General features: G+C 61.5%; 54 protein-coding genes and 1 other annotated feature (2 of these 55 cut by a window edge). Of the genes, 20 read left to right on the top strand and 34 right to left on the bottom strand.

From position 1 onward, the window contains the following. The 4 genes from JQM66_RS03930 to JQM66_RS03915 all read left to right on the top strand — a co-directional run. On the top strand, positions 1-75 hold the final stretch of the coding sequence (locus tag JQM66_RS03930; protein WP_235228508.1) for a glycine--tRNA ligase. Its footprint begins 1,347 nt before the window's first position; only the last 75 of its 1,422 coding nucleotides appear in the window; its start codon lies beyond the left edge, outside the window; the stop codon is at positions 73-75. Positions 76-180: 105 nt separating this feature from the next. Beyond that, entirely contained in the window at positions 181-1,056 is an 876-nt protein-coding gene (locus JQM66_RS03925; protein ID WP_235228507.1) for an AAA family ATPase, read from the top strand. 36 nt (positions 1,057-1,092) lie between these two features. Beyond that, on the top strand, positions 1,093-2,940 hold the full coding sequence (locus JQM66_RS03920; RefSeq protein WP_235228506.1) for an LTA synthase family protein: 1,848 nt from the start codon (positions 1,093-1,095) through the stop codon (positions 2,938-2,940). A gap of 203 nt (positions 2,941-3,143) precedes the next feature. Beyond that, positions 3,144-4,577: an NCS2 family permease gene (locus JQM66_RS03915; protein WP_235228505.1), complete on the top strand. Its 1,434-nt coding sequence runs from the start codon at positions 3,144-3,146 to the stop codon at positions 4,575-4,577. A gap of 57 nt (positions 4,578-4,634) precedes the next feature. On the opposite strand, the gene JQM66_RS03910 is transcribed toward JQM66_RS03915, so the two are convergent. From JQM66_RS03910 to JQM66_RS03895, 4 genes are all read right to left on the bottom strand, one after another. Then, positions 4,635-4,910 carry a DUF6881 domain-containing protein gene (locus JQM66_RS03910; protein ID WP_235228504.1) on the bottom strand — a complete coding sequence of 92 codons (276 nt, stop codon included), beginning with the start codon at positions 4,908-4,910 and terminating at the stop codon, positions 4,635-4,637. 10 nt (positions 4,911-4,920) lie between these two features. Then, complete coding sequence (locus tag JQM66_RS03905; RefSeq protein ID WP_235228503.1) at positions 4,921-6,069, bottom strand: alanyl-tRNA editing protein; 1,149 nt, start codon at positions 6,067-6,069, stop codon at positions 4,921-4,923. 97 nt (positions 6,070-6,166) lie between these two features. Next, positions 6,167-7,333, bottom strand: coding sequence for a glycoside hydrolase family 3 protein (locus tag JQM66_RS03900; RefSeq protein WP_235228502.1), 1,167 nt, complete (start codon positions 7,331-7,333; stop codon positions 6,167-6,169). Positions 7,334-7,400: 67 nt separating this feature from the next. Next, the gene (locus JQM66_RS03895) at positions 7,401-7,556 is read right to left on the bottom strand and encodes a hypothetical protein (protein WP_235228501.1); all 156 of its coding nucleotides are present in this window, start codon (positions 7,554-7,556) and stop codon (positions 7,401-7,403) included. A gap of 80 nt (positions 7,557-7,636) precedes the next feature. Here JQM66_RS03895 and JQM66_RS12775 point away from each other — a divergent pair, with 80 nt between their 5' ends. After that, a complete protein-coding gene (locus JQM66_RS12775) occupies positions 7,637-7,846 on the top strand; it encodes a helix-turn-helix domain-containing protein (protein WP_407946001.1) in 210 nt (69 codons plus the stop codon). 35 nt (positions 7,847-7,881) lie between these two features. On the opposite strand, the gene aspS is transcribed toward JQM66_RS12775, so the two are convergent. From aspS to JQM66_RS03800, 19 genes are all read right to left on the bottom strand, one after another. After that, positions 7,882-9,657 (bottom strand): aspartate--tRNA ligase, encoded by a 1,776-nt coding sequence (gene aspS, locus JQM66_RS03890; protein WP_235228500.1) that lies wholly within the window; start codon positions 9,655-9,657, stop codon positions 7,882-7,884. A 33-nt stretch (positions 9,658-9,690) separates the two neighbouring features. Next, positions 9,691-10,896, bottom strand: coding sequence for an S-layer homology domain-containing protein (locus JQM66_RS03885; RefSeq protein ID WP_235228499.1), 1,206 nt, complete (start codon positions 10,894-10,896; stop codon positions 9,691-9,693). Between the two features lie 53 nt (positions 10,897-10,949). Continuing rightward, positions 10,950-12,308 carry a histidine--tRNA ligase gene (hisS, locus tag JQM66_RS03880; protein ID WP_235228498.1) on the bottom strand — a complete coding sequence of 453 codons (1,359 nt, stop codon included), beginning with the start codon at positions 12,306-12,308 and terminating at the stop codon, positions 10,950-10,952. A 313-nt stretch (positions 12,309-12,621) separates the two neighbouring features. Further along, a complete protein-coding gene (locus JQM66_RS03875) occupies positions 12,622-13,035 on the bottom strand; it encodes a methylglyoxal synthase (protein WP_235228497.1) in 414 nt (137 codons plus the stop codon). A gap of 18 nt (positions 13,036-13,053) precedes the next feature. After that, entirely contained in the window at positions 13,054-13,800 is a 747-nt protein-coding gene (gene minD / locus JQM66_RS03870; protein WP_235228496.1) for a septum site-determining protein MinD, read from the bottom strand. Between the two features lie 96 nt (positions 13,801-13,896). Continuing rightward, the gene (gene rsmG, locus JQM66_RS03865; protein ID WP_235228495.1) at positions 13,897-14,592 is read right to left on the bottom strand and encodes a 16S rRNA (guanine(527)-N(7))-methyltransferase RsmG; all 696 of its coding nucleotides are present in this window, start codon (positions 14,590-14,592) and stop codon (positions 13,897-13,899) included. Continuing rightward, positions 14,592-15,044, bottom strand: a complete 453-nt coding sequence (gene mscL, locus JQM66_RS03860; protein WP_456238717.1) for a large-conductance mechanosensitive channel protein MscL — start codon at positions 15,042-15,044, stop codon at positions 14,592-14,594. Before mscL ends, rsmG begins: the two co-directional genes overlap by 1 nt. A 67-nt stretch (positions 15,045-15,111) precedes the next feature. Beyond that, the gene (gene serS / locus JQM66_RS03855) at positions 15,112-16,416 is read right to left on the bottom strand and encodes a serine--tRNA ligase (RefSeq protein ID WP_235228493.1); all 1,305 of its coding nucleotides are present in this window, start codon (positions 16,414-16,416) and stop codon (positions 15,112-15,114) included. Positions 16,417-16,611: 195 nt separating this feature from the next. Beyond that, complete coding sequence (locus JQM66_RS03850; protein WP_235228492.1) at positions 16,612-17,181, bottom strand: hypothetical protein; 570 nt, start codon at positions 17,179-17,181, stop codon at positions 16,612-16,614. Next, on the bottom strand, positions 17,178-18,068 hold the full coding sequence (locus JQM66_RS03845; RefSeq protein ID WP_235228491.1) for a ParB/RepB/Spo0J family partition protein: 891 nt from the start codon (positions 18,066-18,068) through the stop codon (positions 17,178-17,180). The genes JQM66_RS03850 and JQM66_RS03845 overlap by 4 nt, the downstream gene beginning before the upstream one ends. A gap of 19 nt (positions 18,069-18,087) precedes the next feature. Then, the gene (locus tag JQM66_RS03840) at positions 18,088-18,846 is read right to left on the bottom strand and encodes a ParA family protein (RefSeq protein WP_235228490.1); all 759 of its coding nucleotides are present in this window, start codon (positions 18,844-18,846) and stop codon (positions 18,088-18,090) included. Positions 18,847-19,033: 187 nt separating this feature from the next. Then, positions 19,034-20,908, bottom strand: coding sequence for a glycoside hydrolase family 13 protein (locus tag JQM66_RS03835; protein ID WP_235228489.1), 1,875 nt, complete (start codon positions 20,906-20,908; stop codon positions 19,034-19,036). 96 nt (positions 20,909-21,004) lie between these two features. Next, positions 21,005-23,209, bottom strand: coding sequence for a penicillin-binding transpeptidase domain-containing protein (locus tag JQM66_RS03830; RefSeq protein WP_235228488.1), 2,205 nt, complete (start codon positions 23,207-23,209; stop codon positions 21,005-21,007). An 11-nt stretch (positions 23,210-23,220) separates the two neighbouring features. Further along, a complete protein-coding gene (locus JQM66_RS03825) occupies positions 23,221-23,733 on the bottom strand; it encodes a hypothetical protein (protein ID WP_235228487.1) in 513 nt (170 codons plus the stop codon). A 37-nt stretch (positions 23,734-23,770) separates the two neighbouring features. After that, the gene (mreC, locus tag JQM66_RS03820) at positions 23,771-24,616 is read right to left on the bottom strand and encodes a rod shape-determining protein MreC (protein ID WP_235228486.1); all 846 of its coding nucleotides are present in this window, start codon (positions 24,614-24,616) and stop codon (positions 23,771-23,773) included. 14 nt (positions 24,617-24,630) lie between these two features. Then, positions 24,631-25,206, bottom strand: coding sequence for a Maf family protein (locus tag JQM66_RS03815; protein ID WP_235228485.1), 576 nt, complete (start codon positions 25,204-25,206; stop codon positions 24,631-24,633). Between the two features lie 146 nt (positions 25,207-25,352). Next, the gene (locus JQM66_RS03810) at positions 25,353-25,784 is read right to left on the bottom strand and encodes a dUTP diphosphatase (protein WP_235228484.1); all 432 of its coding nucleotides are present in this window, start codon (positions 25,782-25,784) and stop codon (positions 25,353-25,355) included. Positions 25,785-26,185: 401 nt separating this feature from the next. Further along, entirely contained in the window at positions 26,186-28,300 is a 2,115-nt protein-coding gene (locus JQM66_RS03805) for a U32 family peptidase (RefSeq protein ID WP_235228483.1), read from the bottom strand. Beyond that, entirely contained in the window at positions 28,297-28,626 is a 330-nt protein-coding gene (locus JQM66_RS03800; RefSeq protein ID WP_235228482.1) for a cell division protein ZapA, read from the bottom strand. The genes JQM66_RS03805 and JQM66_RS03800 overlap by 4 nt, the downstream gene beginning before the upstream one ends. A 223-nt stretch (positions 28,627-28,849) precedes the next feature. On the opposite strand from JQM66_RS03800, the gene JQM66_RS03795 reads away from it, so the two are divergent. Next, a complete protein-coding gene (locus JQM66_RS03795; protein WP_235228481.1) occupies positions 28,850-29,788 on the top strand; it encodes a DnaD domain protein in 939 nt (312 codons plus the stop codon). Positions 29,789-29,790: 2 nt separating this feature from the next. Further along, on the top strand, positions 29,791-30,780 hold the full coding sequence (locus JQM66_RS03790; RefSeq protein ID WP_235228480.1) for an ATP-binding protein: 990 nt from the start codon (positions 29,791-29,793) through the stop codon (positions 30,778-30,780). A 29-nt stretch (positions 30,781-30,809) separates the two neighbouring features. Here the strand turns inward: JQM66_RS03790 and JQM66_RS03785 are convergent, their stop codons facing one another. From JQM66_RS03785 to rpsO, 10 genes are all read right to left on the bottom strand, one after another. Then, the gene (locus JQM66_RS03785; RefSeq protein WP_235228479.1) at positions 30,810-31,433 is read right to left on the bottom strand and encodes a TVP38/TMEM64 family protein; all 624 of its coding nucleotides are present in this window, start codon (positions 31,431-31,433) and stop codon (positions 30,810-30,812) included. A 95-nt stretch (positions 31,434-31,528) separates the two neighbouring features. Continuing rightward, the gene (locus tag JQM66_RS03780) at positions 31,529-33,346 is read right to left on the bottom strand and encodes a VanW family protein (RefSeq protein WP_235228478.1); all 1,818 of its coding nucleotides are present in this window, start codon (positions 33,344-33,346) and stop codon (positions 31,529-31,531) included. A gap of 106 nt (positions 33,347-33,452) precedes the next feature. Further along, on the bottom strand, positions 33,453-34,253 hold the full coding sequence (locus JQM66_RS03775; protein ID WP_235228477.1) for a ParB/RepB/Spo0J family partition protein: 801 nt from the start codon (positions 34,251-34,253) through the stop codon (positions 33,453-33,455). A gap of 126 nt (positions 34,254-34,379) precedes the next feature. Then, complete coding sequence (locus JQM66_RS03770; protein WP_235228476.1) at positions 34,380-35,363, bottom strand: bile acid:sodium symporter family protein; 984 nt, start codon at positions 35,361-35,363, stop codon at positions 34,380-34,382. Positions 35,364-35,383: 20 nt separating this feature from the next. After that, positions 35,384-36,340, bottom strand: a complete 957-nt coding sequence (gene prmA, locus JQM66_RS03765) for a 50S ribosomal protein L11 methyltransferase (protein WP_235228475.1) — start codon at positions 36,338-36,340, stop codon at positions 35,384-35,386. 20 nt (positions 36,341-36,360) lie between these two features. Further along, positions 36,361-37,233 carry a DegV family protein gene (locus tag JQM66_RS03760; protein WP_235228474.1) on the bottom strand — a complete coding sequence of 291 codons (873 nt, stop codon included), beginning with the start codon at positions 37,231-37,233 and terminating at the stop codon, positions 36,361-36,363. A 1-nt stretch (position 37,234) separates the two neighbouring features. Beyond that, positions 37,235-37,789, bottom strand: coding sequence for a DUF1836 domain-containing protein (locus JQM66_RS03755; RefSeq protein ID WP_235228473.1), 555 nt, complete (start codon positions 37,787-37,789; stop codon positions 37,235-37,237). A 104-nt stretch (positions 37,790-37,893) separates the two neighbouring features. Next, on the bottom strand, positions 37,894-39,276 hold the full coding sequence (mnmE, locus tag JQM66_RS03750; protein WP_235228472.1) for a tRNA uridine-5-carboxymethylaminomethyl(34) synthesis GTPase MnmE: 1,383 nt from the start codon (positions 39,274-39,276) through the stop codon (positions 37,894-37,896). A 404-nt stretch (positions 39,277-39,680) separates the two neighbouring features. Next, positions 39,681-41,831, bottom strand: a complete 2,151-nt coding sequence (locus JQM66_RS03745) for a polyribonucleotide nucleotidyltransferase (protein ID WP_235228471.1) — start codon at positions 41,829-41,831, stop codon at positions 39,681-39,683. 186 nt (positions 41,832-42,017) lie between these two features. After that, positions 42,018-42,284, bottom strand: coding sequence for a 30S ribosomal protein S15 (gene rpsO, locus JQM66_RS03740; RefSeq protein WP_235221529.1), 267 nt, complete (start codon positions 42,282-42,284; stop codon positions 42,018-42,020). Between the two features lie 388 nt (positions 42,285-42,672). Between rpsO and JQM66_RS03735 the strand changes: the two genes are divergently transcribed. From JQM66_RS03735 to JQM66_RS03690, 11 genes are all read left to right on the top strand, one after another. Further along, complete coding sequence (locus JQM66_RS03735; protein ID WP_235228470.1) at positions 42,673-43,035, top strand: GntR family transcriptional regulator; 363 nt, start codon at positions 42,673-42,675, stop codon at positions 43,033-43,035. Next, the gene (locus JQM66_RS03730; RefSeq protein WP_235228469.1) at positions 43,032-43,928 is read left to right on the top strand and encodes an ABC transporter ATP-binding protein; all 897 of its coding nucleotides are present in this window, start codon (positions 43,032-43,034) and stop codon (positions 43,926-43,928) included. The genes JQM66_RS03735 and JQM66_RS03730 overlap by 4 nt, the downstream gene beginning before the upstream one ends. After that, positions 43,903-45,897, top strand: coding sequence for an ABC transporter permease (locus JQM66_RS03725; RefSeq protein ID WP_235228468.1), 1,995 nt, complete (start codon positions 43,903-43,905; stop codon positions 45,895-45,897). Before JQM66_RS03730 ends, JQM66_RS03725 begins: the two co-directional genes overlap by 26 nt. A 3-nt stretch (positions 45,898-45,900) precedes the next feature. Continuing rightward, positions 45,901-46,569 (top strand): peptidoglycan recognition protein family protein, encoded by a 669-nt coding sequence (locus tag JQM66_RS03720; protein ID WP_235228467.1) that lies wholly within the window; start codon positions 45,901-45,903, stop codon positions 46,567-46,569. Next, complete coding sequence (locus tag JQM66_RS03715; RefSeq protein WP_235228466.1) at positions 46,562-47,308, top strand: TraX family protein; 747 nt, start codon at positions 46,562-46,564, stop codon at positions 47,306-47,308. The genes JQM66_RS03720 and JQM66_RS03715 overlap by 8 nt, the downstream gene beginning before the upstream one ends. Positions 47,309-47,394: 86 nt before the next feature. Continuing rightward, positions 47,395-47,565 carry a hypothetical protein gene (locus tag JQM66_RS03710; protein WP_235228465.1) on the top strand — a complete coding sequence of 57 codons (171 nt, stop codon included), beginning with the start codon at positions 47,395-47,397 and terminating at the stop codon, positions 47,563-47,565. Positions 47,566-48,213: 648 nt separating this feature from the next. Continuing rightward, positions 48,214-48,468, top strand: a binding site (T-box leader). A 34-nt stretch (positions 48,469-48,502) separates the two neighbouring features. After that, on the top strand, positions 48,503-48,721 hold the full coding sequence (locus tag JQM66_RS12770) for a PF20097 family protein (protein WP_407946000.1): 219 nt from the start codon (positions 48,503-48,505) through the stop codon (positions 48,719-48,721). Between the two features lie 41 nt (positions 48,722-48,762). After that, entirely contained in the window at positions 48,763-51,519 is a 2,757-nt protein-coding gene (gene ileS / locus JQM66_RS03705; RefSeq protein WP_235228464.1) for an isoleucine--tRNA ligase, read from the top strand. Between the two features lie 113 nt (positions 51,520-51,632). Continuing rightward, a complete protein-coding gene (lspA, locus tag JQM66_RS03700) occupies positions 51,633-52,136 on the top strand; it encodes a signal peptidase II (RefSeq protein ID WP_235228463.1) in 504 nt (167 codons plus the stop codon). Beyond that, positions 52,108-53,028, top strand: a complete 921-nt coding sequence (locus tag JQM66_RS03695) for an RluA family pseudouridine synthase (RefSeq protein WP_235228462.1) — start codon at positions 52,108-52,110, stop codon at positions 53,026-53,028. Before lspA ends, JQM66_RS03695 begins: the two co-directional genes overlap by 29 nt. Before the next feature lie 190 nt (positions 53,029-53,218). Then, positions 53,219-53,440 carry a hypothetical protein gene (locus JQM66_RS03690; protein WP_235228461.1) on the top strand — a complete coding sequence of 74 codons (222 nt, stop codon included), beginning with the start codon at positions 53,219-53,221 and terminating at the stop codon, positions 53,438-53,440. A gap of 61 nt (positions 53,441-53,501) precedes the next feature. On the opposite strand, the gene JQM66_RS03685 is transcribed toward JQM66_RS03690, so the two are convergent. Beyond that, positions 53,502-53,915, bottom strand: coding sequence for an EamA family transporter (locus JQM66_RS03685; protein ID WP_235228460.1), 414 nt, complete (start codon positions 53,913-53,915; stop codon positions 53,502-53,504). 164 nt (positions 53,916-54,079) lie between these two features. Between JQM66_RS03685 and miaB the strand changes: the two genes are divergently transcribed. Together miaB and mutS are read left to right on the top strand one after the other, a co-directional pair. Next, positions 54,080-55,492 carry a tRNA (N6-isopentenyl adenosine(37)-C2)-methylthiotransferase MiaB gene (gene miaB / locus JQM66_RS03680; RefSeq protein WP_235228459.1) on the top strand — a complete coding sequence of 471 codons (1,413 nt, stop codon included), beginning with the start codon at positions 54,080-54,082 and terminating at the stop codon, positions 55,490-55,492. A gap of 630 nt (positions 55,493-56,122) precedes the next feature. Then, on the top strand, positions 56,123-57,038 hold the 5' portion of the coding sequence (gene mutS, locus JQM66_RS03675; RefSeq protein WP_235228458.1) for a DNA mismatch repair protein MutS. The gene runs 1,688 nt beyond the window's last position; the window shows 916 of its 2,604 coding nt (coding positions 1-916); its start codon is at positions 56,123-56,125; the stop codon falls past the right edge of the window.

The raw sequence follows: 57,038 nt of genomic DNA, 5'->3' as shown, positions 1-57,038 counted from the left end.
CGCGACACCATGGAGCAGGTGCGTATTCCCATCAGCGAGCTGAAGGCCTATCTGACTGAGAAGCTGGCTTATTAAGAATGACCCAACAGGGCGGGTGTTTCACCCGCCCTGTTTTCACAAAGTTCACGCTTTTTGGGGATAGTTGTGGTAAAATCGGAAAAAAGAAGGGAGGAGAGATGGTTGCTGTATTTACAGACGTTTTCCCTGCCTGATGAGTGCCGGGAGTGGACCTTTCTGGAGAAGGACCCGGAAAACAGGCGCACCTGCTACGGCAGCCGCTATCCCTTCGGCATTTTTCAGAACAAGGGCATTCCAAAACTGGAGTTTGAACCTATCACCATTTTCTGCGGCGGAAACGGCAGCGGCAAGACCACCCTGCTGAACCTGATCGGCGAAAAGCTGGCGCTGCAGCGGGGGGCGGTGTTCAACCGCAGCTCCTTTTACGGCGCTTATCTGGATCTGTGCCGGGCGGAGACCACCCGCACCTTTGACCGGGAAGTCCTGGCCAACAGCCGGGTCATCACCAGCGACGACGTCTTCGACTATCTGCTGGATTTTCGCTGTATGAACGAGAACATTGAGACCAGACGGCGGGAGCTGCTGTCCGAGTACATGGACAAGCGGTATTCCCGCATGCAGATGCGGTCTCTGGAGGACCTGGACGAGCTGCGGAAGGTGGTGGATGCCCAGCGGCACACCGGCTCCCGCTATGTGAATGACCAGCTGATGCGGGACGTGCCCGGCAAGTCCAACGGCGAGAGCGGTTTTTTATACTTCACCCGCCACATTCAGGAGAATGGTCTCTACCTGCTGGACGAGCCGGAAAACAGTCTGTCCGCCCGGCTGCAGCTGGAGCTGGCCCGGTTTCTGGAGGATTCCGCCCGGTTTTACGGCTGCCAGTTCGTCATCGCCACCCACTCGCCCTTCCTGCTGGCCTTGAAGGGCGCCCGCATTTACGACCTGGACCGGACCCCGGTCTCCACCTGCCGCTGGACGGAGGTGGAAAACGTCCGGACCTTTTACGACTTTTTCAAGTCCCATGCGTGTGATTTCTGAAAAATGCCCTAGTTTTCCACAAAAGAGGTGACCTGTTTGAAAAACTTCTGGCTGTTCCAACCCTCAGCCGCCGGACTTTCAGGAGGAAAGAAAGCGGCCTTCTGGCTTTGGAACGGACTGGTCCTGCTGCTGGCGGGCCTGTGTCTGGGGGGGCTGTCCCTGTTCTTCGCTTACGGTGACTACCCCGATATCCTGATGAAAAGCTATTTCCAGCATCCCCTCATCGCGGTGCTGAACATTCTGCCGGTGGTGCTGGGGCTGTTTCTGGTGTATTTCCTGGTGGGGCGGCCCTGGCTGGCCTTTCTCATCACCGGGGTGGTGGTCTGGGGCTTCTCCTTGGGTAACTATTATAAGCTGCGGTTCCGGGACGATCCCCTGATGTTCGAGGATATCCGCCACATCCGGGAGGCAGGTTCCATTGCCCTCACCGCCAACTACGACCTGACTCCCGACAAGCGGGTGTGGTTCGGGTTGCTGTGCCTGATCTTCGGAACGGTGTTCCTGTGGTTCCTGGTACGGGGACGGCTCCGGTGGAAGGCCCGCCTGCCGCTGCTGCTGGCGGGGGTGCTGCTGTGTGTTCCTGTCTGGAAGCTCTGCGCCGACAAAAACATTTATAACGCCAAGACACAGAATTACGATTATATCAACCGCTGGTCCTCTACCCAGGTGTATTTCTCCAAGGGCTTCGTCTATCCCTTCCTCCACAGCGCCACCACCGGCACCATCAAGGCCCCGGCGGGCTACAACCAGCGGGAGACGGCGGCCTTGCTGGCCTCCTATGAGGACGCCGACATTCCGGCGGAGAAGCAGGTGGATGTGATCGTTCTGCAATTGGAGGCCTTTGCCGATTTCTCCCGGTTTGAGGGCGTTGAAGGTATTGACTTTGAGAAGGCCTACGAGGTTTACCATGAGATCGAGGCCGAGAGCTATACCGGCAACCTGCTGACCAACATTTTTGCCGGCGGCACGGTGAACACGGAGCGGGCGGTGCTGACGGGCTTCGCGGACCAGTGGAACTACCGGGTCAACACCAATTCCTACGGCTGGTATTTCCAGGACCAGGGCTACACCGTGGAGGGCAGTCACCCCAGCTACGCCTGGTTCTACAACCGCCAGAACGTCAACGGTTATCTGGGCATTCCCACGTATTATTACTACGAAAACCGGTACAGCGACCTGTACACCGGCGGTATCGCCACGGACAATGTGCTCTTTCCGGAGATTTTCAGGCTGTATGAGGAAAACCGGGACGGGGAGGGAAAGCCCTACTTCTCTTTCAACGTGACCTATCAGGGCCATGGGCCATACGACACGGAGAGCGTATGGCGGGGCATGCACTACACCGACGGCCGGTATTCCACAGCTACCACCAACATTGTGGATAACTATCTGGGCTCTGTGTCCGACACGGCGGAGCAGCTGCGCAAGCTGCTGGATGACTTCGCCGTCGAGGAGCGGCCTGTGGTCGTGGTGGGCTTCGGGGATCACAAGCCTTGGCTCGGGGACGGAAACTCCGCCTATCAGGAGCTGGGGATCAATCTGAACACCTCCACGGAGGAGGGCTTCTATAACTACTACGGCACCCGGTATTTCCTCTGGGCCAACGACGCCGCCAAAAAAGCACTGGGCAAGGACTTCGTGGGGGAGGGGCCGGATGTGTCCTCCTGCTTCCTGATGAATCTGCTCTTTGACCTGTGCGGCTGGGAGGGTAACGCCTGGACCCAGGCCACTACGGATGTATGGCAGGTCATCCCTGCCGTGACCACGGTGGGGGGATACGTGCAGGACGGGCAGTTCACCGAGACCCTGGACGAAGCCGGACAGAAGGCCCTTGAGACCTACAAGGCTCTGGAATACTACTATGGCACCCATTTCCGCTATTGAATCATTCGAAAGGACAGGGGGCACGCTATGCGTGCCCCCTGTTTTGTGATATTCACCAAAAAAGGTCGACCTTTTTCTGCGGTGTATTTCAGCGGGAATACTTGTAATTCTGCCCGTCTTTTTGTATCATAAGGATACAAAAACTGTTTTCCTTCATGAAAATTTGTTTGATATGGAGAGAAAACGGAGAAAAGAGGGAGAGTATGGAGAAAATCTTTCGACTCAAAGAGAACGGAACTTCTGTCCGTACCGAGATCCTGGCGGGTCTCACCACCTTCATGACCATGGCCTATATCATCGCCCTGAACCCCAACCTGCTGACCAACTTTGATGTGGGTTCCCAGCTGTGGAACGGCGTGTTCATGGCCACCTGCATCGCCTCCGCCATCGCCATGTTCTGCATGGCCTTCCTGGCCAACAAGCCCTTTGCCCTGGCCCCCGGCATGGGCCTGAACAGCTTCTTTGCCGTGGTGGTCACCAACATCGTGGGCCTGACGGGCATGACCTATGTGGAGAGCTTCCAGGCGGCCCTGATCATCATTCTCATTGAGGGTATCGTGTTCATCGCCCTGTCCATCCTGAACATTCGTGAGAAGATCGTGGAGGCCATCCCCCTGGGTGTCCGCCTGGGTATCGCCCCCGCCATCGGCATCATGCTGATGAATATCGGCCTGGGTTCCAACGCGGGCATCTACTGCGAGGGCAACGGCTTTGCTGCTCCCTTCTATGTGATGCGGGACTTCTTCGGCGCCCTGACGCCCAGTGTCATCAAGGGCTCCATGGGTGACGCGGGCTACCACGCCATGCTGCTGACGGTCATCACCATGTTTGTGGGCCTGTTCGTCATGGTGATCCTGGCGAAGAAGGGCATCAAGGCCGCCGTGCTGCTGGGTATGCTGGTGGCGTCTGTGGTCTATTGGGCCGGTGAAGCCCTGTTCCTGGGCATCAATCCCTTCGCCTCTCTGGCGACCGCTTCCTTCGCGCCGCCCTTCGCCGATATGGCCCAGACCACTCTGTTCAAGTTCAACTTTGCCGGCCTGCTGCAGGTGGGTTGGTTCACCGTCATCACCCTGGTCATCACCTTCTGCATGATCGACATGTTCGACACCATTGGCACCCTGGTGGGTACCGCGTCCCGGGCCGGCATGGTGGATGCGGAGGGCAACATGCCTAACATGAAGCAGGCCCTGCTGTCCGACGCTATCGGCACTGTGGCCGGCGCCTGCACCGGCACCTCCACCGTCACCACCTTCGTGGAGTCCGCCTCCGGCGTGGAGGCCGGCGGCCGCACCGGCCTGACGGCCCTGACCACCGGCGTGCTGTTCCTGGCTTGCATGTTCATCGCCCCCATCGCCGCCATCATTCCGGCAGCCGCTACCTCCGCAGCGCTGATCTACGTGGGCGTCCTGATGCTGATGGGCCTGAAGAACGTGGATTTCAGCGACATGGACCAGATGCTGCCCGTGTCCCTCATGCTGATCGGTATGCCCATCTCCGGTTCCATCGGCCACGCCATCGGCCTGGGCCTGATCTCCTACACCGTCATCAAGGTCTTCTCCGGCAAGGCCAAGGACGTGTCCGCCCTGACATATGTCATTTCGGCGCTGTTCCTCATCAAGTTCTTCCTGGTGGTGTGACATCCCATACATCAATGTAAAACGGCCCCGGGACATCGTCCCGGGGCCGTGCTTTCTTCAGAAGAACATACCCATGAAGCCATCGGGCATCTGGCGGCTCTGCTCCCAGACATCGTCAAACTGCACCCGGTTCAGGGCCGTCACATTGCCCTCGGACCCGGCCGCCTGGCGGGGATCCGTGGGGGGCTCGTCCAGGTCATCAAAGGACTGATACACACCCACCCGGAAGACCTCTACCTTCCGCCGGGGGCAGCCCCGGCTGTCCAGCTCCAGATACAGCTTCCAGGGCTCGTCCTCTTCCTCGTGGTCCCATTCGATCATATAATACTGCATAGCGTTCTCCTCACTTGCTGAAAAATACTTCAATGGCCGCCCGGTCCGTCTGCACGCTGCCCTGGGCGAAGCCGCCCCGGCCGCCGCCCCGACCGTTCAGGGCTTTGTTCAGGTCCTTTACCAGAGGGGCAATGTCAGTGCCGTCGGCTCTCACCAGGGCGTAGGCGTACTGCCCGTCCTCCCCGGCGAACACCGCCGCCAGACCGCCGCAGCGCTTTGCCACAGCGTCTGCCAGCTTCCGCACGCTGTCGCCCTTCATGGGGGGCTGGAACAGTACCACGTCGCCCCGGCCCTCGTTGTCCCGGGCCATGGATTCAAAGACTGCCTCCTCCAGCTGGGCCATGCGGACTTTGGCGGCGGACAGTTCCGCCTCCAGCCGCTCCACGGCGGCCAGGGTATCCTGGGGCTTGACGGAGAGCTGCTGGCCGATGGCCCTGGCCTGGTCGTAGGTCCGGCACAGGTAGTCCAGGGCCCGTTTGCCGCACAGAATTTCCAGGCGGACGCCCTCCCGGAACTTCTGGCAGGACAGGACCTTGATGATGCCGACTTGTCCCGCCCGCAGAACATGGGTGCCGCAGCAGGCGCAGCAGTCCGCCTCCGGGAAGGTGACGATGCGGACTTTCCCGGTCAGCTCCTTCTTGCTGCGGTAGTCCAGAGTCGCCAGCTCCTGGGGGGAGGGATAGGCGATCTCCGTCGCCTGATCGGCCCAGATGACCTCGTTGGCCTTGCGCTGGGCGTCCAGAGCCTGATCCCAGGAGATGTCGGCGTTGTAGTCAATGGTGACGGTGTCGGCGCCCAGGTGGAAGCCCACGTTGTCGCAGTGGTAATCGGCGCAGAGAATGCCGGAGATGATGTGCTCGCCGGAGTGCTGCTGCATGTGGTCAAAGCGGCGGGCCCAGTCGATGCGCCCGGTGACAGTCTCCCCAATTTCCACAGCCTGGTCGCAGGTGTGGAAAATGACCCCGTCCTTTTCGTGGACGTCGGTGACGTTGGAACCGCCCAGAGTGCCGTGGTCCGCAGGCTGGCCGCCGCCCTCCGGGTAAAAGGCCGTGCGGTCCAGAACCACCTGGAAGCCGGTTTTCCCGGCCTCACAGGCCAGGACCGTGGCGGTGAATTCCCCCATGAATGGGTCTTGATAGTATAGCTTTTCCGTCTCCATGTGGAAAACTTCCTTTCCTTTCAGCCATTAAGAGGCATCTTTCAAATCAATGAAGTGAACAAATAGTATATTCGATCAAAAACAATACAAATTGTATTTAGATTTGCAGGAGTCCTAGCGATTGCTTCCACCGCAGCACCCGGCGGCAGGCGGTGTTGATGACGGCTTCGTCCAGGGTGCCGGTTTCCACGGTCTCCATGACCCTGGGGATCTGGGTCCGGTAGTCGGTGGTGAGGACCAGGTCGTTCCCGGCCTCCAGGGCCATAACGGCCACGGCACCCTCCCCGGCGTAGGCTGCTACGGCGTCCATGGCCAGATCGTCGGTCATGACCACACCGTCAAAGCCCAGCTCCTCCCGCAGGATGCGGTGGACCTCGGGGGACAGGGAAGCGGGCAGGTCCGCATCCATGCACTCCACGATATTGTGGGAGACCAGCACGGCGGTCATGTCTCCGCCGCTTTCAAACCCGGCGGAAAAGGGGAGGAAGTCGCTGTTCACAAAGTCCTCGTAGGGCCGATCGTCCACAGCAATGCCGGTGTGGGTGTCCGCGTTGTCGCCGTAGCCGGGAAAGTGTTTCAGAACGCTGCCCATACCGTCAGCGGTCATCTGGCCAGTGACGGCAGAGACATAGCCCGCTGTGGCGGCTGCGTCCTGGCCGAAGGTGCGGGGGTAGATGAAGTCACTGGAATTGGTGGACACGTCCGCCACCGGAGCCAGATTGACGTTGAAGCCCAGAGCCTTCAGCAGCACATCCTTTTCCCGGGTGTCTGCCGCAACGCGCTCCATGCCGCCGCTGGCAAACAGTTTTTGGGGAGACTGAAATTTGGAGGAGCGAAGACAGGGATTGGAGCTGACCCGTACCACGCTGCCGCCCTCTTCATCCACGCCGATCAGCAGAGGAATGGATGCGTTGTCCTGATAACTTTGGATGGCCTGGATCAGCTCGTTGGCGGTCTTGTCCTTGGTGTCCCGGCCGAAGAGGATGTAGCCGCCCAAGTGATAGGTCCGCACATCCTCCGCGGCGCTCTCTGCCGGACAGCGGACGAAAAACAACTGGCCCACCTTTTCTTCCAAGGTCATGCGGCCCAGCAATTCCTCCAGCGGGTCGACAGGCGGTTCCGGTACCGGCGCGGGAGAGGGTTCGTATGGAGCGGGGGGAGGCTCTGGAGCGGGAGATGGCTCCGCTGTCTGCGGAGCGCCGCCGCAGGCGGCAAGGGAAATAAGCGTCAAAGCGGCCAGCAGCGCCGCCAGCAGTCGTTTCATAGGCACCTCCCGGAAGTTGATGGGGATAGTGTATCATAGTTGGAGAAAAAAAGAAAGGATGCGATGATCACGCATCCTTTTCTGTATTTATGTACAGTTCTTCTGTTTCCTGCTGTGCGGCGATCAAAAGCGCTTTGGCCTGTCCGTAGTTTTGCGCTTCCAACGCTTCCAAAACGTCGGTGCAGGCGTTGAATAGTTTGTAATAGAGTGCCTGATAATCCATGACCTATCACCTCGTTATAGGCATTATAATAACTATAACGAAAGAAGTCAAGTTCCATATAATTGGCATGAGGTGATACCATGCCGATTTCATTTGCACCTATGCGGAAATATATGAAGGAACACAATATTTCCTATTACTATCTTGCTAATGAGGGTATAGAATCTGGAACGCTCCAGCGGATTCGTCATGATCAGCCTGTTACGACCACGACCCTGGGAAGGCTGTGTAAAATCATGCACTGTCATCCAGAGGATTTGATTTGCTATCAGGAGTCAGAAGAAGAGTAAACTCCCCATTCCGTTTGGAATGGGGAGTTTTTTCTTTATTCCTCGGGCTTCACCAAGGCGATGTGCAGCTCGTCCAGCTGCTTCTGCGTGACTTCGCTGGGGGCGTCCATCATGACGTCCTGGGCGTTCTTGTTCATGGGGAAGGGGATGATCTCCCGGATGGAGTCCTCACCGGCCAGCAGCATGACCATGCGGTCCACGCCGGGGGCGATGCCCGCGTGAGGGGGAGCGCCGTAGGTGAATGCGTTGTACATGGCGGGGAACTTGGCCTTCACATCCTCCTCACCCAGGCGGACCAGCTCGAAGGCCTTGATCATGATCTCGGGGTCGTGGTTCCGCACGGCGCCGGAGGAGAGCTCCACGCCGTTGCACACCAGGTCGTACTGGTCGGCAGTGATGCTCAGGGGATCGATCTCGCCCCGCTCGGCCTGCAGCAGGACCTCCAGGCCGCCGGAGGGCATGGAGAACGGATTGTGGCAGAACTCCAGCTCGCCGGACTCGTCGCCGATCTCGTACATGGGGAAGTCCACGATCCAGCAGAAGGCGTACTGCTCGCGGTCCTGATGGCCGGGAACAGCGGCGCCCAGGGTCTTGACCAGGACACCGGCGGTCTTCTGGGCGACGCCCAGGGTGCCGGCGGAAAGGGCCACAAAGTCGTTGGCCTTCAGGCCCAGAGCGGAGACCACCTGCTCCTTGATGGGCTGGACGAACTTGGCGATGCCGCCCACGATCTCGCCGTTTTCATCCAGGCGGAACCAGTAGGGCTTGCCGCCGGAGACGACTTCCACATCGGCCAGGGTCTTGTCGATGAACTTGCGGGTCTCATGGAAGTCGGAGACCACCACGGCCTTGACCTTATTGCCCTCGAAGGGACCGAAGCCGCAGCCACCCAGCACCTCGGTCACGTCTTGAACCGTCAGGTCGATACGCAGGTCAGGCTTGTCGGAGCCGTACTTCTCCATGGCCTCCAGGTAGGGGATGCGCATAAAGGGTGCGCCGCTGGCCCGGTCATACTTGCCGTACTTGGCGAAGATGGGAGGGAGGACTTTTTCGCAGACGGCGAACACGTCCTCCTGGGAGGCGAAGGCCATCTCCATATCCAGCTGATAGAACTCGCCGGGGGAGCGGTCGCCCCGGGCGTCCTCGTCCCGGAAGCAGGGAGCGATCTGGAAATACTTGTCGAACCCGGAGGTCATCAGCAGCTGCTTGAACTGCTGGGGAGCCTGGGGCAGGGCGTAGAACTTGCCGGGATGCTTCCGGGCGGGCACCAGGTAGTCCCGGGCACCCTCGGGGGAGGAGGCGGTCAGGATGGGGGTGGTGATCTCCAGGAAGCCTTCGGCGGTCATGGCCTGCCGCAGGGCGGCCACCACGTTGCAGCGCAGGATGATGTTGCTCTTGACTTCGGGGTTCCGCAGGTCCAGGTAGCGGTACTTCAGCCGCAGGGCCTCGTCGGCCTCCCGGCTGCGGTTGATCTGGAAGGGCAGCTCGTTGTGGCGGCAGCGGCCCAGGACCTCCACCTTGGCGGGGACGACTTCGATGTCGCCGGTGGGGATCTTGCTGTTTTTGGAGTCACGCTCCCGGACGGTGCCCTCCACGGAGATGGTGGACTCCTTGGTGATGGCCTTGAAGGTGTTCACCATGTCCTCGGTCTCGGCCACCACCTGGGTGGTGCCGTAGAAATCCCGGACGACGATGAAGGCCAGACTGGCGGAGACCACGCGGACGTTCTCCATCCAGCCCACGATTTTGACCTGCTTGCCGGCGTCGGTCAGGCGCAGCTCCCCGCAGGTATGGGTACGATTCTGCATCATAGTTGGTTGTTCCTTTCTGTATATGAAATGGGTTTATTGATTTTGAAAATTCCAGGTGATGAAGGGCGAAGCCATCAGCCGCTGATAAACGGCACGGAGGTCCATGGAAAGCAGCATGTCGGTGGGAACTGCCTTTTGCAGCAGGGACTTGGAGAGCTTTTCCAGATCACTGTGATAGAGATATTCACCCGACTTCCAGTCGGCTTCGCAGTAAAAATCTTTCAATTTCAGGTTCAGCTTGCTGTTTTGGCTTTGCTGCTGCCAGCAGGCAGCGGAAAGCCCCAGATAGCCGTCCATGCTTTGAGCGTACGCCGCGCTTTCCGCAAGCTCTTTCTCGGAAAGGGAAATCCCCTTTTCTTTCGCCATGACTTGGAATGGCGCGGAGTAATCGCACCAGAACCGAATGGCATCGGTCAGTGCTTTGTCTGCTCCGCCCTTGCGTTGATAGAGAGCGGTGCACAGCTGGTTGCCAAACAATGCCGCGGTGACTTCCTTACCGTCTACGGTCAAGAGAACCGTCTCCGGTTCCACACCGAGAACGTCTCGGCACAGGTCAAAGGATTTCAGCGTGAAGGTCAGCCGCTGGGCTGGGTCCGTCAGGCGGGCCAGCATGGCGGCGGCTGCGCCCCGGGTCAGGGATGCGGATTCCCCAAAGGTGCCGTAAGCGTCGCTGCCGTTGAGGATACCGGCCCGGTAAAAGGCCAGGACGCGGGTATCTGTACTGTCGGGGACAATATGGACTTCGTTGATGGCGGGAAGCGGCTCCGGCAGCACGCCTGCCAGCATGGTGACAAAGCAAAGCCGGGTGCAGGGGGTGTTAGCGAAATCTAAAGTGGTCCAATCAAACCGCCGGAGAATTTCCCGGACACTGTCATCCTCGCAATGGCTGCTCAGATAGTCCACGGCGGGCTGATACCAGGGTTCCCCCTCGCCGGGGGCGGGGAGCACACCGTCGCCGCCCCGCAGCAGGCTGTGGAGCCGGGCGGTGATGACGGTGATCTGAGCGCCGGTCAGGGGAGAGACAGCATCAAATTTCGCGGTGGACTTTCCCTCCATGAGCCCGGCCTGATAGACCGTCTCCACATAGCTTTCGCACCAGGTCCCTGTTACATCCGCAAAGGAGGGGCTGCCCTTGACTTTGGGTATCAGCCATCCGCTGCTTTCAGCGGCAGAGACAGGGAGGGTGCACAGGAGCATCGTCAGAGCCAGGAACAGGGCTGCAAGGCGTGATTTTCTCACAAAATCAACTCCTGATTGTATAGTTTTAATAGTATATTACAGATAGTATTCAATTATCCCAGGATGACGGCGCCCTTTCCCTTCTCCGCCAGGCCCGCCTTGATGCGATAGATGGTGGCGGCAGGCTCCAGCTTGGTCTGCTCGCCGGTGGCCATGTCCTTGCAGGCCACCACGCCGGCATTGATCTCGTCCTCTCCCAGGAAGATGACGTAGGGGATGCCCAGCTTGTCCGCGTAGGAGATCTTCTGCTTGAACTTCTTGTTCTCGCCGTGGATCTGGGCCCGGATGCCGTTCTCCCGGAGCGCCGTGGCGAAGCCGATGGCGGCGGACAGGTCGTCGGTCATGGGCAGAATCAGCACGTCGGCGGGGGCGGTGGGCAGGTCGGGGTTCAGCATGCCCTGCTCACCCAGCACGTAAAACAGCCGGGTCAGGCCGATGGAAATTCCCACGCCGGGCAGCTGCTTGTCGGTGTAATACTCCGCCAGGTTGTCGTAGCGGCCACCGGAGCAGACGGAGCCGATCTCCGGATGGTCCAGCAGAGTGGTTTCGTAGACGGTTCCGGTGTAGTAGTCCAGGCCACGGGCGATGGTCAGGTCTACGGCGAAGTTCTCAGCGGGCACGCCGAAAGCGGCCAGATACTTTACCACGGTGTTCAGCTCCGTGAGGCCCTCGTCAAAGACCTCGTTCCGGCCCTGGTAACCCTCCAGGGCTGCCAGCACCTCCTCGTTGGTGCCGGTGATGGCGATGAACTTGAGAATTTCGCTGGCCTGCTCCTCGGTGAGAGCAATTTCCTCGTCCATGAGGATGGCCTTGACCTTCTCGGGGCCGATCTTGTCCAGCTTGTCCACGGTGCGCATGATGTCGCCGGATTTTTCCGTTAGGCCCAGCATGGCGTAGAAGCCGTTCAGAATCTTCCGGTTGTTGACCCGAATCTGGAACCGCTTCAGGCCCAGGGTGGAGAAGGTCTTGTAGATGATGGAGGGGATCTCCGCCTCGTTGACGATGGACAGCTTGCCGTCGCCGATGATGTCGATGTCCGCCTGATAGAACTCCCGGAAGCGGCCCCGCTGGGCCCGTTCACCCCGGTACACCTTGCCGATCTGATAGCGGCGGAAGGGGAAGGTCAGGTCGTTGTAGTGCAGGGCCACGTATTTCGCCAGGGGAACGGTCAGGTCGAACCGCAGAGCCAGGTCGGCGTCGCCCTTCTGGAAGCGGTAAATTTGTTTTTCCGTCTCGCCGCCGCCCTTTGCCAGCAGCACGTCGCTGGACTCGATGACGGGGGTGTCCAGGGGGGTGAAGCCGTACAGGGAATAGGTGCGGCGCAGCACCTCCATGATGCGCTCCATCTGCTGCTGGGGCGCGGGGAGGAGCTCCATAAAGCCGGACAGCGTCCGGGGGGTCATTTTAGCCATGGTTGTTCTCCTTCTTTCGTTATATGTGGGACCGATATAAAAAGAATGCTCCCGTCCCAAGGCTTTTGGGACGAGAGCGAACATTCGCTTCGTGGTGCCACCCAAATTCAAGGCCTCAAGGGCCTCCTTTGGCCTCCTGTTACGGGGAGGGAGCCGTGGGCGTTTCCGCCTCCGCTCCGCCGCTGTCCTTCGTCCAGTCCGAACAGGGCGCTCTCAGCGCTGCGCCCCTCTCTGAGGATCGGTGCCTGGGTTACTGCTGCGGCATCTTTGCGGTAGATTTACGCACAGATTGTATCCGTTTTTTGCCGAAATGTCAAGCGATGGGACGGGTAGAGGGGTTCACGATGCAGCGCCAGTCCAGATCGCCCCGGGCCAGGCCCAGCACCAGCATCTCGGCGGTGGCGATGTTGCTGGCGAAGGGGATGTTGTTCTGGTCACAGAGACGGGAGATGTAGGAGATCTCTCCAGCCATCTTCTCGTTGTTGGGGTCATTGAAGAACAGCACCAGGTCGAATTCATTGTAGGCGATGCGGGCGCCGATCTGCTGGCTGCCGCCGTGGGCGTAGGACAGGAAGCAGTGGACCTTGAGACCGGTGGCGTCGGCGACCATGTGGCCGGTGGTGTTGGTGGCATAAATATGGTGCTGGGACAGAATGCCCGCGTAGGCAGTGCAGAACTGGACCATCAGGTCCTTCTTGTTATCGTGGGACATGAGAGCGATATTCATCGGAGGGGTCTCCTTTCTTTATTTGATGCGCAGCAGGGGGACTCGTCCGCCCTGCAGGCGTGCGGCGATATTCCGGTAGGCCAGCGCGGCAGGGCTCTGGCTGTTTGCCAGAAGCAGAGGCGTGCCCCGGTTCAGGCTGATCAACAGGGTATCATCCTCCGGCACGACGCCAATGAGGGGCAGACCCGCTTTGTCGATGGCGTCGTCAATGGTGGCGTGCATGCTGCGCAGAAGCTTCTTTCGGACACGGTTCACCACCAGGTGCAGCTTTCCGCTGCCGAAGCGGTCCAGCTCCATGACGGTGTGCTGGGCGTCCCGCAGGGAAGAGGGGTCTGTGGTAGTGACTACCACGGCCCGGTCCGCTGCGGCAGTGGCCAGTAAAAAGCCGGTGCCAAGGCCCGCCGGAGCGTCCAGCAGGCAGAAGTCATATCGCTTCCGTACCTCCGCCAGCAGGTCCGCCATCTGGGTCTCCGTCACGGGACGGCCCCGGGTGCGGACAGGCGCGGTCAGCAGGAACAGTCCCGGCAGCCGGGGGTGCTCCACCACGGCGGACTCCAGAGAGCAGCGCCCCTGGGCCACATCGGAGAAGTCCATCAGGGCCCGGTCGGAGAGACCCAGGGCCAGGTCCAGGTTCCGGAGGCCCACATCGCAGTCCATGCACAGCACCCTGCGCCCCGACAGGGCCAGGGCTTCACCGACACCGGCGGTGAAAGACGTTTTTCCCGTGCCGCCCTTACCGGACACCACAGCGATGCACTGACCCATGGCGGACCTCCTTCCGACCAAAATTGTTTACTAGTCCATGGCACATTATACCATGATTTTCGAAACCGTACAGCCCAAAATGGAAAAATAATCGAATTAAAGGGGGGATTTCTTGATTTTTGCGAAAGCACGGGGGTATTTTTGGGGTGTTTCTTTCATTTTCTGAACAAAAATGACACGGTGGGTGATCTCGGTGCCGGGGATGACGTAATCCTTTACGTCTGTCACCCGGCCCCCCAGTGTGGCAATGGCCTTTTGGGCCTCCGCCAGTTCCGCATCGGAGTCTACGGATTTCATGGACAAGAAGGTGCCGCCTACCTTCACCAGGGGCAGGCAAAGCTCGGAGAGCATCCGCAGGTTGGCCACGGCCCGGGAGGTGACGATGTCAAAGCCCTCCCTGTGCTCTGCGGCAAACTCCTCGGCCCGGGCATGGACGCAGTCCACATCCCCGAAGCCAAAGTCATCACAGACTTCTTTCAGAAAGTCGATGCGTTTGTTCAGGGAATCCAGCAGGGTCAGGCGGATGGAGGGCTCCAGGATACGCAGGGGCATGCCGGGGAACCCGGCCCCGGTGCCCACGTCTGCGACAGTCTTGCCCTGAAAGTCTGTGAGCTTCAGCAAGGCGGCGCAGTCCAGGAAGTGCAGGGTCGCGATGTCCGTCGGTTCCGTGATGGCAGTCAGGTTCATGACCTTGTTTTTCTCCACTAACAGGTCCGCGTAGCGGACCAGGGCGGGGATGCCGTCCCGGGGGAGCCCCAGGGCGGCCAGACCCTCTTGTAGGAGCTGTTCCATTACTTGTTCTTCAGCAGGTCCCGGATCTCTGCCAGCAGTTTCTCCTCAGCGGAAGGCTCGGGAGGAGCGGGGGGCGCGGCAGGGGCCTCTTCCTTCTTGCGGTGCAGGCCGTTGATAAACTTGATCAGGCAGAAAACGGCGAAGGCGATGATGATGAAGTCTAGAATGGTAGCCAGGAAGCTGCCGTACTTGATGGCGACCTCGGTGGCGGGGTCGATCACGCCGTCGGCACCAGCCACGGCGGCCTTCAGGACGATCTTCCAGTTGGAGAAGTCCACACCACCGGTGAGCATGGACACGGCAGGCATGATGACATCGTTGACCAGGGAGGTGGAGATCTTGCCGAAGGCGCCGCCGATGATCACGCCGACAGCCATGTCCATCACGTTGCCGCGGGCGATGAACTGCTTGAATTCTGCCATAAAACCAGATGTTTTAGCCATAAGGTTCATTCCTTTCTGTATATAACATTAAAAATATTACAATACGGAATATTTTGCTTAAGCTGCCGGGGAAGAATTACTTCTTGGGCACCAGCTTGTCCTTACCGCCCATGTAGGGACGCAGGACCTCGGGGATGAGCACGGTGCCATCGGCCTGGAGGTTGTTCTCCAGGAAGGCAATCAGCATGCGAGGAGGCGCCACGCAGGTGTTGTTCAGGGTGTGGCACAGCTGCATCTTGCCGTTCTCGTCCTTGTAGCGGATGCGCAGGCGGCGGGCCTGGGCGTCGCCCAGGTTGGAGCAGGAGCAGACCTCAAAGAACTTCTGCTGGCGGGGAGACCAGGCCTCAATGTCGCAGGACTTGACCTTCAGGTCGGCCAGGTCGCCGGAGCAGCACTCCAGCTGGCGGACGGGAATGTCCAGATTGCGGAACAGCTCCACAGAATAACGCCACAGCTTCTCGTACCAGTCCTTGGACTCCTCGGGCTTACAGACCACGATCATCTCCTGCTTCTCGAACTGGTGGATGCGGTACACGCCGCGCTCCTCGATGCCGTGGGCGCCCTTCTCCTTGCGGAAGCAGGGGGAGTAGGAGGTCAGGGTCTGGGGCAGCTGCTCGGAGGGGATGATCTGGTCGATGAAGCGGCCGATCATGGAGTGCTCGGAGGTGCCGATCAGGTACAGGTCCTCGCCTTCAATCTTGTACATCATGGAGTCCATATCAGTCTGGCTCATGACGCCCTCCACCACGTTGCCGTGAATCATGAAGGGGGGGATGCAGTAGGTGAAGCCCTTGTCGATCATGAAGTCGCGGCCGTAGGCCAGCACGGCCTCGTGCAGCCGGGCGATGTTACCCAGCAGATAGTAGAAGCCATTGCCGGAGACCCGGCCGGCGGCGTCCAGGTCGATGCCGTCAAAGGACTCCATGATCTCGGTGTGGTAGGGGATGGGGAAGTCGGGGGTCTTGGCCTCGCCGAAGCGCTCCACCTCCACGTTGCAGGAGTCATCGGGACCGATGGGCACGGACTCGTCGATGATGTTGGGAATGACCAGCATGATCTTGCGGACCTTCTCGTCCAGCTCGGTCTCGATCTTCTCCAGTTCGGCCAGACGGTCGGCCTGCTCCTTCACCTGAGCCTTGACGGCCTCGGCCTCCTGGAGCTTGCTGGGGTCCTTCTTGGCCTGGCCCATCAGCATGCCGATCTGCTTGGACAGGGTGTTGCGGTTGGAGCGCAGCTGGTCGGCCTCTACGATGGCGGCACGGCGCTTGGTGTCCAGGTCAATGACCTCGTCTACCAGGGGCAGCTTGGCGTCCTGGAACTTTTTCTTGATGTTTTCCTTGACAATGTCGGGATTTTCCCGAACAAAACGAATGTCGAGCATGATGTGGTATCTCCTTTTGTATATCAAATTATAAGAGTTTTGGGGAAATGTTTCACGTGAAACGTCGTCGGCGTAGACTCCATATCCTTCGCTTCCGCGTGCAGCGCGAAAGCTCATACATTCCGTCACGCCTCCTCTCCGACCCGAACCCGCTTCGCTGGGCTTCGGGCCGGGTTAACGGGGGGAATATGCGGGTCAATCGCCCAGGGCCAGGATGGCGGTGACGGCCTCCTTGAACTGGGTGAAACGCTCATAGGGAGCGGTGACAGCGGCGTCTCCGGCAACTTGCTTGGGCAGACTTTCCACGGAGCCGCTGCTCTCCATCTGGCGGATGATGGTCTGGCAGCTTTCATAGTCCTTGTTGCTGTAGGCCTGCTGCAGGCGGTAGAGGTCCGTCATGGCCTCCAGCACCTGGCCTTGCTGGGCCAACTCCTGCTCCTTGGCGGCCAGGGCCTCCTGGGAAGTTTTCTCCTGTTCCTCCAGGGCATCCTCGGCGGCTGCCAGTTCCTCCTGGAGCTCGATGACCTTGTCCTGATAGCTCTGGACCTCCTGCATGGCGGTGACGGAGTTCTGCAGGTCTCCCAGAGCCTCTGTGTTACTGCGCTGATGCATCAGGAAGGACAAGGCCATCAGCAAAAACGCAGCAATGAAGAGGATCATAATATAGATGATCACGGGCTTGCTGCCTGTGGGATTCCCCTTTTTGGATGTCTCAGCATCGGAGGCCTCCGGCTGGGAAGCCTTGTTTTCGTTTTCCAGACTCATGCTTTCGGTCCTTTCCGGGCTTTGCGGACCTTCAGAAGTGCCAGAGCCTCCAGCAGATCGTTCAGGTCGTCCATTCCGTAGTATTCCAATTCAATGCGGCCCTTTTTCCGGCCATTCACAATCTTCACACCCCGGCCCAATCGGGAGGACAGCTCCTTCTGAGCCACGGCGGCGTAGTCCACCTCGTCGGCGGGGGCCTTCTTTTCCGGCTTTTCCCCGACGGACAGACGCTTGGCCAGCGCTTCCGTCTGACGTACGGACAGACCGCCTTCGATTATGGCGTTGGCGGCCTGGACCTGTTGGGCGGGGGAGAGGGGCACCAGCGCCCGGGCGTGACCTGCGGACAGCAGGCCTGCTTCCACCTGGTTCTGAACCGCGGGAGTGAGCTCCAGCAGCCGCAATGCATTGGTGACGGCGCTGCGGGATTTACCCACGCGGTTGGCGGCCTCCTCCTGGGTCATGTGATGCTGGTCGATAAGGGAGCGGTAGCCCGCCGCTTCCTCCATGGGGTTCAGGTCCTCCCGCTGGAGGTTTTCAATCATGGCCAGCTCAGCAGCCTTGCGGTCGTCGGCCTCGATGACGGTGACGGGCACCTCGCTGAGGCCCGCCAGACGGGCGGCCCGCCAGCGGCGCTCGCCGGCAATGATCTGGTAATAGCCGGAGGAGAGCCTGCGGACGGTTAGGGGTTGAATAATGCCGTGCTGCCGGATGGAGTCTGCCAGCTCTGCCAGAGCGGCCTCGTCAAAGAATTTGCGGGGCTGAGCGGAGTTGCTCTCCACCTCGCTGATGGGGAGATACATGGCGCCCTGGGTCTCGGTGTCCATCACATCGTCACCCAGCAGGGCGCCCAGGCCCCGGCCAAGGCCGGAGGGCTTTTTGGATGCCATGGGGATACTCCTTTCAGCGTCACTTGGCCTGACGCTTCAAAAATTCCGCCGCCAGGGCGGTATAGGCCTCCGCACCGCGGGAAGAGCGGTCGTAGGAGGTGATGGGCTTGCCGTGGCTGGGGGCTTCGGACAGCCGGACGTTGCGTGGGATAACGGTGGCGTAGACCTTGCCGGGGAAGTAGTGCTTCACTTCTTCCGCCACCTGCAGGGCCAGATTGGTGCGGCCGTCGAACATGGTGAGCAGAACGCCCTCCAGCTCCAGCCGGGGATTCAGAGACCGGCGCACCAGGCGGACCGTGTTCATCAGGTCCGAGAGACCCTCCAGTGCGAAGTATTCCCCCTGAACCGGCACCAAAATGCCATCGGCGGCGCAGAGGGCGTTGAGGGTCAGCAGCTCCAGGGAGGGCGGGCAGTCGATGAAGATGTAGTCGTACTGGCCCTGGAGGGAGCCCAGAGCGTCCCGCAGGAGGAATTCCCGGCGCTCCATGGTGATCAGCTCGATGCCGGCGCCGGCCAGAGCCTTGTTGGAGGGCAACACGTCGCCGTACCGGGTGCGGACCACCGCATCAGCGGCGGGCACGTCCCCGATGACCACCTCATAAATGCCCTTGGAGACAGTCTTATCCACCCCTATGCCGGAGGTGGCATTGGCCTGGGGGTCAAAGTCGCACAGCAGGACCTGTTTCCCAGCCTCGGTCAGGGCGGCGGCCAGATTGACACAGGTGGTGGTCTTACCGACACCGCCTTTTTGATTGACGATTGCGATGATTTTAGCCACGAAGGCACCTACTTTCCATAGTTAACAGACAAGATATATTATAACAATGTGTCATATGGCTTGCAAGGGCTTCAGGAGAAAAAGCACGAAAAAATTGCGGAGGTTTCACGTGAAACACTGCGGAGTCGGGCCGGGGCAAACAAGAAAAGGACCTGGATGTTTCACGTGAAACATCCAGGTCCTTATATCAACTGAGCAGCAGCCCACTATAGGGAGGGAGGGTCAGAGACAGGTCTCCTTCCGAAGTCTCAAGGACCTGACCGGACAGCAGGTCCTTCGCCCGGTCCCGGGACCAGGGGAGGGTCAGGTGATGGGGCTTGTGGTCGGCGTTGACCACGGTCAGGCAGACCTCCTGGCCGTATTCCCGCTCATAGGCCAGCAGGGGCCCCTCCGCAAAGCGGTAGCGAATGGTGCCTTTCTGCAGGGCGGACCGCTGGTTCCGCAGGCGGCCCAGCAGGGCGAAGCGGGCCTTCAGGGTCTCGTCTTCGTGGCCCCAGGGGTAGGTGCCTCGGTTGAAGGGGTCCTCCCAGCCCTCCATGCCGGCCTCGTCGCCGTAGTAGACAGTGGGGGAGCCGGGGAAGGTGAACAGGATCAGCGCCGCCAGCTCCACCAGAGCCAGGCCTTTTTCCCGCTCTTTGGGGGAGAGACGGTATACCGCACGCTTCTCACGGTCCTTGGGCATTTTGTGTGCGCCCAGCACCGTCAGGATGCGGGGGGTGTCGTGGGTGCCCAGGAAGTTCATGGCGGAGTTGAAAGCGTCCGGGGGATAGTTCTCCCGCAGGGTCTCCATGGCTTCGGCAAAGACAGCAGCGTCGCCTCCACGCAGATAGTCCAACAGGGCTGTTCGGAAGGGGTAGTTCATGACGCCGTGGAGCTCGTGACCCAGCAGGTATTTCCGCCGCTGGTCATAGGCCACCTTAGTGGAAGCATCTTCCCAGACTTCGCCCAGGATGAAGGCCTCCGGGTCAGTCTTCACTGCAGTGGCCCGGAGCTTTTCAATGAACCAGTCCGGCAGCTCGTCCGCCACGTCCAGCCGCCAGCCGGAGATGCCCGCCCGGAGCCAGTGGCGGATAATGGAGTCCTCATCCTCAATGATATAGTTTACATAATCCGGATGTTCCTCCCGGACGGCGGGTAGGGTGCGGATGCCCCACCAGGACTCGTAATCATCAGGCCAGTGATGGAAAGAAAACCAGTTGTAGTAGGGGCTCTCCTGGCTCTGGGCGGCGCCCAGAGTGGGGTAGAAGCCGTCGGCGTTGAAGTAGCGGCTCTGGGAGCCGGTATGGTTGAACACGCCGTCCAGCATGACCCGGATGCCCCGCTGCCTGGCCTGGGCGCAGAGGGTCCGCAGGTCCTCCTCCGTGCCCAGCATGGGGTCCACCCTGGAGTAGTCCGCCGTGTTGTAGCGGTGGTTGGAGGCCGCCTCAAAAATTGGGTTCAGATACAGGGTGGTGACGCCCAGCTCCGCAAAATCATCCAGCTTGGCAGTGATGCCTGCCAGAGAGCCGCCGAAAAAGTCCCGGTTTCGCACCTCACCGTCCGGATCGGGTTTCCAGACGGGGGCGTCGCCCCAGTCCTCATGGACCCAGCGGTCGCCCACCATCCCGGTGGGGTCTGGGATGGACAGCCGGTGGAATCGGTCTGGGAAGATCTGATACGTTACCCCGGCGCCGAACCAGGCGGGGGTATAGGTTTTCTCATAGACCGTCAGCTGCCAGGGGTCCACCTGGCCGTCGCTGCGGTAGCCGGTCTTGTCCAGATCGCATCCGGTTCCATCCTCCCGCCAGAAGCGGAAGTGATACCAGACCAGATCGGGACTCTTCGGGGCGCTGATCTCACCGGTAAAGGAGAGACGGCCGTCTTCCTCCGCCGGACCGGCCAAAGTTAGCTCGGTCTCGCGGGATATCCCGGAGAATTCCGCGCGCAGCACCAGGGCGCAGTGGGTGAAGCCCTCCGCTGCCAGGGGACGGCAGCGGAAAGTCACGGTCTGGCCGCAGGTGACGGCGCCGAAAGGCGTTTTGAACAGGGGATAGCGGGAATCAAAAACAAACGGTTCACTCATGGATGGGGAGCTCCTTGTGTTGGTTTGATGGAACAGTGAGAACTGGAAACGTTTCCAGAAAGCTGCGCACCGCAAGGCGGTGAAAGCCGGAGTCGGTTACGGCAGCAGCTGGTTTTCGGGCAGGGTGGCAGTGCCGATCTCGTCGGCGGTGAAGTAGGCGTTGAGAATCTTCACGGCGGTGGAGGCCAGAGCTGCGCCCGCGCCGCCCTTTTCAATGACGATGGACACCACGATCTCCGGCTCCTCATAAGGAGCGAAGCACACGAACACGCCGTTGTTGGTCTGCTTGCCGCCCAGCTGGGCGGTGCCGGTCTTGGCGCCCGCGGACACCACGCAGTCCTTGAAATAGCTGTAGACCATGCCGCCGGGCTGGGTATAGCCCAGCATGCCCTTCTTTACGGCCTCCAGGGTGGAGTCATGGATCTCTACCGTGCGGTCGGGGCTGGTATCGCCCAGGGCCAGGACCTCCGAGTTGTCGTAGGTCTTGACGGCCTTCAGCAGATGGGCCTGGCAGTGCTTGCCGCCGGAGACCAGGGTAGCGATGTAGTTGGCCAGCTGCAGGGGCGTGTACTCCTGGTTGGCCTGGCCGTAGGCCGCCCAGGGGGCATAGTTGTGGCCCGTCTCATTCTCGGGAAGGGTGCCGGCGTTATCGCCGATCTCGATGCCGGTGTGCTCTCCCAGGCCAAAGGCAGTCAGGTATTCCCGCAGGATATCCATGCCCATGCGGTAGCCCATTTCCGCGAAGAAGTAGTTGCAGGAGTTGGTGATGGCCTGGATCACGTTGATCAGACCGTGACCGGACCGGAACCAGCACCAGGTGCCGCTGCCGGTGGGGTCGTTGGGATAGGACCACCAGCCCGTGTCCCGGATTTTTTCCGCCAAGGTGGTGGCGCCGGATTCCAGGGCCGCCACGGCGGTCAGGGGCTTCAATGTGGAGCCGGGGGCGTAGGGATAGGAGGTGGCCCGGTTCTGGAAGGGCTTGGCGGGGTCCGCGGCCAGCTGAGCGTAGACAGCCGACTGGCGGTAGGTGGACAGGTCATAGGTGGGATAGGAGGCCAGGGCCAGAATTTCTCCGGTGCCCACCTTCTCTACCACGGCGGCGGCTCCACGGTCATCCCGGCCGTCCTCCAGATTCATGCTGGTGACGGTCTCCGCCAGGGCGTCCTCCACCACCTGCTGGAGTTCCAGGTCAATGGTCAGCTCCACAGTGGCGCCGGGTTTTGGCTCAACTGCATAATACTCACCGGTGATTTTTCCCTCGCTGTTGGTGGACACCACCCGCTTGCCGTCCTTGCCCCGGAGATATTCCTCAAAGGCGGACTCCACGCCGGATTTGCCCACAGTGGCGTCTCCCGGATAGTCGGCGTACAGGGGGTTGGTCATGTCCTCCGCGTACAGGGGTCCCACGGTGCCCAGAATGTGGGCGGCGTAGGAGGTCTCATATTTGCGGACGGAGGAGTTGGAGATTCTGGCGCCGGCATAGCCGCCGTCGGTGATGACGGAGATCAGTTCGATGTCGATATCCTCTGCCAGCACATAGTCGGTATAGCCGTTCAGTCGCCGCAGTGCCAGTTCATAGCGGACGCCCAGCACCTGCCGGGTGTCCTTCTGGGAGAAATGGGAGGGGAGCTTCATCTCCTTCCCCATCAGTTCCAGCAGCCTGGCGGGGGTGAGCCCCGCGGCGTTCAGCAGCTGGCTGGTAAAGGCGGAGAGGGGAAGCTGCTTCAACAGCGCCTTGCCCTGAGTCTCCGGAGATTGAGTGGTGCTGCTGTTCTCCGCTTTGGACGAGGCGGTTCCGTCGCCGTTTTCCTCCTCCGGCACCTCCGCCAGCTCCGGGTGTTCCAGCAGATAGGCGCCCAGCAGGCTGCTGGCCTCCTTCAGGGAAAGCAGATAGGTGCGGAACCGGCTCCGCTGGGTATCGGACATGGCCTCCAGCTTGTATAGGTAAGGCGCGGTGGTGGAGATGGGCAGGTTGTCCGCCCAGGTCAGGCCTTCCTCCCGGCACAGCTCCAGCAGCCGCAGAATGGCTTCGTTCTGGTCCTGGCCCTCTTTCAGCAGACTGGTGTCAAAGGTCAGGTCGTAAACAGAATCATTGGATACCAGGGTGCGGCCCTTGCGGTCCGTAATGATGCCGCGGGAGGCGTTGATGGTCTCCTCCGTGGCAATGGAATGCAGGGACTGGGCCAGATAGTTCTCGTGCTGAAGGACCTGGGTGTTGTACAGCACGCCCAGGTAAACCAGCAGCACAGCCGCCAGAAAGCCCGCCAATGCCAGCAGGCGAGGGGTTCGGGAATCTTTCATGGGATCTCCTCTTAATCATACATGTGGACCTTGCGGGCCACGGCGCGGTAGAGAAACGCTGTGGGAATGCTCAGGGGCAGGGTGACGCACAGCTCCCGCAGCAGCAGGAACAGCCCCGCCTTCCAGGCGCCATGGCCTGTGACCCACAGCAGAAAGCAGCGGAACAGGTCCGTCAGGCAGAAGGCCATGAGGCTCACTGCCAGGGAGCAGAAAAAGCCGGCGGGCAGGACTCTCTGGGCCAGCAGGGAGGAACAGAGTCCGATCACGGGAAAGACCAAGGTGTAAAAACAGGGGATGGACCCCGGCAGCAGAGCATCGCACACCACGCCCACGCACAGGGCGAAGATTGCAGCGGGAGCAGGGGCCTCGTAGGTAGCGGGGATGGCTGCCAGCAGGGGATAGACAAAGGGGATGACCCCCCAGATGGTGACGCGCTGAAACAGCGCCCCCTGCAGCAGGAAGCACAGCGCCGTGGCGGCGGCGTACAGAGTCCACTTGAAAATGACTTCATTGCGTGCCAGCACGGCGGCACCTCCTTTCCAAAGACTGAGAAGCCCCGGGTCAGGTGCCCGGGTCAAAGGAGCGGATCACAAAGACCTCCGTCAGCTGGTCAAAGTTCACGGCGGGAGTCAGGATGGCATAGGAATCGGAGCCGGAGGGGTCCATCTGGACCTTCTCCACGGAGCCGATCACCAGCCCCTGGGGATAGAAGCCGCCCAGACCGCTGGTGATGACCAGGTCGCCGCCCAGCAGGCTGGCGTCGGCGGGCAGCAGGTTCAGCCGCAGGCGCCCCTCCTGCATCAGGGAGAAATCGCCCTGGGCCAGCCCCAGGTCGCCGGTGCGGAACACCTGGGCGCCCAGAGAGGTATCCGTATCCACCAGCGTCAGGATGGTGGCCCAGTTGGTGCCCACCTCGTGGATGATGCCCACCAGGGCGCCGGTCTCGTCCATGACGCAGTCGCCTACCTCCAGGCCGCTGGAGGTGCCCTTGTTGATGGTGAGGGAGGAGGTCCAGTTGGTGACGGCATGCTCCGTCACCATGGCCTGCTGCAGGTCGCCGGTCAGGTCCGGCCGCCGGTCCTGGAGCCCCAGCAGCTCTTTCAGACGGCCGTTTTCCGCGCTGTCCTCCCGGGCCTGGCGGATCTCCGCCTCCATCTCCGCGATCTTGCGCCGCAGGGTGGCGTTTTCCTCCTCCAGGGCCGTGGTGTCCTGGTAGTGCTTCTGGAAGTCATTGAACCAGTCCGCCACCGCCGTATAGGCGGCCCGGAAGGGGGAGGCGAGCACGTTGGCCGCGTTGGCCAGGGGAGAGGAGGTGTAGCTGAACACGGACAGCAGTGTCAGCGCCACGGCGATGACCGCCGCGGCGAACAAAACCCATAATCCGTTGTTTTTCAGGAAATTTTTCAAGAAAAAGCCTCCAATTACAGAAGGTTGACACCAAATTGCGCCAGCATCCGGCTCAGGCGCAGCACCGGCAGGCCCATGACGTTGAAGAAGTCGCCGTTGAGCTTCTCCACCAGTAGGGCGCCCTTGCCCTGAACGCCGTAGGACCCGGCCTTGTCCATGGGCTCCCCGGTGGCGATATAGGCCCGCAGCTCTGCCTCCGTGGCGGAGCGGAAGTAGACCTCGGTGGTCTCGCTCTCTGTCAGGCTCCGGTCTCCCTGCCGGACGGTGACGCCGGTGCAGACGGTGTGGTGCCGGCCCTGGAGGGCGGTCAGCATCCGCAGGGCGTCCGCCTCGTCAGCGGGCTTGCCCAGACGCTGGTCGTCCAGAAACACCATGGTGTCGGCGGTGATGACGATCTCGTCGGGGGTGCACAGCTTTGCGGCGGCATCCGCCTTTTCCCGGGAGATATATTCCACGATCTGTTGGGGCGTCAGACCGGCGGGATAATCCTCATTCGCCTCCGGCACCCGGATATCAAAGTCCGTGATGCCGATGCGCTGCAATAATTCCTGCCGCCGGGGAGACCCGGAGGCCAGTACGATCCTTGCCATGATATAACGACCTTCCTGCGCCAGATAGCGCCTCAAGTTTCACCAGACCTCCGCGCAGGAAGGTCCTTTGCCATCATTTGCGGCTGCCGTTTCAGCGGCGAGCAAATGGGCATGTATATGAATTCGCATGAGAATGCGAATTTTCCTCACTTTCCCGTGGACCCGAAGCCGCCCCGGTCGGGGCCGTCCAGGTGCGCTACCCGGGTGAAGGTCAGCCGGGGCTGATTCTCCACGATGCGGAACTGGCAGATGCGGGCGTGCTTCTCAATGGTCACGTCCCGGGTGGCGTAGACGGGCATCCGCCACTGGTCGTTGTCGCCGCAGTAAGAGCAGTCCACCACCCCCACGGAGTTGGTTTGCAGAATACCGTAGTTTTTGAAGGTGGAGCTGCGGGGGGCGATGTGGGCCTCGTATCCCCGGGGAAGAGCAATGGCCACCCCCAGGGGAATCAGCCGGAACTCCCCGGCCTTCAAGGTCACTTCCTCAGCGGCGCAGAGGTCGATCCAGTCGGATTTGCCCTCCACGTAGCACAGCTCCGGAAGGTCCTCTGCAAAATATTTTACCTTGATTTCTTCCATGTGAAACTCCAAAATTGATGATATATTGTAATATCAGGTGAATATTATACAAATCGTAGTTAGGCGAAGGCGCCGTCTGCGGACGGCGCGGGGACGTGCGGCTCCGCCGCGGGGCCAGCCCCCCCCCCCCATTTTCTCTTCTTGCGAAGAAGAGAAAACGGGCCGCTGGGCGGTCCAAAAGAGAAGAACCGGAGTCGTCGTGATCGTTGCAGTGCAGACTTGCAGGCTGGTACCGGGTGCGCTGGACTCCTGGGGAACAGAGATGGTGCTTCCCCGCAGTTGGTAGCTGGGTGCGGCTTTCGGGGCGCTGATCGAATGGCCTCAGCTTCTCTTTCTGCTGCCGCTGCCCTGGTGCAATTCGTAGGGGCGGATATCATCCGCCCGCTATTGGGGTGCCGGTTTTATTCCACGCCCCGTTCGTACAGGCCCCGGGTGAATTCGCCCTCCGCGGGGCGGCCTTCCTGATAGGCCCGCATGACCCGGACGCACTCCTCCGGGCTTTCGGTGGTGAACCGCAGGCGGGCGTAGGCCAGTCCCAGCCGCTTCCAGTCGGGCCGGTCCGCCAGCCACAGCACCCGGCTGTTCTGGACCTCTGTCCGGTGGCCGTAGGCCGGCAGCAGGGGGAAAGCAGCGCCGGTGCGGTCCTGAAGGAAGTTGGGCCGGTGGCAGGGGCCGTTTTCCGGCACCGCCGGGCCGTTCCGGTCCAGGCGGCAGCCGCAGCCGTTCTGCACCAGGCAGTTCTCCGTGATCATCAGGGGCAGGCGGCCATAGACAATAGCCTCGGCGGGCAGGACCTTTTTCAGGTCCCGCATCTGGGACCCCCGCAGCTCGAAAGAGAGGCAGGCGGAGGACAGCCCCTTGTCCCGCAGGTAGACCAGGGACCAGCTGTTGAAAACGTTCAGACCGTAGTCGCCGTACAGGGCCATGTCCAGCCCCCGCAGGATGGAGAGCTGGCCGATGTTGCCCACGGCGGCGGCAGAGACGCCAAGCTCTTTGGCGTGGGCCAGCCAGTCCTTCAGCAGGACCTCGTCTCGGTCCCGCCAAATGCGGGGCAGGATGGCGCACCATTCGGTATCAGCCCGGGGCAGAGATTCCAGCTCTGCCAGCACCTCCAGAGGCACGTAGACCCGGGCGGGGCCGCAGGCCAACAGGCCCTCCGTGATCTGGGCGGCGGTGGAGACGGAAACAGTCAGGGCGGGGGCGGACTCGCTGCAATCGACATCCGGCAGCGCCGGCAGGGGCAGTTCCCGGCGGGGCGGGACCGCGGTCCGGGCCTCCGTCAGGGCGGCCAGGGCGTCTCGCCGCAGGGCGTTGACGGCGCTGGCGGGGAGGGACAGGCTCTCGTCCACCGTGACCTCCGCGCTTTCGCAGCGGTAGGCGGTGCCGCCGGTCTTTTTCAGCCGGTCTGCCACTTCCTCCGCCGTCAGACTGCGGTTCCGGGCGGCCTCCGGCACGGGACCGGTGACGGTGACCGCGTGGGTGCCGTCTTCCGCGGTCAGGGCGCAGGGTGCTCCGGCCCGGATGGCGGCGGTGAAGCGCACGGGGACCGTGCGCAGGTCGTCCTTCTCATAGGCGGATTTCGCCGCCTCGAACAATTCCTTGGGGTCTTTTGCGTTTTCCGGGCGGGTTCCGAACATCCTGGCGCCGTGCTTCCCCTGCCAGTACCAGTCGGTGAAGCCGGAGCGGGAGAAGGCCTGCTCCAGCTCTGAAAGCTCGGCGGCGGTGGGCTCCCGGTCTTCCTCCAGCAGGCGGGCGTAGATGCGGGTGATGATGGCCACATACTCCGGCCGCTTCATGCGGCCCTCCATTTTCAGGCAGGCCACCCCCATCTCCGCCATGTCCCCCAACTCGCAGGCCAGACAGTTGTCCTTGAGGCTCAGGGGATAGTCCTTTTTGGCAGGTCCGTTGACGCCATAGGGCAGACGGCAGGGCTGGGCGCAGCGACCCCGGTTGCCCGACCGGCCGCCGATCAGGGCGCTCATGGCGCACTGGCCGGAGTAGCACATGCACAGGGCGCCGTGGACGAACACCTCCACCTCCACGGGGCAGTTTCTGCAGATGGCGGCGGTGTCCTCGGCGGAGTTCTCCCGGGCCAGCACGATGCGCTCGCAGCCGTCGGCGGCCATCTCGCAGGCTCCGCCGGAGGTGAACACGCTCATCTGGGTGCTGGCGTGAAGGGGCAGGTCCGGCAGGCTTTTCCGCAACAGCTCAAAAAGGCCCCAGTCCTGCACCAGGATGGCGTCCACCCCCAGACGGCAGACCTCCCGGGCGGTCTCCAGGGCCTTTGGCAGCTCCCGGTCCGTCAGCAGGGTGTTCAGGGTCAGAAAGACCCGGACGCCCCGGATATGACAATAGACCAGAGCCTCCTTGAATTCCTCCTCGGAGAAATTCTTGGCGCTCCGGCGGGCATTGAAATCGCCCCAGCCCAGGTACACCGCGCCGGCGCCGTTCTGCACGGCGGCCCGCAGGGATTCCGGGGACCCGGCAGGGGCCAGGAGTTCCGGTTTGCTGGTCACTTGTTCTGCTGGTTCAGCCGCTGCTGGAGACGGAAGACCTCCCGGCGCAGCTCGCTGGCCTCGGCCTGGGCCTTGCCGGCCTCATCCAGATATCCCTTGATCTGGGCCCGCAGTTGCTCGGCGGAGGCCTGGGCCTTGAACAGCTCGTCGGCGATGTTGGCGGCGGTCAGGACGGCGGCATCGGTGCGGCCCACCTTGGCGCTGCCCAGAACTTCCGCCATCTTGTCCCCCACATAGCTGCCCACCTTCTGCATGTAGGCGGCAGATTCCTCGGCCACAAAGGTGTATTCCTCTCCGCAAATAGTGACGACGACGCGGTTTGCCATGACGATTCCTCCTCTTCATTGGTAAAAGGGCAGAAGCCACCCATTTTTTCAGCGTATAGTATATCATACGAGACAGATGTGCGCTATAAGAAAACCGTGGATTTTGAAAAAATTCATAAACTTCGCGGGTCAGCCTTGCACGGGAATGGGCAAAGGACTTGCCGGGAAGCTGTTTTTCGTGTAGAATAAGGGAACACGAAAAACGAAGGAGGGAGGGGCAGCCATGGCAAGTGTGCTGGTCCATACGGCGGAAGAAAACGTGACGTTGTCGGCCCAGGCGGCCCGGCGGCTGCTGGAAAAGGGCGACGGCGACGCGGCGCTGCTGTATCTGGCCCTCCTGCGGCACCACGGCACCGTGCCGCCCCGGTCCCTGGCGGGAGAGCTCCGCTGGGAGCGGAGCCGCATCGAAGCGGCGGAAGAGACCCTGCGGCAGCTGGGGCTCATCGCATCCGCCGCCCCGGAGAAGGCCGCGCCCCTGGAACCCGCCGACGAGCGGCCGGTCTATCAGCGCTCCGATATTATGGAGCGGCTGGAGGACAGTGGGGAATTCCGCGGTCTGGTGGCCGAGGTGGAGAAAAAGCTGGGCAAGAAGCTGACCACCCCGGACGTGGGGGTCCTGCTGGGGCTCAACGACTATCTGGGCCTGCCCGCCGACGTGATCTATCTGCTGGTGTGCCACTGTGACCAGCGCATCCGCCGCCGGTACGGCGAGGGCCGCCGGCCCACTCTGCGGCAGATCGAGAAGGAGGGCTACGCCTGGGCCCGTATGGGCATCGACACCCAGAAGGCCGCGGTGGAATACCTGAAAAAATACGCCGAAAAGCAGGCATCCGTGCCCCGCTATATGCAGGTGCTGGGGCTGGGGGACCGGCTGCCGGTGGCGTCGGAGGAGAAGTACCTCACCGCCTGGCAGGAGATGGGGTTCCCGCCGGAATCGGTAGCCCTGGCCTACGACAAGACGGTGCTGAAGTGCCACGAGCTGAAGTGGCCTTACTGCAATGGTATTCTGAAGCGCTGGCACGAGGCGGGCCTACATACGCCGGAGGAGATCCAGGCCGGAGACCGGCCCGCCCCCCGGAAGGAAAGCCATCCGGCTGCGTCCGGCGGCGAGGATGTGTCCTGGATGAAGAAGTACATCCAGCAGCGTGAGAAGGGGGTGTGACCATGGCTTATGACGGAAAGATCATGCACCGGGCACTCCAACGGTTCGAGGAGGACAAGCGCCGGCGGGAGGAGCAGTTTCAGGAGCGGCGTGAGAACGTGTTTCGCCGTCAGCCCCGCCTGCGGGAGGTGGACAGCGAGCTGCGGTCCACCATGAGCCGCATCATCGCCAATGCCCTGCGCCAGGGTACGGACCCCCGCCCGGCGGTGGAGCGGTTGCGGGACGAAAACCTGAGTTTGCAGGCGGAAAAGCGGGATCTGCTGGCCCGCATGGGCCTGCCGGAGGCCTGCCTGGAGGAAAAACCGTTTTGCCGCCTTTGCGGCGACACAGGTTACCGCAACGGCCAGGTGTGCCGCTGCCTGCGGACCTATTACGCCCGGGAGCAGCAGAAGGAGCTGAGCCGGATGCTGGACCTGGGCAGCCAGAGCTTTGATACCTTTTCTCTGGATTGGTATTCCGAGGAATCCACGCCGTCCCTGGGCATCTCCGCCAGGGAGAATATGGACTGGGTATATAAGACCTGTAAGGCGTATGCCGAGAACTTCGGCCCGGAGAGCGGGAGCCTGCTGCTGAGTGGCGCCCCCGGGCTGGGCAAGACGCATCTCTCCGCCGCCATTGCCCGGGAGGTCAGCGGTGACGGCTGGTCTGTGGTGTACGACACCGCCGGCCATATTTTCCAGCGTTTTGAGACGCAGAAGTTCGGCCGGGAAGAGGAAGCGGAGAGCGATGTGGACCGGGTGCTGAACTGCGACCTGCTGATCCTGGATGACCTGGGCACCGAGATGACCACTGCCTTCATTCAGAGCGCCCTGTACCAGATCATCAACGGCCGCCTAATCGAGAAGCGGTCTACCATCCTCAGTACCAATCTGAAGGTTGAGGATATCAGCCGTCGTTATTCTCCTCAGATCGCCTCCCGCATCGAGGGCGAGTACCAAATGCTGCCCTTCTTTGGAGAGGATATCCGAAAACTGAAAAAACAGCGCAGATAACCCAAAAACCGGCCCGAAAGGGCCGGTTTTTACGGTTTCCACAGTCGCCACAAGACAAGCGACAGTCCTGTCAGCGCCGCCCCGGGCAGCAGGGACAGCCAGAACCGGGGACTGCCAATTTCCCACAGGGCCGCTCCCAGTACCGTGGCGGCGGCCACCCGGGGCAAACTCCCCAGGGTACCGCCGGTAAGATAGGCCCGAAGGGGCACCCCGGAGGCCCCCAGATACAGGCTCACCAGGTCTCCGGGAGTGGCACCCGCCAGCCGCAGCAGGAACACGGACCGGCCCGGACGGTCTCTGGGCCGCAGGGCCGCCAGGCGGGGATGCCGCGCTGTCAGGGTCTCCAGCGCTGCCTGCTCCCGGCGGCCCAGGAGAAAAGGGATCACCTGCGCCGTCAGCACCCCCAACAGGTTTACGGCCAGGGCGGCGGGCAAAGGGAACAGCAGTCCCCCGGCGGCCTCCAGGGCGGAGAGGGGGAAGGCCACCGACAGGCTCTTGACGGCGTACAGGGCCAGCAGAAAAACCGCTGCCAGTCCTGTCTCCCGGGGAGACCAGGCGGCGATGCGCTCTGCCGTCAGCTGGTCCCGCAGGGGCCACAGGGCCAGTGTTCCCGCCAGCAGCGCTGCCAGCGGCAGCCACCGGTATTTTTCCATGAAATTCCCCTCCCAAATCCGTCGAAATTTATTCATAGTATGCCCAAAAAGGCGAAAAAAGAGATCGCTTTTTCAAAAAAGCGATCTCTTTTGTTTCAGAATTCAGGTTCCTCCGGCATGACGATGATGGCGGGACCGTCGGCGGGCTCCGCAGGTGTGTCCGGCGGCGTCTCCGGCACGGCGGGTGTCTCCACCGCCGGTGTTTCCGTGGAGGTGGGCGGCGTCTCCGGGGTGCCGGGGCTGACGGCGGGGACAGTGGGGTCCGTGGATGCGGCGGCAGCGGGACCCTTTAGGATGACCTTGTTCCGGGCCTTGTAGTCGCTGGTATCCTCGTAGGTGGTGGAGATCAGCTTGCCGTTGGCATCGTACAGGTGGCGGTAGGTCTTCCACTTGGACCCGGTGTAGGGCGTGGTCTTGACCTGCTCCGTGCCGGGGGCCAGGGTGGGATCGTCCTCGTACACCACCTGGAAATCGGTGGTGGACAGCTTCTCGTTGGTCATTTTGGCGGTGATGCCGGTGACGTTGGTGCCCAGCACCTTCACCGTCAGATAGCCGCCCTCATAGCTGGTGACGATCTTGATGGGATAGTCGGTATTGTTGGTAAATTTGTAGTCCGGGCCGCCCCAGGACACGGTGGCGTCCATGCCGGCGGCGATGTAGGCGGGAATGTAGCGGTGAGCGTGGCGCTCCGTGATCTCCAGGTTGCCCCGCAGGCAGGCCAGATACAACGTGGAGGAGGTCTGGCAGATGCCGCCGCCGATCTCGTCCACCGTCTCGCCCTTCACATAGGCGGGAGCGGGCTGATAGCCGTTGGCGGCGGTCCGCTTGCCCACCACGCCGTTATAGGAGAACACGTCGCCGCTGTTCATCACATGGCCGTTGATGGAGGAAGCGGACAGCTTTACGTTGGAGATGCGTGCGGCGGTGCCGCCCACCTTGGTTTTGGCCTCGCCCAGTACGTCCCGGAACAGGACACCTTTTAGGGTCTCGGCGGTGACGGTGGGGTACTCAATGACAGCGGGAATTTCCACGGTCTCACCGGGGTCCGCAGCGTCCAGCGCTTTCTGGGCGGCGGTCACGTCGAAGTCCGCTCCCAGCTGCTCCGGGGTGATGGATTTGGTCTCCGGATCGTACCCGGCGTTCTTCATCTCGGCGGCCACCTCGTCGTGGATGGCCTGGGCCGTCAGGTTCCAGGGGTTGAAATGGGCAAAGCTGATGTAAGCGATCAACTCTCCCTGGGCGCCGTATGTACTAATGGCATGCATCAGCGCATCGGCCAGGGCGTCCTCCTTGACGGAGCGCCCGTTGACGGCCTTGGTGATGGAGATGCTGTTCTCACCGATGGAGTAAGTGGTGTCCTGGGGCTCCAGGGCCAGCTCCTGCGCCAGCTGGGTCACCCGCTCCTGAAAAACAGTCGCATCCATGTCCTCGCTGGAGACCGTGTCCCCCGTGGAGGAAAACTGAGCGGACAGGAACCGGCTGCCCCGGCTGAAAAAGCCGATGCTCCTCTGCTGGTCAAACAGGCGCTGGGCAATGGCGCCGCAGCGCTCCTCCGTATAGCCAAGCTCCCCCAGAGTCACAGGGGGGAGGGAGTCCGAAGGCCAGCCCAATTTGACCGGATCATCCCCGCAGTGGAGAGCCATGGCCTGCTCCGGCAGTTCCGCCGCCAGCGCCCGGGACGCCTGGTCCACGGTCATCCCGCCCACGGCGATGCCGTTGATGTGATAATTGGGGTAAAAGGTATTCAGAGACCCGGCATAGGCGCATAGGCCCACATAGGCCAGCACCAGCACGCCCACGACGATCCCCAGGACCGCCAGCGGCTTTTTGCTGCCGGATTTTACGGCCTCCGGCTTCTGCAGTCGGGCACCGCCTTTTTTCTGCACGCTGGCTTCGTTTGTCGTCTGCTCCATGAAGCCCCTCCTGTTGTTTCAAATGTGGACAGGCACAGAACACTCTATGCTCAGTTTCCCATTTTAACACAGGTTTGGGGAAAAACAAATTACAATCCCGTAACAATCAGGGCACTTTTGGCGCCCGCTGCTTGGGGATGCGAATGGTCAGAAGAATGTCCTCTTCCGTCTCCTGGCGGTCACAGGCGGCGTTCACCCCGGCACTGCGGATGAGCCGCAGGCCGTGGTCCACGCTGTTGAGGAACAGCCGTACATCCTTGAGAATGAAGGTCCGCCGTCCCGCCGGGGGCGTAGTCTGCAGGGCTGCCAGCCGCCGCTCGATGTACTGCTCCGTCTGGGCCACGTTCAGCTGGTGGTCCGCGATGTACTTGAGGGCCGCCAGCCGCTCCGATTCGTCCTCCAGCCGCAGCAGGCACCGGGCGTGGCGCTCTGTCAGGCCGCTTTGCACCAGCTGCTCCCGGCAAGCGGGGGAGAGCCGCAGCAGCCGCAGCTTGTTGGCCAGGGCCGAGGGGCTGCGGCCCAGCTGTCGGGCGGCCTCCTCCTGGGTGATGCCGGTCCGGTGGATGTAATCCCCGATGGCGGCGGCCTCCTCAAAGTAGTGCAAGTCCTGCCGCTGCAGGTTTTCGATCAGGGCCAGCAGGGCGGATTCCTCGTCGCCGGCGGTGCTCTCAATACAGGGGACGGTCTCCAGTCCCGCCAGCCGGGAGGCTCGCAGGCGCCGTTCTCCGGCGATCAGCTCCCAGCCCTCCGCCGTGCGGCGGACCGTCAGGGGCTGGAGGACGCCGTGGGTGCGGATGGAGTCCGCCAGCTCACGCAGCCCCGTTTCGTCAAAGACCCGGCGGGGCTGGCGGGGATTGGGGCGGATCTCCTCCGCAGGCAGCTGCAGCACTTGGATGGTCGGCTTCATGGATTCACTTCCTTCCGGTTTTTACCATTTTACCCAATAAAAGACGAAAAGTCGGGTGTATCCTGTCGAAGAGTGGCCACAGCGGCAAAAAAAGTGCGCGGCTTTTGCCACGCACAAAATTGTTCGTTATACGGAAATGTCTTCTTTTTTTGCGGCGTATGCCCGCCCGGAGGGGGTCCGCATCAGGACTTTCACAATGATGGAAGTGGTGAACTGTAAAAACAGCGGCGAGAAGGCAACGGGAAAGACCACCTGGGCGGGGAAGTATTGCAGCGCCAGCACCGACCCGGCGCTGATGTTCCTGAGACCGGTGTTCAGGCACATGGTCGCCCGGGTGGGGAAATCCAGCCCCAGGAGCTTCGCTGCCCAGTAGCCCGCCAGAAACCCAAACAGGCACAGCAGAAACACCGCCGCCATCACCAGTACCAGCGTGCCGTCGATACTGCGCAGGAAAGAGGAACAGGAGGTGGCGTTGGCGGTGATGACGGTCAGCAGGGCCAGTTTGGCGAACAGCGCAAGTCTGGGCTTCAGCGTCATAGCCGCCTGGCCTCCGGTGACTTGGTACACCGTCATGGCCGCCAGAGCGGGCAGGGCCACCATCACCATCATGTCGCCCATCATGCCCCAGGTGTCCACCTCCACCACGGAGCCCACCAGCAGCTTGAGGGACAGGGGGATCACCACGGGAGCCGCCAGGGTGTCCAGCAGGACGATGGAGAGGCAGAGGGGCGCATTGCCGCCGCAGATGCCCACCCACATGAGAGAGGCCACTCCGGTGGGGATGACGTATTCCAGCACCAGGCCGATGGTAAACAGGGGGGCGTCCGGGAACAGCAGATTTCCAAGGCCCAGCGTCAGCAGGGGGATGACCACATGGAGCAGGAGCAGGGTGACCACCACCGGCAAGGGCCGGAGGAATACCCGCCCCAGCTCCCGGAAGCCGCCGCCCAGGCTGTTGGCAAAGGTCATGAAAGCGAACAGGCCCATGGTGATGCTGCCGTTGAGCCAGGAAAAGGTGTCGGGAAACAGAACGCCGGTAGTGGCGCAGGCCAGGACGAACCAGGGAAAGTAGGAACCGAGGAACCGGTCCCACCGGGACAGCTTTTGCAAAGGAAAACCCCCTTGTGGAGTCAGAAATGACAGGTGTAGGCGAACCAGCCCTCGGCAGAGCGGGTCTCTTCGATCACAAGCCCCGCTTCCCGGAGCTTGTCCGCCACCTCCTCGGCCCGGGTGTCGATGATGCCGGAGCAGAGGAACAGGCCGCCGGGGGCCAGCATGGACCGCACCAGGGGAGCCAGGCCGATAATGACGTCCGCCACGATGTTGGCCAGGACGATCTGATAGCCGCCGCCCAGTTGGGCCCGCATGGCCTCGTCAGTGAGGACGTTGCCTACCTTCACGGTATAGGTGTCCTTGCCGATGCCGTTGAGGGCGGCGTTGTCATAGGCCACCGTCAGGCACTTGTCGTCAATGTCCACGGCGGTGGCCTCCGCGGCGCCCAGCCGCAGGGCGGCGATGGACAGAATGCCGCTGCCGCAGCCCAGGTCCAGTACCCGCTCGCCGCCCTGAACGGCTTTTTCCAGGGCCGTCAGGCACAGGCGGGTGGTGGCGTGGCTGCCGGTGCCGAAGGTCAGGCCGGGGTCCAGGATCAGGGGGACTCTGCCCTTGGGATCGGCGGTCTCCCACTGGGGGATGACCAGCAGCCGGTCGCCGATCTCAAGGGGTTTGTAATACTTCTTCCAGCTGGTCTCCCAGTCGGCGTCCTGGATGTTCTCCATGCTCAGCAGCAGGGTGCCGCAGTCATCCCGGCTCTCCTTCAGTTTCTGCAGAGCCACCCGGACCTCGCCCAGCTTGCCGTAGCCGGTGTCGTTGGCCAGCAGGTAGAAGGTGATGCGGGACTTGCCGGCCATGGCCTTTTCCAGGTCCTCGTCCACATAGTCCCAGTATTGGTGGTTGTTTTCCAGGAAGTCCTGGAAGTCGGTCTCGTCGTCGATGATGACGCCGTCAATGTCCAGGGCGGACAGCATGGCCGTCACCGTGTCCAATCCGGCGTGGGTAGTGTCGATGTGAAGTTCCAGCCAGTTCATATGTTGAGAAGCCTCCTGTGTTATCGTTCAGTGCCCAGGAAGAACAGAGCCAGGGTGCCCGGACCGGAGTGGTTGCCGATGACGGGGCCCACGTAGTTGATGTGGATGTCCTCCGTGCCGAAGCGGCGGCGGACCTCGTCGGCCACGAACTGGGCGTCGGCCTCACAGTCGCCGTGGCTGATGAAGACGGTCTGGTTCTTGGGGTCGATGGCAGTCTTCTCCATCCGGTCCACCAGAGCCAGCAGGGAGGCCTTCCGGCCCCGGGCCTTGCTGACGGAGATCAGGTGGCCCTCGTCATCCACATGCAGCACGGGCTTGATGGTCAACATGGTGCCGAACAGGGCAGTGGCGGCGCTGATGCGGCCGCCCCGCTTCAGGTGGTTCAGATCGTCCACGGTGAACCAGTGGCAGACCTTCAGCTTGATCTCTTCGGCGTAGTCCCGGACCTCGTCAATCGTTTTTCCCGCCCGCTTCTGCTGCGCGCAGAGATAGACGAACAGGCCCTGGCCCAGAGAGGCGGCCAGAGAGTCCACCGTGTAAATTTTGGCGTCGGGGAATTCCTCCCGCAGGCCGTCTGCCGCAATGACGGCGGACTGGTAGGTGGTGGACAGGCCGGAGGAGAAGGCCAGGTACAGAATGTCCCTGCCCTCCTGCAGAATGGGCCGCATGGCCTCCTCAAAATCACCCACGCTGATGGCGGAGGTGGTGGCGGTGGCGCCTGCCCGGATGCGCTCATAGAAGTCATGGAAGCCGATCTCCCGGCCGTCCAGCCAGTTGCGGTACGTATCCTGGCCCATCAGCAGGCTCAGGGGAAGGACTTTCAGCTCCAGCTCCTCCGCCATTTGAGCGGTCATGTCGCAGCAGCTGTCGGTCATGATGACAAAGTCTCTCATATCAATCATGCTCCTTCTTGGATTTTTTTCCGTGGGTTTCCTGGGCGGATTCCTTCTGCTGCCGCAGGAGGGTCACATACCGGCTGCTGGCCACGCCGGCGGCATAGCTCAGCAGGGCGAAGTGGATGGCGGCGTCTGCCAGGGACTGGTCCGGAGCCTGGGCCTCCATCTCGTCGGCGGTCAGGGTCAGGGCCTTATCCAGACTGCCGCAGAAGGCGGCGTAGCTGTCCGGAATGGTCCGGTCCCCCTGCAGCTCCTCCTTGATCAGCAGATCCATGTCCCGGGTGGACATGACATGCTTGAGGACGCAGATGGCGGTCAGATAGGCCAGGTGGTCCCGGTTGTATTTCTTGCCTTCGGCCCGGGGCACCAGGCCGCTTTTTGTGTAGTTGTTCACCATGGCGGCGGTGAGTCCGTCGTCCTCGTCAAAGCGGATGACCTGGCGGTCCATGTAGCTGAGGACCTGGTCCATATACAGGGCGAAATCGGGAAGCTGTTCCCACTCCACCGGTCGCTGCTGCCGCAGACATTCCAGCAGAGATGACAGATCCTGCATGCAAAAGCCTCCTTTTCCAGTTTGAAACTTGGTACAGAGACTATTTTACCACTGTAATCTAGTTTTGTAAATCATATTTTGCAAAGATGGGAACCGGATTTTTCTCATTTTCCGACACAGAACCGTTCAAAGATGCGGGAGATGATCTCCTCCCGGGCGGTGCGGCCTGTCAGTTCACCCAGGGCCTCCAGGGCCTCCTCTGCGTCAGTCAGCACCGCGTCGGGGGTCAGACCGCCCTCCAGGGCAGCTTTGGCCCGGCGGACGGCGTCCCGGGCCCGGCTGGCGGCTTCCTCCTGCCGCTGGTCGGTCAAAAGGCTTCCGGTCTGGGAGGGGGAGCCTGCGGGGTACAGCTCTGCGATGGCGTCCTCCAGAAGGCGCAGTCCACCGGGAGCCACAGAGCTGAAGGACAGGCATTCATCCGGTCCCCGCAGCCCCTTGGGCCGCTTCAGGATCTGGCAGAAGCCGTCGGGAAGCAGGTCGGACTTGCTGAGGCCAAGAATCCAATGGGGTGCGCGGCTGGCCAGCTCCAGGATCTCCCGGTCTGCTTCCGTGGGGCCGGTCAGGCCATCCACCACGACGATCACCAGGTCGGCCTGCTCTACGGCCCTCCGGCTGCGCTCCACGCCCAGCCGCTCCACGGTGTCGGCGGTGTCGTGGATGCCGGCGGTATCCACCAGCCGCAGCAGCACATCCCGCACCACGGCGGTGTCCTCCACCGTGTCCCGGGTGGTGCCGGGAATGTCGGTGACGATGGCCCGTTCATACCCTACCAGGGCGTTGAGCAGGGAGGACTTGCCGGCGTTGGGCCGTCCCACAATGGCGGTCCGGACGCCGGACTTCAGCACCTTGCCCCGCTGGCAGGTGGCCAGCAGGGAGGTGAGCTGGCGGTCAGCGGTGTCCAGGGCTTCCGTCACCTGTTCCGGCTGGATGTCCTCGATGTCCTCGTCGGGGTAGTCCACCACGGCGTAGAACCGCGAGGCGATCTCCAGCAGGGCGTCCTGAATGGGCTCCAGCATCCGGCGCAGACCGCCGTCCAGCTGGGCGGCGGCGTTCCGGGCAGCGGAGGCAGTCTCCGCGTCAATGAGGTCGATGACGGCCTCTGCCTGGGTCAGGTCCAGCTGCCCGTTCAAAAAGGCACGGCGGGTGAATTCTCCTGCCTTGGCCTGCCGGGCTCCGGCGGCAAAGAGGGCGCTCAAAAGCTCCCGCAGCACCACGGGAGAGCCGTGGCAGTGGAACTCGGCGGAGTCCTCGCCGGTGTAGCTGCGGGGGCCGGGGAACCGGATGGCCAGGCCCCGGTCAATAACGCGGCCTTCGGCGTCCAGCATGTCGCCGTAGATCATCTTCCGGGGCTCTTGGGCGGAAAACGCTTTGCCGTTCAGGGCGCGGAAGACCTTATCGCAGAGGGCGAAACAGCCCTCGCCGGATACCCGGACGATGCCGATGGCGGTGGGGTTCCCGCCGGTGGCGATGGCGGCGATGATGTCCATGAGATCAGCTCCTTGAATAGGGGTGTCCGCCCACGGGGCGGGGGACGGGGGATGCCCGGCTTTGCCGGGCGGGAATGCGGCCCCCACTTTTCTTTCGTCTTGCCGAAAGAAAAGTCGCCGCCGCAGCGGTGGAAAAGAAAGACGCTGGGCGGATCAACTTGACACGGCTGTGTCAAGTTGACCGCAAATACGGGGGTCATCGTGATCGTTGCGGTGCAAACTTAAGGGCCTGTACCGGGTGCGCTATTCCCTTGGGGGAACAGAGATGGTGCTTTCCCGCATTTGGTGGTCTGGGTGCGGCTTTCGGTGGTGGTTATCGCATGGTTCCCGCCAATGGCCTGTATGCGGAAAACGGACGCCCTTCGGCGTCCGTTTTTCGGAGAGGGGGGACAAGCCCCGCTTTATTATTTAATGCGCTCGCCGGCGGCTTCCTTGGCGGCGATCTCCTTCATGGCGTCCTTATGGGACAGGTTCACGCGGCCCTTCTCGTCGATCTCGGTGACCTTGACCCACATCATGTCGCCGATCTTGCAGGCGTCCTCCACCTTCTCAATGCGGTGGTCGGCCAGCTTGGAGATGTGCACCAGGCCGTCCTTGCCGGGAGCCAGCTCCACGAAGGCGCCAAAGGTCATCAGGCGCACCACGCGGCCGTAGTACAGCTGACCCACCTCGGGCACGAAGACGATGTCGTCGATGCACTTCTTGGCGGCGTCGCAGCTCTCGGGGTTGGGAGCGGCGATGAAGATGGAGCCGTCGTCGTTGATGTCGATCTTGGCGCCGGTGTCGGCCACGATCTTCTGGATGACGGAGCCGCCCTTGCCGATGACGTCCCGGATCTTGTCGGGATCGATATGCATGGTGATCATCTTGGGAGCGTACTTGCTGACCTCGGGACGGGGCTCGGCGATGCAGGGCAGCATGATCTGGTCCAGAATCTGCACACGGGCGTCGTAGGTGATGTCCAGGGCGTTCCGGATGATCTCCATGGTCAGGCCGTCGTTCTTCAGGTCCATCTGGATGGCGGTGATGCCCTTCTTGGTGCCGGCTACCTTGAAGTCCATCTCGCCGTGGAAGTCCTCCACGCCCTGGATGTCGATGAAGGTGGTGAAGGAGCCGTCGTCATCCTGGATCAGGCCGCAGGAGATGCCGGCCACGGGGGCCTTGATGGGCACGCCGGCGTCCATCAGAGCCAGAGTGGAGCCGCAGATGGAGCCCTGGGAGGTGGAGCCGTTGGAGCTAACCACCTCAGACACCACGCGGATGGCATAGGGGAACTCCTCCACAGAGGGGATTACGGGCAGCAGGGCACGCTCGGCCAGGGCGCCGTGACCGATCTCGCGGCGGCCGGGGCTGCGAGCGGGCTTGGCCTCGCCGACGGAGTAGCCGGGGAAGTTGTAGTGGTGCATATAGCGCTTCTCGGTCTCTTCCCAGATGGTGTCCAGCTTCTGGTTGGCGGACAGGGTGTCCAGGGTAGCGACGGAGAGGACCTGAGTCTGACCGCGGGTGAACAGGCCGGAGCCGTGGACCCGGGGCAGCACGCCCACTTCGGCGGCCAGGGGGCGGATCTCATTCTTGGCACGGCCGTCCACGCGGTGGCCCTCCAGCAGCCAGGCCTTGACGATCTTCTTCTGGAACTTGTAGGTGATCTCCTCCAGGTACTGGTCCATGTCGGGATGGGTGTCCAGATACTTCTCGTGCCACTTCTCGATCATGGCGTTCCAGCGGGACTCCCGGACGTTCTTGTCATCGGTGTCCATGGCGGCCTTGGCCTCGTCCATGAAGTTGGCCACGATATCGTCGAACAGCTCCTGGTCAAAGGCGGCGTGGGGATAGTCGAACTTGGGCTTGCCGATCTCGGAGACCATCTGGTTGATGAGGGCGATCTGCTTCTGGTTCTCCTCGTGGGCCATCTGGATGGCCTTGAACATGGTGTCGTTGTCCACCTCGTTGGCGCCGGCCTCGATCATGACCACCTTCTTGCCGGTGGAGACCACGGTGACGTCCAGGTCGCTGACCTTGCGCATCTCGGAATCGGGGTTGATGACCAGCTTGCCGTCCACCAGGCCCACCTTCACGGCGCCCACGGGGCCGTTCCAGGGGATGTCGGAGATGGCCAGGGCGGCGGAGGTGCCGATCAGGGCGGCCACCTCGGGAGAGCAGTCATGGTCCACGCTCATGACGGTGGCCATGATGCTGACGTCATTGCGGAAGTCGTAGGGGAACAGGGGGCGGATGGGGCGGTCGATGACACGGGCGGTCAGGATGCCCTTCTCACCGGGGCGGCCCTCGCGGCGGTTGAAGCTGCCGGGGATGCGGCCCACGGAGTACATCTTCTCCTCAAAGTCCACGCTCAGGGGGAAGAAGTCGATGCCGTCCCGGGGACGGGGAGCGGCGGTGGCGCACACCAGCACGCGGGTGTCGCCGTAGCCCACCATGACGGCGGCGTTGGCCAGCTCAGCCAGCTTGCCCACTTCCAGGGTCAGGGGACGGCCGGCCAGCTCCATCTCATACTTGTGGTAGCCGGGGAACTGTCTCTGCTTGATAATGGTTGACATGATTTGTCTCCTTTTCGTTGAATCTTTTCTCCATGGGAGCCAAACCATTTAGCACTTGAAAAGAGGTTTGAAGCGCGTTTTCAAGCCCATTTTCAACTGCTAAAGGCTTTGAGCGGCTCTCATGGACGCCATGGGAAAATGTGAAGAAAGGGTGGTGCGGGTATCCACACCACCCTCATTCAGCAATTACTTACGGATACCCAGCTTGGCGATCAGAGCACGATAGCGCTCGATGTCCTTCTTCTGCAGGTAATCCAGCAGGCTGCGGCGCTTACCGACCATCTTCAGCAGGCCCCGGTTGGAGTGCTTGTCCTGGGGGTTGTTCTGCATGTGAACGGTCAGCTGGTTGATCCGCTCGGTCAGAATGGCGATCTGGACCTCGGGAGAACCAGTGTCGGTCTCATGGGTACGGTTGGCGTCGATGATAGCAGTCTTCTGTTCTTTGCGCAGCATAGTGTTTTCCACCTTTCATAAGATTCCCCGCGGGACTGCGCATCGGGACGGTGAAGTTCCGCGAAACGAGGTCCTGGGGATGTTTTCCGCACATTCGCGTGCTTTATGAATATACCACACCTATTTTCAATTGTAAAGAGGAAACTGCGCCTTTTTGACCGGTTTTCCAGATAAGTTTTCCCGGAAAAGAGTGAAAAATGTGTGCATCCTGCCTGCTGAAAGTTTTTCTTGACAGAATGGGCGCTTCGTGATAACCTGACCGTACTAGTACAGTTAATACAGTTGACACGGAGGTGCGCAATGTCTATCGTATTTTTACTGACCTGCGGGGTCGGCGTGCTGGGCGTCATCCTTCTCGTGGCAGTCCTGATGAGCAGGAGGTGAGGGTATGATCAGTCTGAACTACCGGGATTCCCGCCCTATTTACGAGCAGATCAAGGACGGACTGAAAAAGCTCATGGTGTCCGGCGCTCTGGCGGCGGACGAGAAGCTGCCGTCGGTCCGGGCCCTGGCCACCCAGCTCAGTATCAACCCCAACACCATCCAGCGGGCCTACAACGAACTGGAGAGCGAGGGCTACATCTACTCCATTCCCGGCAAGGGCAGCTTTGCCGCCGGAGATGTGGGAACAGATGAGAACCGCAAGAAGGAATTGAAGGAGAAGGTCCGGGAGCTTCTGGCGGAGCTTCGGTATCTGGGCGTCAGCGAGGAAGAGCTGCTGACGCTTCTGCGGAAGGAGGAGACCACATGATCGAAGTGAGAGACGTCGTCAAGAAATTTGACGGCTTTGCGGCCCTGGACGGGGCGTCGCTGTCGGTGCCCACGGGCAGCGTGTATGGCCTGGTGGGCCCCAACGGCGCCGGCAAGTCCACCATCATCCGCCACCTGACGGGCATCTACCGCCAGGACAGCGGCACCGTGGCCATCGGCGGCGAGAGCGTCTGGGAGAACGCGGCTCTGAAGAGCCGCATCGCGGCCATCCCCGACGACTGGTACTATTTCAACCAGGCCAGCGTCCGGGATATGATGCGTTTCTATAAGGGGTTTTACCCCAACTTTTCCATGGAGCGCTATGAAAAGCTGAAGGAAGTTTTCCATATCGACGAGAAAAAGACCATCCGCCGCCTGTCCAAGGGTATGCAGAAGCAGGTGGCCTTCTGGCTGGCCCTGAGCTGTATGCCGGACTACCTGGTCCTGGACGAACCGGTGGACGGTCTGGACCCGGTGATGCGCCGTCAGGTGTGGAGCCTGATGATGGGCGATGTCAGCGAGCGTGGCACCACGGTGCTGGTCTCCTCTCACAACCTGCGGGAGCTGGAGGACGTCTGCGACCACGTGGGCATCATGGACCACGGCAAGGTGCTGCTGGAGCGGTCCCTGGCTCAGCTGCAGGACAACATGGTGAAGCTGCAGGTGGTGTTCCAGGACGGCGTGACCGAGGTCCCGGCAGAGCTGCCGGTGCTCCACGCCTCCAGGGTGGGCCGTATCCATACCTTAATTATGCGCATGAACGCGGAGGAAGCCACCGCCAAGTTGTCCACCTATAACCCCATGCTGGTGGATGCGGTGCCGCTGACTTTGGAGGAGATCTTTATTTATGAGTTGGGAGGTGCGGACTATGCAGTCAAGAACATCGTTCTTTAATATTACCTTATTCCGCAAGAACCTGACCCGGTTCTGGCCCCTGTGGGGCGGCGCCAGCTTCCTGGGCAGCCTGTTCCCTCTGGCCATTCTGCTGCAGCTCATGCGGGGCCACCGTTGGTTTGCCGAGCCTCTGGAGGCAACCCAGGCCTATTATAATGTAGTGGTCTATGGATTGCCCATCATTTCCCTGATCTATGCCATCCTCTGCGCCATGCTGGTGTGGAGCTACCTCTATAACAGCCGCAGCGTAGGGCTGATGCACACCCTGCCCGTCACCCGGCGGGGCGTGTTCGTCACTAACTTCCTCTCCGGCATGGCCATGATGACCATTCCCTACGCGGTCACGGGAGCGCTGTGCGTGCTGATCTCCATTGCCTGCGGCGGCTTCGAGCCAGTGGGCCTGCTGGTGACCGTCCTCAGTGTGCTGGGAGAGAGCTTTTTCTACTTTGCCACTGCCACCTTCGTGGCCTTCATGGTGGGCAACGTGTTTGCCCTGCCCGCCCTGTACTTCCTGCTGCATTTCCTGGCGCCCCTGCTGGACTGGCTGCTGAGCATGTTTGCCGGGAACTTTATCTTCGGTCTGAACAGATGGTACTCCGGCGCGGTGGAATTCCTGTCTCCTACCGTGTATCTGGAGCAGCAGGTCTATGCGGACTGCACCTATGAAGAGGTCCGTGCCTTCACGGAAATGACCCACACGGAGTCCTATGTCAGCAAGCTCACCTCTGTCACCCTGGAAAACGCCTGGCTCATCGCTGTCTACGCCCTGGTGGGTGCGGTGCTGCTGGCGCTGGCCTATGCCCTCTATACCCGCCGCCGCAGTGAGAGCGCCGGCGACGTGGTGGCTGTGGGCTGGATGAAGCCCTTCTTCCGCTTCGGCCTGGCGGCTCTGGCGGCCCTGCTGGGAGGCATTGCCCTTTATGAACTGTTCTGGAGCAGCTTCCAGGACGGTCGGTATTACGACGTTCTGCCCATGGTGGTCTGCATGCTGGTGGCCGGGGCCATTGGCTACTACGCCGCCTCCATGCTGCTGGCCAAATCTCTGAAGGTCTTCCGGGGCAGCTGGAAGGGCCTTGTGGTGGTGGCCGCGGGCTGCGTGGCGCTGTGCTGCGTGCTGCACTTTGACCTGCTGGGCGTCTCCCGCCGGGTGCCGGAGGCCGGGCAGGTAGAGCAGGTGGAGTTCTACGCCGCCGACAATACCTACACCCTGTATCCCGGCGAGGACGCAGAACTGCTGGAGCAGGTGCGGGCCGTCCACAAGGCCATCGTGGAGGACCAAAGCTACATTCTGGGCTATCAGTCTGATTGGAGACATACCGAGCAAAACAATGTGACCGAAACCTACGTCCGCTTCATCTACACTCTGAACAATGGAAGAAAGGTGGAGCGCCGGTATTCCATCCCTCTGACGCAGGAGCGCCTTGCGCAGGCGGACACCTACGACAGCCTGCTGGATACACTGGTGAACAGCCGGACCATGAAGGCCAAGCGCCTCCACGCCGGGGACAGCCGCTACACCGTGGACAGCGGCAATCTGTGGCTGGAGATGCGGGGCGACGGCTATGACCTGAACAGCCGGGAGTGCGCCGCCCTTCTGGACGCCGTTGCCAGGGACGCCGCCTCGGGTGCCTGGGGCGACTATAACTGGTTCGATCAGAACAATAACAGCGCCTATGCCATGAGCCTGGAGCTGCGGTTTGCCCGCCTGGAGCAGGACCACTGGAACTATGACTGGATCAGCATCAACGTCCGTCCGGGCATGGACAACACCATCGCCTGCCTGAAGGACCTGGGCCTGGTCACGGACAAGGACCTGGTGATCCGGGAGGACATGGAGAAAACGAACGACTGGAATACCAGTAAAACCGAGACGTATGAGGAGAAAATGGCCCAGGAGACCGCCTCTGTGGGTATCATCGGCGGCGCCGACGGCCCCACCACCGTGGTCGTTGCCGGGGTGACGGGCTGAGCCATGCCGGAACCATACAGAAGAAGGCGCAGGCGCCGCCGGGCTGTCCCGGCGGTGCCCCTGCTGCTGGGGACGGTGCTGGTGTGTCTGATTGCCGCCGTGCTGTGGGTCCTGCTGCGGGACCGGGGTCCCGAGGCGAAAGATATCCCTGTGCCGGATTATGTGGAGCAGGATTACCTGACAGTCAACGAGTGGTCCCGTCCCGGGACGCCGCTGGAGGAGATCAGCGGCGTGGTCATCCACTACGTGGGCAATCCCGGCACCACCGCCCGCGCCAACCGCAACTATTTCGAGTCCCTGTCCTCCGGGTTAGAAAACACCTATGCCAGCAGCCATTTCATTGTGGGCCTGGAGGGGGAGGTCATCCAGTGCATCCCCCTGACGGAAATCGCATATGCTTCCAACGGGCGCAACGGCGACACGGTTTCCATCGAGGTCTGCCACCCCGACGAGACGGGCGAATTCTCTCCCGTCACCTATGACCGGACGGTGGAGCTGACGGCCTGGCTGTGCGTGCAGTTCAAGCTGGACCCGGAAACCGACGTCATCCGCCACTACGACGTGACGGGGAAGGAGTGCCCCCGGTATTACGTGGAGCATCCAGAGGCCTGGGACACCTTCCTGGCGGATGTGGCGGCGGCTGTGAAAGAACAGGAGGAAGCCCATGGATAAGGTGCGCATTTCCGGCTATGGCCTGAAATACTGGGCCATGTGTTTCATGCTCTGCGACCATATTGCAGCCTTTGTGATCCGGCGCGGTGTTTATGGAGCCTTCCTATCCCCGGAGGGATATCTGAATTTTTCCGCCGCGCCGGCATGGCTGACCGCGGTCTCGCATATTTATGATGTGCTGGATGTTCTGGGACATGCCGCTTTTCCGCTGTTTGTCTTTCTGGTGCCCGAGGGCTTTCTACACACCCGCAGCCGGAAGCGGTATCTGCTGACGCTGCTGGCGGCGGCTCTGATCTCCGAGCCGGTCTATGACTGGGCGCACTACGGCGTCCTGTGGAGCTGGCAGCTCCAGAATGTGCTGTTCACCCTGACGGTCTCCTGCGGACTGCTGTGGTGCCTTTCGGAAATCGAGCGCCGGGGAAAGGCGCGGATCTTGTACATGATCGCCATGATCGCCGCGGCCGGGGGACTGGCGTTTCTGGTCCGGGGCGAATATGTGTTTCTGGGGACCACGGCGGCCGCGCTGTTCTATCTCCTGCGGGAGAAGGGCCCCTGGCGGCTGGCAGGACTGCTGCCCCTGATGGTGGCCTCGCCTTGGGTCCTGCTGGCGGCGCCGCTGCTCCTGCTGTACAGCGGCGAGCGGGGAACACACGGGTGGAAGTATTTTTTCTATGTTTTTTATCCGGCGCACTTCCTTGTGCTGGTGTGGATCGGAGACTTGCTGCAAAAAAAATTGTGATTTTTTGAGATCAGGTGAAACAAAACGCCTCCGAGAATCGTCTTATAAGCAAACGGACTTTTCAAAGCTGGGAAAGGAGCCTTCCGATGGAGAAGACTGTGCTGAATGAACCCCTGTTCCGCGTCTGGGTCGACACCCGCCGCCGCATCGTGTCCTTCCATGAGGAGGAGGGCTGCAAGCTGCTGGAATTCCGCAGCCGGGAGATGTTTTTGAACTGCGTGGATCAGTACACGGGGATGCAGTACCGGTATCAGTGAGAGGAGAGGGTCAGCCAAAGGGCTGGCCCTTTTGTTTCCCCTGGCCAGGGGAACGGGGAGAGGGGGGACATTTCTCTTTTGAAAAGAGAAGTGTCCCCCACGCCCCCCAAAGAGAAACCCGGGGGGATTAGCCGACGCCCAAAGGAAATGGCGTCGGCAGACCCCGCGTAAACATGCGGGGCCTCGATTCCCCCCCGGACCCCCTTGAAACGACACAAAGGGGAGGGGCTGCGGCCCCTCCCCTTTGGATTCCCCTTCCCGGGGGGAGGGAGCGGCAGCGGAAAGAGAAGCTGGTCTATTCGATGACCATCTCCGAAAGAAGTGCCGCACGATCAAATGCGGCGGAGCACCATCTCTGTTCCCAAGGGGTATAGCGCACCCGGTATGGGCCTGCAAGTCTGCACAGCACCGGCCACGACGCCCCCTCGTTTTGCGCAAAAAGGCGCCAGCGGCGCCGACTTTGCGCGAAAGCGCCTTTCTTTTGACCGGGCGCGGCCGTTTTCTTTGGGCAAGACCCAAAGAAAATGGGGGCGCATTCCCGCGCCGCAAAGCGGCGCCCCCCTCCCCGCCCCCGGAAAGGGGACAAATTGCTCAACTTTCCCGTTGACAAACGGCGAAAACGTGGTATGATAAACCAGTAATTGAACATTTTTGGCGTAGATAAGGACGAGTACCCCTCAGGTTCCCGCGAAGAGAGCCGCTGTTTTGGTGCAAGGCGGACGGGCGCGGGGGGCGAAAATCACCTTGGAGCCTCCTGCTGAAAGACGACGCGAGTAGGTAAGGACGTGTGACGAGCGTTATTCCGTCGGCCCGTGACGGCGGGTTGTGAGCGGTCGTGTCCGCAAGGCCACGGCAACCGAGAGTGGTACCGCAGAGTGTTTTTCCTAACGCTTTGTCTCTTGATGGAGACAAGGTGTTTTTATTTTTGCGAGGAGGTATGCTTATGGAGTGCCCTGGCTGCGGCGCACCTATGGAGCGCGGGTGGCTGATATGCGGTATGCCGTGCATCTGGACGCCCAACCAGTCCGGAGGCAAAGCACTTTTGAGCGGCGGTTTTTTGGAGGGCGCGGACGATGTCCGCCTGCCAAAGGATGAAACGGGCCGCCCGGCGGCATGGCGCTGCCGAAAATGCCGGAAACTGATCGTGGATTTTTAAGAAGCATGACACAGAAAACTGATTTTATAGGAGCGAGAGATATGGATTACAACAAGACCATCAATCTGCCGAAGACCGACTTCCCCATGCGGGCGGGCCTGCCCAAGCGGGAGCCGGAGATGCTGAAGCGCTGGAAGGACCAGGACGTGTACAACGAGCTGTTGAAGAAGAACGAGGGCAAGCCCCTGTTCAACCTGCACGACGGCCCTCCGTTCTCCAACGGCAGCCTCCACATGGGCCACGCCCTGAACAAGTCCATCAAGGACTTCATCACCCGGTCCTACGCCATGCGGGGCTACTACACCCCCTATATCCCCGGCTGGGATAACCACGGCATGCCCATCGAGTCCGCCATCATCAAGCAGAACAAGCTGAACCGCAAGGAGATGAGCGTGCCCGATTTCCGCTCCGCCTGCCGGGACTTCGCCCGCCACTACATGGAAGTCCAGAGCGAGGGCTTCCAGCGGATGGGCGTTCTGGCGGACTGGGAGCATCCCTACGCCACCATGGACCCCGGCTTTGAGGCCGAGGAGGTCAAGGTCTTCGGCGAGATGTACAAGAAGGGTTACATTTACAAGGGCCTGAAGCCTGTGTACTGGTGCCCCCACGACGAGACCGCCCTGGCCGAGGCCGAGATCGAGTACCAGGACGATCCCTGTACCACCGTGTATGTGAAGTTCCCCATGCACGATGACCTGGGCAAGCTGCCCGGTTTCGACCACAGCAAGCTGTTCTTCGTGATCTGGACCACCACCATCTGGACCCTGCCCGGCAACCTGGGTATCTCCCTGCATCCCGATGAGAGCTACGCCCTGGTCAAGAACAACGCCAACGGTGAGATCTATATCATGGCCGAGGCTCTGACCGACAAGGTCATGAAGGTGGGCGGCGTGGAGTCTTACGAGATCGTGGAGACCCATCCCGGCGCCTTCTTCGAGAACATGCTGGCCGACCATCCCTTCCTGCCCAAGACCAGCCGCCTGCTGCTGGCGGACTACGTCACCATGGACTCCGGTACCGGCTGCGTCCACACCGCCCCCGGCTTCGGCGCCGACGACTACCAGACCTGCAAGCGCTACGGCATGGACATGGTGGTGCCCGTGGACGATCAGGGCAAGCACACCGAATACGCCGGCAAGTACGCCGGGATGTCCACCGACGAATCCAACCCCGTTATTCTGGCGGATATGAAGGAGAGCGGCGCCCTGTTTGCCTCCGAGGATATTGTCCACAGCTATCCCCACTGCTGGCGCTGCAAGGGCCCCATTATCTTCCGCGCCACGCCCCAGTGGTTCTGCTCCGTGGACTCCTTCAAGGACGAGGCCTGCGCCGCCTGCGACGACGTGCGCTGGGTGCCCGGCTGGGGCATTGACCGCATGAAGTCCATGGTCCGGGAGCGCACCGACTGGTGCATCTCCCGTCAGCGCAAGTGGGGCCTGCCCATCCCTGTGGTCTACTGCAAGGACTGCGGCAAGCCCATCGTCACCGATGAGACCATCGCCGCCATCTCCGCCCTGTTTGAGAAGGAGGGCTCCAACGCCTGGTTCTCCAAGACCGCCGAGGAGATCCTGCCCGAGGGCTTCACCTGCCCCCACTGCGGCAAGAACGCCGGCTTTGAGAAGGAAGAGGACACCCTGGACGGCTGGTTCGACTCCGGCTCCACCCACTTCGCCGCCATGAAGCGGGACCAGGGCTTCTGGCCCGCCACCATGTATCTGGAGGGCCTGGACCAGTACCGCGGCTGGTTCCAGTCCGCACTGCTGACCGCCGTGGGCGCATTCGGCCAGGGGGCTCCCTTCAAGGAGTGCGTCACCCACGGCTGGACCGTGGACGGCGAGGGCAAGGCCATGCATAAGTCCCTGGGCAACGGCATGGACCCCGCCGAGATCTTCGACAAGTACGGCGCCGATCTGCTGCGCCTGTGGGCCGCTTCCGCCGACTACCACGCCGACATGCGCTGCTCTCACGAGATCTTCAAGCAGCTCTCCCAGAACTACCTGAAGTTCCGCAACACCGCCCGGTACTGCCTGGGCAACCTGGACGGCTTCGACCCCAACGCCCTGACTCCCGCCGCCCAGATGGAGGAGCTGGACCGCTGGGCCGTCACCCGCCTGAACGACCTGATCGTCAAGTGCTTCAAGGCCTATGACGACTATGAGTTCAACGCCGTCACCCACGCCGTCAACGACTTCTGCGTGGTGGAGATGTCCAACTTCTACCTGGACATCATTAAGGACCGGCTGTACTGCGACGAGACCGACGGCGCCAAGCGCCGCAGCGCCCAGACCGCCCTGTACCTGATCCTGGACACCATGACCAAGATCATGGCGCCCATCCTGGCCTTCACCTGCGACGAGATCTGGCAGGCCATGCCCCACCGCGGCGGCGACGACGGCCGCAACGTGGTGTTCAACGACATGAACCAGCCCTTCGCCGACTACGCTCTGGACGAAGCCGCTATGGCCAAGTGGGACAAGATCATCGCTGTCCGTGCCGCCGTCAACGGCGTGCTGGAGGCCGCCCGTGCCGAGAAGAAGATCGGCAAGGCCCTGGAGGCCCGGGTGGACCTGACCGTTCCCGCGGAGGATGCTTTCCTGGCGGAGATGGACAGTGAGCTGCTGGCTGACCTGCTGATCGTCTCTCAGGTGAACGTCACCGTGGGCGGCGAGCTGGCCGCCTCTGTGGAGAATGCCGCCGGCGCCAAGTGCCCCCGCTGCTGGAAGCACTCCACCCAGCCCGGCAAGGACGACCTGTGCCCCCGCTGCGCTGCCGTGGTGGCAACCCTGCCCGAATTCTGATAATCCCATACGCAACGGCCCGGAAGCGTTTGCTTTCGGGCCGTTTTGGTTGCATTTCCGGGGAAAAGCGTGTACACTGGTCAGTATCATTGCGAGCTTAAAGGAGAATCCTCATGTTATATGCGATCTTTGCCGTCCTGGGGGCGGCGCTGCTGGTGCTGGACCAGTGGGTCAAGCACTGGATCACCGTGAACCTCCCCCTGGGGGAGTCCATGCCCTTCCTCCCGGGTCTGGTGGAGCTGCGGACCGTCCACAATTACGGTGCCGCCTGGTCCAGCTTTTCCGGCCAGCGGTGGCTGCTGCTGGCTGTCACCGCCTGCATCGTCCTGGCGGTGCTGTACGCACTGGTGCGCCGCATCGTCCGCCATCCCCTGGGGCTGGCTGCCTGCTTCCTGATCCTCTCCGGCGGCATCGGCAACATCATTGACCGGGCCCGGCTGGGCTACGTGGTGGACATGTTCCAGTTCCAGTTCTGGGAGTCCTACCCCGTGTTCAATGTGGCGGACATGTGCATCGTCTGCGGCTGTATCCTGGGCGCCGTTTGGTACCTGTGGTTCTACGAAAAATACGACAAAAAGGATGCCGGGAATGGAACTTCTGACGCTCCAACCGAATAAAGAGGACGCCGGACAGCGGGTGGACGCCTGGCTGGCGGCCAACCTGGAGGACGTGACCCGCTCTGCCGCCCAGCGGCTGCTGGAGGAGGGCCGGGTGACCTGCGGCGGAAAGCCTCTGGCGAAAAATTACAAGCTGAACGGCGCTGAGACGCTGGAAGTTTCCCTGCCGGACCCGGAGCCGGTGGACGTGGTGCCCCAGGATATTCCGCTGGATGTGGTGTACGAGGATTCCGACGTGATCGTGGTGAACAAGCCCAAGGGATTGGTGGTCCACCCCGCCCCCGGCCACCCGGACGGGACCCTGGTCAACGCCCTGCTGCACCACTGCGGGGACAGCCTCTCCGGTATCGGCGGTGAGCTGCGGCCCGGCATCGTCCATCGCATCGACCGGGACACCTCCGGCCTGATCATCGCGGCGAAAAACGACTTCGCCCACCAGAAGCTGGCGGCACAGTTGCAGGACCACACCCTGGCCCGCATTTATCGCTGCATCGTCACGGGCAATCTGCGGGAGGACGCGGGGACTGTGAACGCCCCCATCGGGCGGCACCCCGTAGACCGGAAAAAGATGGCGGTGGTGGCCAACGGCCGCCCTGCTGTCACCCACTGGACCGTGCTGGAGCGGTTCCCCGGCTTCACCTATGTGGAGTGCCGCCTGGAGACCGGCCGGACACACCAAATTCGCGTCCACATGGCCCACATCGGCCATCCCATCCTGGGGGACACGGTTTACGGGAACAAAAAGCCTGTCCCGGGCCTGCAGGGGCAATGCCTCCACGCCGTGGGGCTGCGGTTCCACCATCCCCGCACCGGGGAGATGGTGGAGCTGTTCTGCGGCCTGCCGGAGGAATTTCAAACCCAACTGCAAAAATGCAGAGCAAGAGGAAAATGAGCTAAAAAATGAGAGGGTCACCCCTCTCATTTTTTATATTTATTTTCGAGAAACATTCAAAATGCACAAAAAGAAAACGATTACGTACCATAATTATGAGAAAAATAAACCTTGCGCTCCCGGAGCGCCGCTGGTAGAATAGGCCCCGATCTCAGGACGTGAACGCACGTCCGAAAAGGAGGAAACCAAGATGACAAAATCGATTCAGATTACCGATAACCGTCAGGTGGAGCGCATCAGCGATCTGGCCAGCAAGGCCCCTTACGAGGTCTGGCTCAGCGACGATACCGTGATGCTGGACGCCCGCTCCCTGCTGGGTCTGTTTGCCCTGGTGGGCAAACGGGTGAACGTGGTGGCCGAGGACAACGTGAATCCCCGGTCCTTCGAGCGCCTGGTGAACAAAATGGTCTGATCCCGCTAACAGAACGCCCCCGATGCGTAGGCATCGGGGGCGTTAACATTTGCGGGACAGCTCACAGCACCATGACCAGCGTCCCCGCCAGCAGCAGAAGGGAGCCAACGGCAGACTTCACGGTGAATTTCTCGTGAAGGAACAGGAAGGCCAGGGCCAGGGTGATAACCACGCTGAGCTTGTCGATAGGGACCACCTTGGACACCTCACCGATCTGGATGGCCTTGTAATAGCACAGCCAGGAGGCGCCGGTGGCCAGGCCCGACAAAATCAGGAACAGCCAGCTCTTCTGGCTGATGGAGGAGATGCCGCCCTGGGCGTTGGTCAGGAACACCATGCCCCAGGACATGAGGAGAACGACGCCGGTGCGGATGGCGGTGGCCAGGTTGGAATTGACGCCCTCAATACCTACCTTGGCCAGGATGGAGGTCAGCGCCGCGAACACGGCAGAAAGTAATGCCAGAATAAACCACATAACAAAACGCCCCTTTATTTCATGCTGTTCCTATGATACTCCAATGGAGAAAAAAGGCAATACCGGAACTGGAAAAAGTCGAAGAAAGGCGATTTCCAGTTGTTTTCCCGCGGCCTTCGTGATATGATACATTAGTTAAAGTATCTCATTCTGGAGGAACGACATTGGAACGCAAAAACGTACTGGTTCCCGAAGCGGACCTTGTCCGTCAGCGGGAGTTTGAAAAGAAGATATATGACATGTTCGCTGCCCGGGAGGCCCACCCCGTGGCCTGCGTGGATACCTTCGGCTGCCAGCAGAACGTGGCCGACGGCCAGAAGCTCATGGGCATGCTGGAGACCTGCGGCTTTACCCTGACGGACAAGCCTGCCGAGGCGGACCTGGTGATCCTGAACACCTGTGCCGTCCGGGAGCACGCCGAGGACCGGGTCTTCGGCAACCTGGGCGCCCTGACCCACGCCAAAAAGGAAAACCCGGAAATGGTCATCGCCCTCTGCGGCTGCATGGCCCAGGAGACCCGAGTCTCCGAACGCATCAAAAAATCCTATCCCCTGGTGAACCTGGTCTTCGGCCCCCATGCCCTGTGGAAGTTCCCGGAGCTTTTGTGGCAGGTCTATGAGAGCCGCAAGCGGGTCTTTTCCGTGGACGACGAGCACGGCACCATCGCCGAGGGCATCCCCGTGGTGCGGGAGAAGGGCGTCAAGGCCTGGGTCTCCATCATGTACGGCTGCAACAACTTCTGCTCCTACTGCATCGTGCCCTACGTCCGGGGCCGGGAGCGGAGCCGGGACCCCCAGTGTGTGCTGCAGGAGGTCCGGGAGCTGGTGGAGGCCGGGTACAAGGACATCACCCTGCTGGGCCAAAACGTCAACTCCTACGGCAACGACCTGGACCTTGATTACGACTTCGCGGACCTGCTGGCTGAGATCGACCAGATCCCCGGCGAGTACCGCATCCGCTTCATGTCCAGCCATCCCAAGGACGCAACCAGGAAGCTGTTTGACACCATGGCGGCAAGCCAGCATGTGGCCCGCCAGCTGCACCTGCCCTTCCAGTCCGGCAACGACCGGGTGCTGAAAGAGATGAACCGGCGGTACACCCGGCAGCAGTACCTGGACCTGGTGAACTACGCCAAATCCGTCATGCCCGGGCTGGTATTGACCAGCGACGTCATCATCGGCTTCCCTGGCGAGACGGAGGCCGAGGCCATGGATACCGTGTCCCTGGTGGAGGAAGTGGGCTTTGACGCCTTGTTTACGTTTATTTACTCTCCCCGTCCCGGCACGAAGGCGGCGGAGATGCCGGACCCCGCCACCCGCCAGGAGAAGCAGAAGTGGTTCGACAAGCTGCTGGAGGTCCAGAACGCCAAGTCCGCCGCCCTCCACGCGGCCTATATCGGCCAGACGGTCCGGGTGCTGGTGGACGGCGAGAGCGACGACCCGATGTACCCCCTGGCATCCCGCACCGACGGCAACCGGCTGGTGCGGCTCAAGGGCGGCAAGAGCTTGATCGGGCAGTTCGTGGATGTGAAGATCACGGACAGCAATACCTGGGCGCTGTACGGGGAGATGGTCTGAGAATGGCGCCGTCTGCGGACGGCGCGGGGACGTGCGGCTCCGCCGCGGGGCCAGCCCCCCATTTTCTCTTCTTGCGAAGAAGAGAAAAACGGGCCGCTGGGCGGTCCAAAAGAGAAGAACTGGAGTCGTCGTGATCGTTGCGGTGCAGACTTGCATGCCCGTGCCGGCTGCGCCTGACATGGGCAGAACCATGATAGAATACCGCCGCAAGCGGACACTTCCGGCTTTCTTTCGGGGTGGCAGACGCATGGAATATGCTTCTCTTTTCGCTGCTGCTCCCCTTACCTCACGGTAGTGCGCAGCGAAGCGGAACGTGCGGGGCCAGAAGTGTGCCAAATCCGACGACCACCCACGAAAGAAGCACCTAAGCCCCCAAATGCGGGGAAGCACTTTCCCGGTTTTCCAAGGGTGCGGCGCACTCGGTACAAGCCTTCAAATCATTACCGCACCGACCACGACAATCTTCGCGTTTGCGGTCAACTTGACACAAGGGTGTCAAGTTGAGCCGCCAAAAGTGACTTTTTCTTCCACCGGGCGCGGCGCATTCTTTTTCGGCAAGACGAAAAAGAATGGGGGCGCCACCCCCGTAAGCGGCCGCTTACGATAAACAGAGATAACGAGGTGAACCCCATGGCGGAACTGACCCCCATGATGAAGCAATATCTGGAAATTAAGAAGGACAACCCGGACTCCATCCTGTTCTTCCGCCTGGGCGACTTCTACGAGATGTTCGCCGACGACGCCCGCACGGCGTCCAGGGAGCTGGACCTGACCCTGACCTCCCGGGACAAGGACCCCAATAAGGCCCCGGAGGACAAGGTCCCCATGTGCGGCATTCCCTACCACGCCAGCGAGTCCTACATCGCCCGGCTCATCGGCAAGGGCTATAAGGTGGCTATCTGCGAGCAGATGGAGGACCCCGCCACCGCCAAGGGCCTGGTAAAGCGGGACATTATCCGGGTGGTGACCCCCGGCACTGTCATCGACGCCGCGTGTCTTGACGACAAGTCCAGCAATTTCATCTGCGGCATCTATCTGGACTCCCGCTGCGCCGGCGTGGCCTTCTGTGATATCTCCACCGGCAAGGCCCACCTGACGGCCTTCACCGGCAAGGACCGGCTGGAGCACGTCATCAACGAGCTGGGCCGCTTTTCGCCCGCCGAGGCCATTTTGAACGACGGCGCTTACGCCGAACGGCCTCTGACGGATACCCTGCGGGACAAGTTCTCCTGCCGGGTGGAGAATGGCGGCGAGCGCCGCTTCCTGCTGAAAGAGGCGGAGCAGAACATCCGGAAGCAGTTTGGGGAGGACGCTCTGAAAAACCTGCCCGCCGGGAACCCGGCGGCGGCCATGGCCCTGGGCGGACTGCTGAATTACCTGTACGAGACACAAAAGACCGACCTGAGCCACATCAACGACCTGGATTACTACGAGCAGGGCCGGTTCATGGAGCTGGACCTGACGGCCCGGCGGAACCTGGAGCTGACGGAGACCCTGCGGGGCAAGGAGAAAAAAGGCAGCCTGCTGTGGGTGCTGGACAAGACTA

Origin of the sequence: Oscillibacter valericigenes, from assembly GCF_021531915.1 — a bacterium.
GTDB lineage: Bacteria > Bacillota > Clostridia > Oscillospirales > Oscillospiraceae > Oscillibacter > Oscillibacter valericigenes_A.
The sequence above is the reverse complement of the archived record's forward strand: the minus strand, read 5'-3'. Positions and strand labels throughout refer to the sequence as shown.

Excerpts from the sequence above, each read along its gene's own strand:
- JQM66_RS03835 (WP_235228489.1), bottom strand. The coding sequence starts at position 20,908 with ATGAGTGAACCGTTTGTTTTTGATTCCCGCTATCCCCTGTTCAAAACG.
- minD (WP_235228496.1), bottom strand. The coding sequence starts at position 13,800 with ATGGGTCAGTGCATCGCTGTGGTGTCCGGTAAGGGCGGCACGGGAAAA.
- JQM66_RS03780 (WP_235228478.1), bottom strand. The coding sequence starts at position 33,346 with ATGGAGCAGACGACAAACGAAGCCAGCGTGCAGAAAAAAGGCGGTGCC.
- JQM66_RS03790 (WP_235228480.1), top strand. The coding sequence starts at position 29,791 with ATGGCTTATGACGGAAAGATCATGCACCGGGCACTCCAACGGTTCGAG.
- JQM66_RS03730 (WP_235228469.1), top strand. The coding sequence starts at position 43,032 with ATGATCGAAGTGAGAGACGTCGTCAAGAAATTTGACGGCTTTGCGGCC.
- JQM66_RS03720 (WP_235228467.1), top strand. The coding sequence starts at position 45,901 with ATGCCGGAACCATACAGAAGAAGGCGCAGGCGCCGCCGGGCTGTCCCG.
- JQM66_RS03735 (WP_235228470.1), top strand. The coding sequence starts at position 42,673 with ATGATCAGTCTGAACTACCGGGATTCCCGCCCTATTTACGAGCAGATC.
- JQM66_RS03725 (WP_235228468.1), top strand. The coding sequence starts at position 43,903 with ATGCAGTCAAGAACATCGTTCTTTAATATTACCTTATTCCGCAAGAAC.
- lspA (WP_235228463.1), top strand. The coding sequence starts at position 51,633 with ATGTTATATGCGATCTTTGCCGTCCTGGGGGCGGCGCTGCTGGTGCTG.
- JQM66_RS03775 (WP_235228477.1), bottom strand. The coding sequence starts at position 34,253 with ATGAAGCCGACCATCCAAGTGCTGCAGCTGCCTGCGGAGGAGATCCGC.
- rsmG (WP_235228495.1), bottom strand. The coding sequence starts at position 14,592 with ATGGAACAGCTCCTACAAGAGGGTCTGGCCGCCCTGGGGCTCCCCCGG.
- JQM66_RS03715 (WP_235228466.1), top strand. The coding sequence starts at position 46,562 with ATGGATAAGGTGCGCATTTCCGGCTATGGCCTGAAATACTGGGCCATG.
- JQM66_RS03900 (WP_235228502.1), bottom strand. The coding sequence starts at position 7,333 with ATGAAACGACTGCTGGCGGCGCTGCTGGCCGCTTTGACGCTTATTTCC.
- JQM66_RS03815 (WP_235228485.1), bottom strand. The coding sequence starts at position 25,206 with ATGGCAAGGATCGTACTGGCCTCCGGGTCTCCCCGGCGGCAGGAATTA.
- JQM66_RS03875 (WP_235228497.1), bottom strand. The coding sequence starts at position 13,035 with ATGAATATCGCTCTCATGTCCCACGATAACAAGAAGGACCTGATGGTC.
- JQM66_RS03785 (WP_235228479.1), bottom strand. The coding sequence starts at position 31,433 with ATGGAAAAATACCGGTGGCTGCCGCTGGCAGCGCTGCTGGCGGGAACA.
- serS (WP_235228493.1), bottom strand. The coding sequence starts at position 16,416 with ATGCTCGACATTCGTTTTGTTCGGGAAAATCCCGACATTGTCAAGGAA.
- JQM66_RS03690 (WP_235228461.1), top strand. The coding sequence starts at position 53,219 with ATGACAAAATCGATTCAGATTACCGATAACCGTCAGGTGGAGCGCATC.
- JQM66_RS03710 (WP_235228465.1), top strand. The coding sequence starts at position 47,395 with ATGGAGAAGACTGTGCTGAATGAACCCCTGTTCCGCGTCTGGGTCGAC.
- rpsO (WP_235221529.1), bottom strand. The coding sequence starts at position 42,284 with ATGCTGCGCAAAGAACAGAAGACTGCTATCATCGACGCCAACCGTACC.
- JQM66_RS03910 (WP_235228504.1), bottom strand. The coding sequence starts at position 4,910 with ATGCAGTATTATATGATCGAATGGGACCACGAGGAAGAGGACGAGCCC.
- JQM66_RS03795 (WP_235228481.1), top strand. The coding sequence starts at position 28,850 with ATGGCAAGTGTGCTGGTCCATACGGCGGAAGAAAACGTGACGTTGTCG.
- JQM66_RS03685 (WP_235228460.1), bottom strand. The coding sequence starts at position 53,915 with ATGTGGTTTATTCTGGCATTACTTTCTGCCGTGTTCGCGGCGCTGACC.
- JQM66_RS12775 (WP_407946001.1), top strand. The coding sequence starts at position 7,637 with ATGCCGATTTCATTTGCACCTATGCGGAAATATATGAAGGAACACAAT.
- JQM66_RS03830 (WP_235228488.1), bottom strand. The coding sequence starts at position 23,209 with ATGAAAGATTCCCGAACCCCTCGCCTGCTGGCATTGGCGGGCTTTCTG.
- JQM66_RS03800 (WP_235228482.1), bottom strand. The coding sequence starts at position 28,626 with ATGGCAAACCGCGTCGTCGTCACTATTTGCGGAGAGGAATACACCTTT.
- JQM66_RS12770 (WP_407946000.1), top strand. The coding sequence starts at position 48,503 with ATGCTTATGGAGTGCCCTGGCTGCGGCGCACCTATGGAGCGCGGGTGG.
- JQM66_RS03845 (WP_235228491.1), bottom strand. The coding sequence starts at position 18,068 with ATGGCATCCAAAAAGCCCTCCGGCCTTGGCCGGGGCCTGGGCGCCCTG.
- aspS (WP_235228500.1), bottom strand. The coding sequence starts at position 9,657 with ATGATGCAGAATCGTACCCATACCTGCGGGGAGCTGCGCCTGACCGAC.
- mscL (WP_456238717.1), bottom strand. The coding sequence starts at position 15,044 with ATGAACCTTATGGCTAAAACATCTGGTTTTATGGCAGAATTCAAGCAG.
- mnmE (WP_235228472.1), bottom strand. The coding sequence starts at position 39,276 with ATGGACATCATCGCCGCCATCGCCACCGGCGGGAACCCCACCGCCATC.
- JQM66_RS03850 (WP_235228492.1), bottom strand. The coding sequence starts at position 17,181 with ATGAGTCTGGAAAACGAAAACAAGGCTTCCCAGCCGGAGGCCTCCGAT.
- JQM66_RS03695 (WP_235228462.1), top strand. The coding sequence starts at position 52,108 with ATGGAACTTCTGACGCTCCAACCGAATAAAGAGGACGCCGGACAGCGG.
- hisS (WP_235228498.1), bottom strand. The coding sequence starts at position 12,308 with ATGGCTAAAATGACCCCCCGGACGCTGTCCGGCTTTATGGAGCTCCTC.
- JQM66_RS03915 (WP_235228505.1), top strand. The coding sequence starts at position 3,144 with ATGGAGAAAATCTTTCGACTCAAAGAGAACGGAACTTCTGTCCGTACC.
- ileS (WP_235228464.1), top strand. The coding sequence starts at position 48,763 with ATGGATTACAACAAGACCATCAATCTGCCGAAGACCGACTTCCCCATG.
- prmA (WP_235228475.1), bottom strand. The coding sequence starts at position 36,340 with ATGAACTGGCTGGAACTTCACATCGACACTACCCACGCCGGATTGGAC.
- JQM66_RS03895 (WP_235228501.1), bottom strand. The coding sequence starts at position 7,556 with ATGGATTATCAGGCACTCTATTACAAACTATTCAACGCCTGCACCGAC.
- JQM66_RS03905 (WP_235228503.1), bottom strand. The coding sequence starts at position 6,069 with ATGGAGACGGAAAAGCTATACTATCAAGACCCATTCATGGGGGAATTC.
- JQM66_RS03810 (WP_235228484.1), bottom strand. The coding sequence starts at position 25,784 with ATGGAAGAAATCAAGGTAAAATATTTTGCAGAGGACCTTCCGGAGCTG.
- JQM66_RS03755 (WP_235228473.1), bottom strand. The coding sequence starts at position 37,789 with ATGCAGGATCTGTCATCTCTGCTGGAATGTCTGCGGCAGCAGCGACCG.
- JQM66_RS03760 (WP_235228474.1), bottom strand. The coding sequence starts at position 37,233 with ATGAGAGACTTTGTCATCATGACCGACAGCTGCTGCGACATGACCGCT.
- JQM66_RS03745 (WP_235228471.1), bottom strand. The coding sequence starts at position 41,831 with ATGTCAACCATTATCAAGCAGAGACAGTTCCCCGGCTACCACAAGTAT.